Here is a 55,888-nt window from a genome sequence, read left to right on the forward strand (position 1 = left end):
GAGCCTGCCGATATGGTCGAGCGCCGCCAGGACATCCGCTTCAAGCGATGTCGGATAGGTGCGGCCGTTGGCGTAATAGGCATTGCAGACTTCAGTGGTGATGGTGAAGCCCGGCGGCACCGGCAGGCCGAGGCTGCACATCTCGGCAAGGTTGGCGCCCTTGCCGCCGAGCAGGTTGCGATCACCGGCTCGGCCTTCAGCGGCACCGTCGCCGAAGGTGTAAACCCACTTGGTCATGCATGCCCTCCAGGTCCCTTGGAAGATAGACAACACCCGGGCCAAGGCCCCGGTCCCCGCCCTTCCGATCCGAGCGATAAGATGCTGCATTGCGAAAGGCAAGCGCCGGCAAAGCAAGCGCCGCGACTACAATCGATTAAGCAAAAGCTGCGTCAAAAAGACTTGCCGGTGTGAGTTGCGCGAGATAGAACACAACAAGAACAAAGTGGAGTAGCGCGATGAAACTCGAGGGAAAACTCGACTATCTGGAACTTCCGGCCACCGGCGGCACGCTGGACAGCGTCAAATCCTTCTACAGCGCGGCGTTTTCCTGGTCTTTCACCGATTACGGGCCAACTTACTCCGCTTTTGCCGAGGGGCTCGACGGCGGCTTCCAGGCCGATGCGGGCGAAGCGCCCGCCAGACCGCTGCCCGTGCTCTATTCCGAAAACCTGGAGGAGACGCTGGAGGCCGTTGAGAATGCCGGAGGCAGCATCATCAAGCCGATCTTTTCCTTCCCAGGCGGCAGGCGGTTCCACTTCACCGACCCGGCCGGCAACGAGTTGGCCGTGTGGGGCGAATAGCCCGCAATTCCGGTCGCCGGATCGATCTCCCTCCAGATTACGCCCGAACGCGGCGGCAATCCGCCGGCGCAGACATGCGGCTAGATTACTTTGGATGTCAGAGGTCCAGGCATTGAGCTTTCGACCGGCTCGTCCTATAAGGCCGCGCGCAGCGGGCACCGCCCGGCTGCTGGGGCGTCGCCAAGTGGTAAGGCATCGGTTTTTGGTACCGACATTCCCAGGTTCGAATCCTGGCGCCCCAGCCAACCATTTTTTATCTTTTATTCAATGATTTAGCTAAATCGATCAGGTCTTCGTCTAGGGCACTCGGCTAGGGCCTTGGATTGCGTGGACCGGCAGCAAGAATCTGGCGTCCGGAACTGGACTTAAGAGAAGCGGCGCCGTTTAGGACCGCTTCGAATTCACGATAGCATGTGCAGTATGGTGCCAAGGGCCGTAGCCCCTGTTGGCCGCTTTTCGCGATCGAGAGCACGCGGACCATTGTTCACGGTAGCTCAGTCAGCCGGGCTGCGAGGAAAAAAGCGCGGCCGGTTGACATACCGCTTAGAATTCCAATACCTATAGTATTTAAACGCCCAGTGCTGAATACCGGCGGGAGGAGCCAATGGCCGAAAACACGACAGCTGATCCTTCCACGCCTGCCCAGCTTCGCCTCGCGGGCGGAGCGCAGGGATTCAATTGGCTTCCGGTCTTCCTTGCAGACGAGTTGGGATTATTCGGCAAGCACGGCATTGCCATCGAATACAAGCGCTTCGGCAGCGTCGACAAGGCAACGGGAGCTGTCCTTGAGGGTGAGGCCGACCTTGCGATTACGCCGCCAGAAGGAGCAGTCGCGGACTTCGTGAACGGTGGAGAACTGCGCATTGTTGCGGCCAATGCAGTGCGGCTGCCGATGTCTCTCGTGGCGCGGCCAGAAATCGCCACCCTGGCGGACCTTCGAGGAAAGAGGATTGGCACGTCCTCGCTCACCGAGGGTACTGCGATTTACACGCAGATTGTGCTGGCTTCCCAAGGACTGCACTACCCCGCCGACTACGAATTCGTGCTTGCGGGTATTCATACCAAACGGTGGGAGGCGCTGCAGGCCGGGCAAGTCGACTGTGCTCCCCAGCCCGCGCCGTGGAACTTCCTGGCCGAGGACCAAGGCTACAAGCTGATCGGCGAGGTCAATGAGTTCATACCCGAGATCCTCTTCACCGCGGTCATCGGCCGATCATCGTGGCTGCAAGCCAATCGAGATGTGGTCATACGCTTCATCAACGCCCTGATTGAGGCCCATGCGATCACCAATGAACCGGCGCGGCAGGACGTAACATTGCCGATCTTCCAACGCATCACCACGCCGGAAAGCTCCACCCTGGCCAATCGTGCTCTAGGATACATGCGTGACATGGGCATGTGGCCGGACAAGCTGGCCGTGCCGGCAAACGCATTGCGCACGACGATCGACCTGATGATCCGCGCGCATTTGCTCGATGAGGCCCTTCGGAGCCAAGCGCTGCACGCCTTCGATGCTTCTTACCTCGACGCCGCTTGCACCACTGTCGGCTGAACCCATCCTGCCGTGCACCAAAGCAATCCCGCAACTGACCCCTCACCTTCGCTTGCCCTTGGAGGTCGACGACCCTAAGTTGCTTGCTCAGATACGCTGGGTATCCCGATACGTTCATTGGATGATCAAAGATGGCGCGACTGACCCGTGAACAAAGCCAAGCCTTGACGCGCGAAAAGCTTTTGGCTTCGGCCAGCGAGATGGTGGCCCGAGACGGCTATTCCGGCGCATCGATCGAGCGGATCGCAGAGGAGGCCGGCTTCTCGAAGGGGGCCTTCTACTCCAATTTCACGAACAAGGAAGACATCTTCCTGCAACTGCTGGAGCGCAACGCCGGCGGAGATGTGGTCGAACTGACCGAAAGGCTTCGCAGCGTTGACGAGCCGAAGGATGTCATCGAATCCATTTGCGAATGGGCCAACCAACGCGCCAAGGACAAGCGCTGGGGAACGCTGGCCATCGACCTGCTGCGCATCGCGCGCCGCGACAACACGCTGGAGGATCGGCACCTGCGCCTGTTCAGGGACCAGTGGGAAGGGCTGGGCAGGCTGTTGTCGGAGAAGCTGTTTCCGTATGGGGATGCGGAACCCCGGCCACTCTATGTCGGCGGTATCGTCCTCGAACTCGTCTATGGCGGCATGTCGAGTTTTATGGACGACAGGGCGCCCGGCGAAATGGTGCGGGTCGCGCTGACGTCGATGCACGAGGCTCATCTTTTTAGGCACAAGAACGGAAAGGCCGTGCGCAAGCGGACTGCAGCGTCCTGACGCGAACCATGCCACGCCACGTTGGTGGGCCGACCGATTCTCCTTCGTGGACGTCGGGTGCCTATTCGTAGACAAGTCCCTTCAAGCGCAGCCGTTCGCGCATTGAGTTGACGTCCAGGCTGAGCTTGCCTGCAGCGTAGAGGCGACGTTTGTCTTCCTCGGCCGCCTCCCGCTCTCGTGCCGTTCTCGCAACCAACTCGGCATTGGCACGCGGCACCACGCAGACGCCATCATCATCGGCGACGATCACGTCGCCAGGGCAGATGCGGGCACCGGCGCAGATGATCGGAACCTGGCAATCGCACGGCGTCTCCTTTACCGTTCCCTGAGCGAAGATCGCCTTCGACCAGACCGGGAACTTCATCGCTCGCAAAGCGGCCACATCGCGCACGCCGGCATCGATCACGAGGCCTCGGATGCCGAGCGCCATCGCCGATTCAGCCAGAAGGTCGCCGAAAAATCCGTCTTCGCATGGAGAGATCGGAGTCACGACGAGCACATCGCCCGGCCGCGCCTGCTCCAATGCAACATGAATGGTCCAGTTGTCGCCCGGCGCCACCTCGCAGGTAAGCGCATTGCCGCCGATCCTGGCGCCGTCATAGATGGGACGCAGCCGCGAGGCCAGCAGCCCCTTGCGTCCCTGGGCCTCGTGAACGGTTGCCACCCCCAGCGCGCCCAGTGCGTCGCACACTTCGATCGGCGTACGTTCGGTGTTTGTCACGACTTTTGCCATTGATATCTCCAGAGATTCGTGCCGGCCGGACCTCGCTAGCGACCCTGTCGCTTGAGCCTCTCGTCCAGCCGCGGGTAGACTTTGCGCGCATTGCCCTCGAACACCGCCGCGCGGTCGGCTTCGTCGAGGCCCAAAGCATCGATGTAACGGCGCGTGTCGTCGAAGTTGAAGCCGGTCAGCGGGTCAGCCGCCTTGACCGCGCCCAGCAGTTCCGAGCCGAAGAGGATGTGGTCCGGACCGATCACGCGAAACAGCGTGTCGATCCCCGCCTGGTGGTAGACGCAGGTGTCGAAATAGACGTTGCGCATCAGGTGCGTGGCGAGATCCGGCTTTTCCATCATGATTGCCAGCCCGCGATAGCGGCCCCAGTGATAGGGAACCGCGCCGCCGCCGTGGGGAATGATTAGCTTGAGGTCTGGGAAAGCGCGAAACAGGTCGCCCTGGATCAGCTGCATGAACACCGTGGTGTCGGCATTGATGTAGTGCGCACCGGTGGTGTGCAGGCAGTCCGAGCACGCGCCCGAGACATGGATCATGGCCGGCACCTGGAGCTCGACCATCCTCTCGAAGAGCGGATACCAGTAGCGGTCATAGATTGGCGGCGCGGACCAGAAGCCGCCGGACGGATCGGGGTTGAGATTGCAGCCGACGAAGCCGAGCTCGTCCACACAGCGCTCGAGTTCAGCCAGCACAGGAGCGAGGTCACCGCTCATCGACTGCGGCAGCTGGCAGACACCGGCAAAGTTCAGCGGGAACAGGTCCACGATGCGCGCAATGAGATCATTGGAGACACGGGACCATTCGGCATTCAGCGCAGCGCTGCCGACATGATGACCCATGCCCGAGGCCCGGGGCGACAAAATTGTCACGTCCGAGCCGCGCTCCTGCTGAAGACGAAGCTGGTTTTCTTCGACGGTCGCGCGAAGCGTCTCGTCGCTTATGGCGGGATAGACCGGACCTGCGTCGCGCTGGCCCTCGGCAAACGCCACCTGGGCCTTGCGATAGGCATGATGCGCCGGGGGCTCGGTGGTGTAGTGACCGTGGCAGTCGATTATCATGGCATTCTCCAACCGCAGCTCAGGGCTCCAGCACATAGTTGGTGAAGCCACCGTCGCCCGAGGCTACGCCGTTGATCGCCTCATTGATCTGGTCCAGCGGATAGGTGCGGGCTTCCAGCACGGACAGGTCGACCGCGCCAGACCGGACCAGCTCCGCTATCTCGATGCCCTCCGCGGTGCTGAGCCAGGCCGAACCGGTGAGCACCATCGAATTGTCCATCCACCATTTGGTGTTGAACAGCATGTCGGCGCCCGTACCGCCGATGTTGACGATGGTGCCGCCGCGTTTGACGCCCATCATCGCGTCCCTCATGGCGTTGACGTCGGCCACCGCGCCAAGGCTGTCGAGCATGAGATCCGCGCCGGAGTGGTGCTTGGAGCGCACCCAGTCCGCGACCTTGCCGTCCAGGCTGGAAAAAATCTCGATCCGGTTCGGCGCGAGGCGCTTCAGCTTTTCCAGCAATGGCTTGCCGCGCGCGACCGCGTAGATGGTGGATATCCCCATGGCGAGCGCGAACATGGTGGCGCCGACACCCAGCGTCCCGGTCGCGCCGTTGATGATCAGCGACTTGCCCGCAAGGTTGCCCAGCTTCTTGAGCGCCGAATAGGACGTGCCGAGATAGCCCATGCGGGCAGCCTGCGGAAACGTCATATTGTCGGGTATCTTGACGATGGCGCTCTGGGGCGCGCGCATGAATTGAGCGAAGCCGCCGCCGGGATAGCGCTTGTAGATTTCCAGGCTGTTGCGATTGAACCCGAAATATCCGGCGAAGGTGAAGTAGTCGCACTTCATCTGGTTGCCGCTGGCGCAGGCGTGGCAGGCACCGCACGAACGCAACGGATTGACGTAGACACGGTCTCCGGGCTTCAAGGCAACGACCTGCTCGCCCACTTCGTGCACGATGCCGGCGGGGTCAAGGCCAAACGTCGCGGGCTTGGGAGGCAGCGGCTGGTGAGGATACCAGTTCTCCCAGTTGTTCAGCACGTTGGCGAGGTTCGGGACCATACCGCAGGCTTTGACCTCGACCACGACATCTGTTCCGCACGCTCGAGGCTTGGCGATCTCCTCGATCCGCATTGGTTCGTTTACCGCATGCAACCGTGCGGCGCGCATCATCACTGTCACGATGTTCCTCCTCAAATACCGCCAAACCGGATCGAGTTGACATTCCGATTGGACTGTGGATACCGTACAGTATCTGGATTGGGAGACGCAAGACCCGATTTGCGGTGCCGGTACCAACCATCGCTGCTGCCCTCGGGCCTACGCTCGATTTCGCAGGGTGGCTGGCGGCCAAAACCGGGCCCGCTCACAACGACTGCAGCCGTCACGCTGCTGGGAGGAGACGTACAATGCCGTTCGAGTTGCAGCCTCAGGACTGCCTGAGGATCCTATGTGGAGTCTGGTTCCTGCCGCATCTGATCGGGAAGGTCAGGAACTTCGATAAGGCGCCGGTCACATTTGAGAAGGCCGGTCTGAAGCCTGGCAAGGCATTCCTTGTCCTGACAATCGTCCTCGAGGTGCTTGCCGCGCTCGGCATGATTTTCAACGTCTATTCGAAAGCAGCAACCGGTTGCGCGATCGTCGTGCTGCTCGGAGCAGCCTACGCAGTGGTGAAGATCAACGGCGCCAAATGGCGCTGGCAGCAGATGGGACCGGAATTCCCGCTTTTTTGGGCGCTCGCTTGCCTCATCTCGGCACTGTGACTTTGAACATCTACCTGGGAGGTTTGATATGCAGGTTCGGCGCATCGTCACTGGCAGGGACAACGCCGGTAAGTCAGTGGTCGTCAGTGACGGTCCCTCCCCTGGGGAAATGGTCCTGCGCCACACGCCAGGTTTCGTATCGTCGCCACAGTGGAAAATCGAGGAGGCGCCAGAGCTGCGGAGCATCGACAACAAGGACCCCATGGAGACGACCGGCACCATGGTCATGCCGGCAGGCGGATCATCGTTCTGGATCATTACTTTCCCTCCCGACAGCGTCTACATGTCATCGGAATGGAACCCCGCGGTAGCTGGTCCCGAACTCATCGAGGCGTCACCTGGCATTGCCGAGCGGATGGAGCCGGACAGCCCTGGCATGCACCAGACCCCGACCGTCGACTACGTCACGGTGGTCAAGGGCAGACTGATCCTGGAACTCGATGACGGCAGGACTGTCGAGCTAAATGCCGGCGACACCGTAGTCCAGCAGGGCACTCGTCACGCATGGCGCAATCCAGGCGACCAGCCGGCGACGATCTCCGTGATCATGCTCGGCGCCACTGTCTGACGCGGCGGTTACCATCCCAGAGACCACACCAGCCTCGGCTGGGCTTCGGACCGCTCAGATCGTTGCCGCCACGTCGGCGAGGATCTGGCGCGTCCACGCATGCAGGCCCGAATAGTGAGAACGCTCGGTCCAATACATGTCGATCTGGATCAGCACCTCGAGAGGGAAAGGTTTTAACGTCAACTTGTCCGAAAGCCGGCGGGCCAGGCGATAGGGAATGGTCGCGACCAGCTCCGTGCCCCGGATCAATGCTTCAAGATTGTCGTGGCTCGGCACGATCACGCTCGGCGTAATCCTGACGTCGATTGCCCGAAGCGCCGCGAAGTACAACGCCTCCCACTGGCCATTGTGGGTCACGGCGATATGCCGCGTCTGCCGGTAGCGATCCATCGTCAGTTCGCCGGCCGCAAGCGGATGGCTGGAATCCATGATGCAAGCGTAGCGGTCGGTGAAGAGTTTGCGCCGGTAGTAGATATCGCCGAAAATCGCCACCGGGCCAAGCACGATATCGCAGATGTTTTCCTTGAGCTGCTGCCTGCCGTGCACCGCGGATTCAAAAATGTTGACTGCGATCTGGGGCGCCTGCTGCTGGACCTGGCGCACGAAGGCCGGCATCAGGAACATACGCTCGTGATGGTTACAGGAGATCGTCACGCTGCCCGTGGACGTAGCGGGATCAAAACCTTGCAGAGAGGACAACGCCTGCATGCGCTCGAGGACATCGCGCGCTTCCTGGGCGAGTTGACGGCATTTGTCGGTCGACAGGATCGAGTTGCCCTGCCGAACGAACATCGGGTCGTTGAAGGCCTTTCGAAGCCGCTTGATCGAATAGCTGATCGTCGACTGGTTGACGCCGAGGCGCTCCGACGCCTCTGAAAAGGACCGGCAGTCGTTGACCATGACCAATGCCTGCAAAGCATTCAGGTCGATCTGGGCAAGTTCCTCCGACAGCATGGCGCCTACTCTCTATGCAAAATTTCGATCACCTGTATCGAACCTATTGGGTTGTTAGATGTCCTGCAAGGGCTTAGCCGGAAAGGAGCTGCACAGGAGGATTGAAAATGGCTGCTAATCTCGAACAGAAGATCGCTGACGCTGGAAGCGCCCAAACCATGCTCTGGGAATCGCAGAGCCCGCCGATCGTCAGCACGCCGGTGACGCCGGAATTCACCAACTGGCGCGACGAACAGCTCGCTTGGCGCAGCAACGCCGTGCTCTATGACCAGTCGCACCATCTCGCCGACCTGAACATCCGCGGCAAGGATGCGCTGAAGCTCATCCGCGACACGGCGATCAACAGCGTTGAATACTTTCCCGTCAACGCCGCGAAGCAGTATGTAGCGGTCAACGACGAGGGCCAGCTCATCGGCGACAACATCCTGTTCCGCTATGAGGAAGACGAATTCCAGGCGGTGGGCATTCCGCCGACGATCAACTGGCTTCAGTATCATGCCGAGACCGGCGGTTACGACGTCGAGCTCGTGCGGGACAATCCGTCCTATGCCCGCAAGGGAAATCCGCTGTGCTACCGCTACGAGATCCAGGGACCTGGCGCGTTCAACGTGATCCGGGAACTCATCGGCGGCGAGCCGCCGGATGTGAAGTTCTTCCACGGCACCCGCTTCACGATCGCCGGCAAGATGGTCCGCGCGCTTCGCCACGGCATGGCGGGCGAACCAGGCTTCGAGTTCGTCGGGCCCTGGGCCGATCATGAGGTCGTTCGGGCCGCTCTGCTCGAGGCGGGCAAAAAGCACAACATGATTCAGGTCGGCGGCCGGGCTTACCTGACCAACTCGCTCGAGTCCGGATGGCTTCCGCGCCCGTTGCCGGCGTTCTACTCGGGCAAGAGCACGGCGGGCTTCCGCAAGTGGCTTGGCGCGGACGAGATCGATGCCAATGTGTCTCTCGGCGGAAGCTTCTTTTCCGAGAACATCGAGGACTATTACTTCTCGCCCTACGACGTGGGCTACGGAAAGATCGTCAAATTCGACCACGACTTCATCGGCCGCAAGGCCCTCGAGGCCCAGGTCGCCGACGGCCGGACCACGGCCAACCGCAAGGTGACGCTGCAGTGGAACGGCGACGACGTCGCCAAGGCGTGGGCCTCGATGTACCAGCCAGGTGTCGGAGCGAAGTTCATCAACCTTCCGATCGCCCACTACGCGACCTATCACTACGACCGGGTCGAGGCGCCAAACGGAAGCTTGGCCGGGCGTTCGCTTCATACCGGATACTCGGCCAACTACCGTTCGATGATGTCGATCGCGGTCGTGGATGCGGCAGTGGCAGAGCCTGGCACCGAACTGGTGGTGGTCTGGGGCGAGCCCAAGCCATCCTCCAAGGTGCAGGTTGAAGACCACGTGCAGTTCAAGATCCGCGCCACCGTCCACCCGGCGCCGATCGACGCGCACGCACGCACCAGCTATCGCAAGAACGCCTAAGCCGCACGCCTGAACCGAGGGCGGCATCACGGCCGCCCTCCCCTCACGGCAACCGCACCCGACGACAACAGACTGGCGGGACCTCCTGCCGGTGTCGCTTTGCGACGCGAGAAACCGCCTTGCCCTTCAGCTCGGCCGTCAACCCGGAGACCGGGTATGGAAAAGTCCTATCTGCTTACGCTCCAATGCAAGAACCGGCCGGGCATCGTCGCCGGCGTGGCGAGCCGTTTGGCAGCACATGGCGCCAACATCACCGCGGCCCAGCAATTCGACGACCCCGAGACGGATCGGTTCTTCATGAGGGTAGCGTTCGATTTGCCTTCGCCCCTCGATGATCTCGCCGGGCGTTTTTCCGAGGAGGTCAACCGCTTCGGCCTGCAATGGACATTGCGGCCCCAGAACCTGCCCCGCAAGGTTCTGCTGCTTGTCTCGAAATTCGACCACTGCCTGGTAGACCTGCTTTACCGCCAACGACTGGGCGAGTTGCCCATGCAGGTTGTCGCCATCGTCTCCAACCATCCGCGAGAAGGTCTCAACCTCGCCTCCGACGACGCCATTCCCTTCCACCACTTCCCGATCAGCCATGAGACCAAGGCCGCCCAGGAGGCGAAGATCAAGCGCGTGATAGAAGATAGCGGCGCCGAGCTTATCGTGCTGGCCCGCTATATGCAGATCCTATCCGACGACTTCTCAGCCTATCTCTCCGGCCGCTGCATCAACATCCACCATTCTTTCCTGCCGGGGTTCAAGGGCGCCAAGCCCTATCACCAGGCGCATGAGCGCGGCGTGAAGATGATCGGAGCAACGGCGCACTACGTCACCGAAGACTTGGACGAGGGTCCGATCATCGCCCAGGACGTCGAACATGTGACCCATGCCGACACGCCCGAGGACCTCGTTCGCAAGGGTCGGGACATCGAACGCCGCGTGCTGGCCCGCGCGGTCGCCTTCCACCTTCAGGATCGGGTCTTGCTCAATGGACGCAAGACCGTCGTCTTCGCCTAACAACGGAGCCACGCGCATGGAAAAAGCTGCTATCCGCCCCTCCTCTATCGGCGCCTCGATCGAGATGGCGCCAAGCCAGGTGATCGACTCCCCTGACCTACCGGGCCTTTTCCCGTCGGGGGTCCGGGTCTACATCACCGATATCGGCCTGGCGGACACGCCGACCCTGGTCAAGGCAGCGCGTCGCGTCGCGGACCTTGGCTACACCGCGGTTCCCCATATGGCCGCTCGCCGACTGACCACGCGCCAAGCGCTGGAAACGCGGGTGAAGGCTTTGGCTGAGGAAGCGGGTGTCCGCGACTTGCTCATCATCGGCGGCGACGTGGCTACCCCAGCCGGTTCATTTTCCTCCTCTTTCGAGGTGCTCGAGACTGGTTTCGTTGACAAGTACGGCATCGCCGAGGTCGGTGTAGCCGGCCATCCGGAAGGCAGTCGCGACTTTGGCGACGAGGCGGCGATTGCAGCGCTCCGGATGAAGAGCGCCTGGGCCGAGCGGACCGGGGCAAAGATGCGTGTCGTCACCCAATTTGGCTTCGACGCGGACAAGTTCATCGCCTGGGCGGACGGCCTGGCGGTTTCCGGGGTGGACCTGCCGATCCATCTTGGCGTGGCCGGTACTGCCAAGATCACGACCTTGCTAAAATACGCCGCCTTGTGCGGCGTCGGCAATTCGCTGAATTTCTTGAAAAAGCGCAGCGCCTCGCTTGCCGCCCTTGCCACCAGTCACTCGCCGGAGAGCTTCGTCGGCCCGATCGAGCACCATCTGCGGGCAAAGCCGGAGTCGGCAATCGCGCAGCTGCATGTCTTTCCGTTTGGCGGCATCAAGAATACGGCCAGGTGGCTCTACGAGCGTGGCTCGTGGCAAGACCTCGAAGCCGACGATCGCTCGTCGATCGCTTAAGCGCGCAGCCACCTCCCGAGAGCCGAGCCAGACCATGGCGCGCCGATCGTCGGCGCGCCATGGTCTCTCGTTGCCGCTACATGGGCGAATGTTGCTGCACGATTGCCACGCGCAGCCTATCAGTCAGCACCGCCGGACATCCGCGAGGACGTCCGGCGCGCTCAGGACAACGCGAAGCCGCCGTCAGCTGCGGCCGCGCCCCTCCGTTTCGATGCGCAGCGTGACCTCGTCCCCGATCAGGGGAAGATTGGCCGTAATGCCGAAGTCGCTGCGCTTCAACTTGGCAGTCGCGCTGAAGCCGGCCTCAAGACTGCCGTCCCACGGGTTCTTGCCCTGGCCGTTGAAGGTCACGTCGAGCGTCACCGGCTTGGTCACACCGGCGATGGTGAGATCGCCCGTGATGGTGCCCTGCTTGTCGCTGGACTTGGTGAATTTGGTGCCGACGAAGGTGATCTCCGGAAACTCGGTGGCATTGAACCAGTCGGCGCCCTGGATGTCGCTGTCGCGCTGGGCATTGTTGGTGGAGATGCTGGACACCTTGACCTTGGCCTGCAGCTTGCTGGCCTCAGGCGCGTCCTTGTCGAAGGTGAATTCCCCGGAGAACTCTTTTGCGACGCCGATGACGTTGGAGAAGCCGAGATGATTGATGAAGAACACGATGCCGGAATGAACCGGATCGATGTCGAACGTGATCGGCTGTGCGGTTGCCGGCCCGATTGGCGCCGTTGCGAGTGCAGCTAGCAAAGCTAGTTTCAGTCTGTAGTTCATTCCATCCTCCTTTGTTGATGCACGAAAAGCGAATTCACAGCGGAAGGCTGAACCCCTTCCGTGCCAGCATGACTGCGACTGCCGCGACGGCCGGCACCAGGCAAAACCCTGCGAAGACGAACGTGGCGAGTGCAGGGGTTTTCTGATCGAGACGATCGAGGATCACGCGGCAGGCCGAAGAGACCAGGAAAAGCAGCAGGAGCACCGCAAGGGCGAGAAGGTCGATCTTGCGGGTGATCAGCGCGACGGTCTGCGCCACAGCCATCATGCCCGCCGCTCCGCCGAGCAAGGATGCCCATCCGAAGCGGTAATTCGGCCGGGACAGGTGCCCAACCACGATGCCGGCGATGCCAAAGGCGACGCCAAGAGACAGTTGCAGGCTGGATGATGAAGCCCCCATGAAGGCAATGGGAGCAAAGCCTGCGCTGGCAACCGCGAGCATGATCGCAGGGCGCAGGCCTGATCCCTCATCGGGATAGTCAGCTTCCCGATGAAGTGCATATAGCGCTGCCGCTCCGGCCAGAGCGGCGACAACCAGGTCGAGAGGCTGCGCCAGGGCAATCGTATCGCCGATGTAAGCTGCTGAGGCGACCGGCATTGCCGCCAACAGCAACTGTCCGAGCCTGCGGCTGCCTGTCCATTCCGTCGCCACGCCCAGGATCGATCCAACCGCCGCCAGGTAGAACACCTTGTTGACGGCGCCGACCGGAGGGAAGGAGGGAAGGCGATTGTAGGTCAACCAGTAGGACAGGAAGAAGCCGAGCGGGATCAAGAGATCGTACCAACGGCGATCGACGCGCCCCCATCGCATCAGGCCGCTCAAGGCGAACGACAAAAGGCCGCAAATGGCGACCGCCAGCATAACGGCCTCCTGCGGCGATCGGGCAACGCCAATCACGTCGCATTACCGTTGTTGGCTACAGGATAGCGGGCACACGCTCGCGGCACCTTGCGGCAGGATGAAGTCACACCGTCCTCCCCGGTCTGAGTTCTCCATGACCGACCCCTTCCGGATACCGGTCAGATTTCAAATACCAAAGCGTATCTCACTAACCTTGTCAATCCGACTGGGCAGCTGGCCGGAACCCGCCGCGCCTTAGTGCAGGTGCACCGGCGAAGTCGGTTGACATACGACTCAGACTTCAAATACTATATGGTATCTAAAGTGGGACAGACGCGGAAGCGCCGGTTCCGCTGACACGCCTGGGAGGAGTGCGTGGCTGTGCAGGAACATATCAAAGCCTATCTGCCGGTGCTCGCGGCGGATGGCGTATCGGTCAGCTTCGGAGGCGTGCAGGCGCTCGACAATGTCTCGCTCGACGTCGGCGATGGCGAGATTTGCGGCTTGATCGGCCCGAATGGCGCGGGCAAGACCACCTTCCTGAATGCCATCACCTGCCTTGCACGCCTTCAACGCGGCACCGTAGAGCTGTCGGGTCGGATAATCTCCAATTCGGCGGTGCGCGACATCATCGGTCTCGGGATCGCTCGGACATTCCAAAATGTCGGCGTATACGGCTCGCTGAGCGTCCTGGAGAACGTCATGCTCGGCGCACACCACAAGATGGGTGGAAAAGTCGCGCGTGCCCTTCTCAATCCCTTCGGTGCGTGGGCCGAGGAGAAGACGGTCCGCCGCAAGGCTGAATCAATTCTGGATGAATTGGGAATGGCCGCATTATCGAGCGTGCGCGCCGACTCCCTGCCCTATCCCTTGCAAAAGCGGATGGAGATCGCACGCGCCCTGGCGGCCGAGCCCAAGCTCCTGTTGCTGGATGAGCCGGCCGGCGGACTGACCCATGGCGAGGTCACCGAATTCGGCACCCTCGTCAATACGATCCGGCACAGCCGCAGGCTCTCGATCCTCCTGATCGAGCATCACATGGGTCTGGTGATGAGCCTGTGCGACCGGATCCATGTGTTCCACCTCGGTCGAAATCTGGCGTCAGGACGCCCCGAAGAAATCAGGACCAATGAAGCCGTCATCGGCGCCTATCTCGGGAGGAGCACGTGAGACTGCTTGACGTCCGCAATCTCTCGGCCTCCTACGGCAAGGTACGGGCGCTTTTTGACTGCTCGCTCGCAATCGCGCAGAACGAATTCGTCGTCCTGCTCGGCGCCAATGGCGCGGGAAAAACCACTTTGCTGCGCGCGCTTTCGGGCACGATCCGCTCGGCCGGCGAGATCGCCTATATGGGAAGCGACTTGCAAAAGATGGCGCCGGAACGGCGTCTGCAACGCGGCTTAGCGCAGATTCCCCAGGGCAGAGGCACTTTCACGGAATTCACGGTCGACGAGAATCTGACGCTGGGCGCCACAATCGTCTCCGATGCCCGCCAGGTCCGACAGGACAAGGAGCGGTGGTACGATCGCTTTCCGCGATTGCGCGAACGCCGCTCCCAACTGGCCGGCAATCTGAGCGGAGGCGAGCAGCAGATGCTCGCGGTTGCGCGAGCGCTCATGTCGCGGCCAAAACTGCTGCTATGCGACGAGCCATCATTGGGTCTCGCGCCCGTCATCACGCGCGAAATATTCGCGATCTTCAAGGAACTCCGCGACATCGATGGCTTGACGCTCTTGGTCGTGGAGCAGAACGCGGACCTGTCGCTCAAGTTCGCCGACCGCGCCTATGTCATCGAGGCCGGGCATATCGTGGCCGGCGGCTCAGCCGGCGCGATACTTGCAGATGAGCATATCCAGAAATCTTACCTTGGGGACTAACGTGGCGACGTTTTACCAGATCATTGTTTGCGGCATTGCCCCAGGCGGAGTCTACGCCGTGCTGGTCATTGTCCTCGTGCTGGTCTCGCGTCTTACAAGGCGGGCGTCGGCCGACCGCCTCGATGCAGCCTCCTTCATCGACATTCACGATACCGCCGGACTGCCATTCCTGATGGTGGTAACCGCCATTTCCCCGTCCTCAAACGCCAGGGTTCCCTTGGCCAAGGCTCTCGGATCGAAGGCGCGCAGGTCGACGGCCTCGGCGTTGCAGTTGGGAGGCGGGGCTTGACCCTTTTCCTGCAAATCGTCCTCAGCGGTCTTGCCACCGGCGCCATCTATGCGGCTCTTGCCCTTGCACTGGTGTTGATCTTTCGCGCCACCAACGTCGTCAATTTCGGTCAAGGCGAAATGGCGACTTTCTCGGCATACTGCACCTGGCAGCTATGCCTGTGGGGCCTGCCATTGTGGCTTTCGATTGCAATCGGCCTGGCCGGTTCCTTTGTGCTGGGAATCTTGGCGTTTCGGGTCTTCGTCCGCCCGCTCCTGGCAGCACCAGTCGAGGCGACAGTGGTCGTCACGCTCGGCATGTTTGTGCTCTTCCAGGCGATGGTGACGTGGCTCTGGGGCGCCGAGCAGAAGCCGTTCCCCAGCCTTTTTCCCGAAGGCAGCTTCAGCCTCGGTGAGGTACAGGTGCTGGCTTCGTCGGCCGGTACCTTGCTGATCCTCATTGTCCTGGCCGCGGCCATCGCCTCCCTCTTCGCCTTCACAAGGCTTGGGCTCTCCATGCGTGCCGCGGCCTTCGACCGCGTTCGCAGCGTTCTGGTGGGCATCAACGTCGAGCGCATGCTGATGCTCGGCTGGGGTTTCGCCGCGGCGATCGGAATGATCGCGGCGGTGCTGGTCGCGCCACGGCTGTTTTTGAGCCCGACCATGATGACCCCGATCCTATTCTACGGCCTTGCCGCGGCAACCGTTGGCGGCTGGGACAGTCCGCTCGGCGCGATAGCCGGAGGCCTTCTGGTGGGCGTCAGCGAGAGCCTTGGCGCCAACTACATCGGCTTTCTCGGCGCGGACATGCGCATCGCGGTCCCGATCGGGCTCACCCTTTTCGTCCTGCTGGTCAAGCCGGTCGGTCTGTTCGGCTCACAGAAGGTCACCAAGCTATGAGCAACGACATTCGGCGCACGGTCGCGGCAACCGCTGGTTTTGTGCTGGTCGCCGCATTGCTGCCGGCCACTTTGTCAGGCTTCCAGTTGCAGCAGGTGAGCATCGCCATCTCCTATGCGGTCGCCATTCTTGGCCTCAACCTGCTTATGGGGTTTGCCGGGCAGATCTGCCTCGCCCAGGGGACGCTGTTCGGCATCGGCGCCTACGTCACCGCCATCTTGAACGCGACCTATGGCGTCCACCCGTTGGCGACCCTGCCCGCGGCAGCTGTTTTTACCGCGCTGGCCGGTCTCGTCGTCGGACTGCCGGCCCTGCGTCTGCAGGGGCTGCAACTTGCGATCATCACGTTTGGTGTCGCGGCGGCCTTTCCGCAGCTTCTGTTGAAGCTCGGCAGTTGGACGGGCGGAGTCTCCGGCTTGCCGATCGATTCCTTGGAGCCGCCTGCGTTCCTGGCCGATTACTCCGAGCTCTGGCTCTATCTGGTGTCGCTGGGGTGCGCCTGCGTCGCGGCATTCATCGTCTATCTCGTTCTCCTCGGCGACGTCGGCCGCGCGCTCCAGGCGCAACGGGACAGTCCGCAGATCGCGGAGGCTCTCGGCGTCAACCTGACCAAGACCAAGCTGTGGGCGTTCGCCATCAGCTCTGCGCTCGCCGGACTTGGCGGCGGCGTCTTCGCGATCCTCAACGGCTTCATCAGCCCGCAGTCCTTTCTCGCCCCACTTTCCATCACCATCGTGATCGGGAGCATCGTCGGCGGCTCGACAAGCATTGTCGGCGCCTTCATCGGCGGGCTGTTCATCACCTTCGTCCCGACATGGACGTCCAACATCAATCTCGCACTCGGCAACGTCATCTACGCGCTGGCACTGATCGGCATCATGCTTCTGGCGCGCGGAGGGGTTGCCGGTCTGCTGGAGAGACTTGCCGCTGCCTTGAAGGCGCGGTCGAACGCCAACGGCAAAGCCGGATCAATGAGCCAATCAGGGAGGAAGTTATGAGACCATGTATGCCAAGAATGCTTGCGACGGCGGCAATACTTGCGCTGGCCGTCGGTGTCGCTCCGGCGAAAGCTGACGAGGCACCGGGCATCACCGACAGCACCGTGAAGATCGGCATCACCGGTCCGCTCACCGGTCCCGTCGCCGTCGTCGGCGCGGTCGCAGAAGGCATCCGCGCCCGGGTCGAGGCCGCCAATTCCCACGGCGGCGTCAAGATGTCCGACGGCAAGACCCGCAAGATCGAGCTCGTGATCAAGGACGACATGCTCGATCCGCAGCGAACGCTTGCGAATGTGCGCGAGATGGTGGAGCAGGACAAAGTCTTCGCCCTTGTCGGCACGGCTGCCACGCCGAACAATGTCGCCATCGGACGCTATATCGAGCAACGCAAAGTGCCCAATGTCTTCATGTATTCCGGCGTCCACAAGCTGAACGCGCCGCACGAGGAAATAGGGTTCGTCCCGGCCTTCTCGACCGAGGCGGCGTCGTTCGCCACTTATCTGAAGGACAACAAGCCCGAGGCAAAGGTCGCGCTCCTCTATCTCAACACCGAGACCGGCGAAACCTTCATGAAGGCCTTCGACAAGGCCATCGACGGCTCAGGCGTCAAGGTCGTCGATCGGCAACCGGTGACTTCGCAGGATCCGACCGTCGAAACGCAACTGACAGCGCTCAAGGCTTCCGGCGCCGATACGCTGGTGATCATCGCCGCGCCGCAACAAGGCGGTGAAGCAATCCGCTTCCAGGCCGAGAGCGGCTGGAAGCCGCTGACGCTCGTCACCAACCTTTCCTCGGCCTACCCGATCCTGCAGGCGGTGGGGCTCGAGAACGCCAAGGGCATCATCACCTCGAATTTCCTGAAACCGATCGTTAGCCCGGAAAAAACCGGTGATGCGGGCATCGACCAGTATCTGGACGATATCGCCGCGGCCAAGGTCAACTTCGTCTTCGCCAACACGATCGGACAGGTCGGCTACGCGACCGGCGATGCTCTTGTGAAGGCGCTCGAGCACATGAAGAAGCCGACCCGGGCTGAGCTCCTCGACACCGTCTTCAACATGCAGAAGTGGGACGATCCACTATTGCTGGACGGGATCAAGCTGAACACCAAAGCCGGCTCCGATATTTTCCCGATTGAGGCACTGCAGCTCTATCAGTTCGACGGGCAGAAGTACGTGCCTGTTGGCAAGCTTCTGGATTTCGAGGGCAAGACGGAAGAGTAACGGACGACCGACACAGGTTGCTGCCGGCTGCGAGCGTCCGCGTTTTGCGGGCGCCTTTCTCGCGAGGGCGAATTTCGATTTGTTTGAGCGATTCGTGAGCCGACAATATCGTCGGCAGTCCTATCTGCGATCCGTTTTTGCCGGAAGTCATTCGGCAGAAGATGCTGGCGAAGGCGAATCCGGATTCCGTTGCGCGTGACGGCAGATCCAGCTTCAGGCAGTTTGCACCTGCTCTGCGTACCGGACGCAACTTCCCCATTCTAGCCAGTATGGTAGGGGCTGGTGCAAATTCCGGTACGAACGGCAATGAACCTTCAAACCAGAGCCCGGTCCATTCTCGATAGCGAAGTCGTCTGGGACGCCCATTCCGGCTTCATGCCGGATCCTGCCGCGGACTTGAACAACCTGCGGATCTGGCGAGACGCCGGTGTCGACTATCTGTCCATCGATGTCGGGTTCGATCTGCTGTCCTGGGAAATGACGGTAACCAATCTCAGCTGCTTCCGCCACTGGATCCTGGCGCGTCCCGCCCACTACGTGCTGGTCTCGTCGGCCGACGAAATCCTCGCTGCCAAGGCGCAAGGCAAGCTGGCGGTCACCTTTGACATCGAAGGCATGAACGCCCTGGACGGCCGGATTGAGATGGTCGAGTTCTACCATGGCCTTGGCGTGCGCCAGATGCTTTTCGCCTATAACCGCAACAACCTTGCCGGCGGCGGATGCCATGACGAAGACCCGGGTCTGACCGCGTTCGGTCGGCAGGTGATCGACGAGATGAACCGCCTCGGCATGTTCGTGGATGTGAGCCACACCGGCTATCGCACCACCATGGACGTGATGGAGTACACGGACCGGCCAGTCATCTTCTCGCACTCCAATCCGAAAGCGCTCTGCGCCCACGGTCGCAACATCACGGACGAGCAGATCAAGGCCTGCGCCCGCACCGGCGGCATCGTCGGCGTTGTCGGGCTCAGTCGTTTCCTTGGCGAGGCGCGCACCGATTCCGAACGGCTGGCCGACCATGTCGAATATCTGATCGATCTCGCTGGCCCACGCCATGTTGGCATCGGCCTCGACCATGCTGTCCCGGTCGAGATCGAAGGCATCGACGACATCATCGCCAGCAATCCGCATTTCTGGCCGAAGAGCGAATATGCGGGAGAAACGACCTATTCGGCACCAGCCCAAATGAAAGAGCTGACCGAGGTTCTGCTTCGTCGCGGTCAGCCGGAAGGAGCGGTCCGCGACGTCATAGGCGGCAACTTCATGCGCCTTGCCCGGGAAATCTGGAAATAACCACCGGAGCAGCTGTCGAGCGCTCCGTGGGACCTTCTTTTGGTCAGGCGGGTTGGTCCGCGCCAAGAAGGACGCGCAGCTTCGCGACGGCCGCATCCGGACTGGTCGATACGGGGATGTTCGTCGCCGCTTTGACCGCATCCCGCGCGCGCGCCATGGAGAACTGTGCCAAGACGATCGCATCGAAATCCTTCAGCTTGGCGGCTTCAGCCGCGATCAGCCGGTTGTGGGTTTCCACGTCTCCTGCACGCACCGCCTCGATCGCGCCCGGCACGAAATAGCTCGTGATGGTGGCAGCTTGGCCCATACGGGCGGCTTCGTCCCGGAACTCCTGCTCCATTCCTTCCCTCGACGGCGGGAAAGTGTAGAGCATTGCGGTGCGACCGCCACGGCGGATCGCCGTCTCAAACATGGCCTCGTTCGGTTTCAGAACCGGAACGTCCAGCTTCGCCGCGGCCTGTTCAATCGCTTGCCCGAACGCCGAGCAGGTGAACAGCACGGCATCGCTTCCGATCGAACGGGCATAGCTGGCCAAGGCCTCGACGCGCCGGACCATGTCGCTCGTCAGGTCAGCGGTTTTGGCGCGGTCCACTGCCAGGCTGTCCTCGAGGATATTGACGGTTTCGGCGCCAGGCCATCCCGCTTCGAACGCCCATCTGATCGGCTCCATCGAGATGGGCGTGGCATGGATCAGGGCAATGCGAGGCTGTGACGTCATTGTGCGAGACCGAATGATAAACGAGGCCGCCCCGAGAGCAAGCGGCGTTGGTACCGATGACTATTTCGGGGCTGCCGCCGCGAAGACCCATACGCTCTCGGCAGGGATCCGCGCCCATACATTGCCCGAGGCAAGTTGCCGCGCGCCGTGCGCCTTGGCGACGAAGTCGCCACGGCGCAGACGGTACTCCCGCTTGTCGCCGAGATAGATGCTGTCGTCGAGATGCATCTCGATGCCGTCCGGGTGCAAGGGACCGCGGTACTTCGAGATCGACACTCTCGCGATGGGCGGGATCATCCCGCTTATCCTTTCGAGGCCAGCTCACCATGGCAAGGAGGGAGGAAGGCGACCGCAGACCCAATAAGTGATCGCCCTTGCCCTCGATCACGTGGCGAGACAGCCATCACAAAGCCCGTCGCCTCGAGCGCTACGAGCGTGCGACGTTTTGGCCATGAAAACCGAGAACCGTGAGTGGCCGAACCCGGTTGCGCATAATCCGGCGGAAGAGTTCCACTTCGGGTAAGGTTGAAGGCCGCAGGAGGCAGGATCGGGCTATCTTTCCCGAAAGGCGCGCTGGAACGAGTCCACCAGCGGCTTGGTCAGATAGCTCAGAAAGGTTCGCTCGCCGGTTGAAATGAAGGTTTCGACCGGCATGCCTGGGTAGATCTGCTCGGGCTTGACCTGCGGTGGCAGCTTGTCGGCCATCTTAAGCCGCACGGTGTAATAGGGCTGTCCAGTGCTGGGAGTGGTCAGCCGGTCCGCCGAAATGTAGAAGACCTTTCCCGGCACTTTTGGTGTTGTCCGTGCGTTCAGGGCCGTGAACATCATGTTCGCGCCTTGGCCGACTCGGATAGAATCGATGTCTTCAGGCTTGATCTTTGCCTCGACGATAAGTTCCTTCGTCGGCAGAAGCTCCATCGCAGGCTCGCCAGCACGAATGACGCTGCCTTCGGAATTGTACAGAGAGCGGACGATGATTCCGTCCGCCGGGGCACGAATGGTCGTTCGCACCAGGACCGATCGAGCGGCGTTGATTTGTTCCTCAAGGTCGGCCACCTCTACCCGGGCTTTGTTCAGTTCGGTGACAGCATCCTCGACCCGGGTGGTTGTTAGTCTTTCAATCTGCTGGCGCGCTTCCACGATCTGGGTGGCCGCGCTGGCGATTTGCGCCTCCAGCGATCCCTCCTGACCTACCAACTCGGCGGTGCTGCGCAGAAGGTCGGTGTATTCGGAACGATTTGTCAGTCCCTTGTCGAGCAAGTGCTTTTTGCGTTCCGTCTCGGCATTGACGATCGCGAGCTGGTTTGCCGCAGCATCCTTTTGCGCCTTCAAGCCGGCAACAGCTTCCTGAAGGGCTGCCACCCGTTCCCTAAGGATCTCCTGATCTGCGCCATAGCGCGCTAGCCGAGCCCGGAACTCCTTGGTTTGCTCTGCAAAGACGTCACTGAATTCGGACGCGTCTGAGTAGGCGCCTAAATCGCGGGGCAGGACGATTTTCTCCAGGCCATCCCGTTCTGCCTCGAGCCGCGCGATCTCAGCCTTTTGTGCGACCCACTGTTTGAGGACTCGGTTGAGCTGCGACTGCGCCACCGTTGGATCGAGCACGATCAGCGCCTGCCCTCGTAAGACTCTGTCACCCTCTCGAGCTTTGACGCTGCTGACCACGCCACCTTCGAGATGCTGGATCATGACATTCTGTCCAGCTGCTGCAATCACTCCTGGCGCGATCGTTGCTCCGGCAATCGGCGCCATTGCGCCCCAGAATACGAAGCCAAGCAAGAAAACGGACACGCTTGCATACCCCGCGAGCGTGATGCGATCTGTGCGTGTGTCGACGTTGCGCTGCCAGCTATACGTCCTGGCGCCGATGGCTTGGCTAGTCATTAGCGACCTTTATCTCGCCTCGAGCAGATGAGGGGAAAGGCACCACTCCTTCGCGCGACTGAGAGGCTGCGGGCCACCCCGCTTGGGCGCGTCGCTCGACAAGTCTATCGAGCACGCCCTTGGTCAAACCGTAGATCTCGACCTGGCCATTGCGTAGCATCAATACGCGATCGCATTTGGAAGCGAGAGAGGGCCGATGGGTTATGACAAGCACGGTCGTTTTTCGTGAACGCGCCCCGCTAATCGCGCGCTCGAGCGCGGCTTCGCCGTTGGAATCGAGATTTGCATTGGGCTCGTCGAGAACCAGCACCTTGGGATCGCCGTAGAAGGCCCGAGCAAGCCCGATGCGTTGACGCTCGCCACCCGAAAGGCGAACGCCGGTCGGGCCGATCAGCGTCGAGTAGCCATCCCTCTGACCCAGGATGAGCTCATGCACTTGGGCCCGCTGGGCTGCTTGAACCAACTTCTCGCTGGGCGCATTCGGTTCGAACCGCGCGATATTTTGCGCGATGGTTCCCGGGAAGAGTTCCACATCTTGCGGCAGGTAACCAATATGGCGGCCGAGTTGTTCCGGGTCCCAGTTCCGAACATCGCCGCCGTCGATCCGGATCGCCCCAGAGCGGGGCGCGATCGCACCGACGATGAGGCGCGCCAAAGTCGATTTTCCAGCCTGGCTCGGCCCTACGATCGCGACTGTCTCGCCGGCGGCGACCTCAAAGGTCAAGCGCTTGATCAGCGGCAGCGAGCCATCGGCCGCGCCCGGAAGATGATAGACTATTTGCTCCACGCTTAGCGCTCCTTCAGGAGCCGGCAATGCTACGTTCTCCTGGTTGTCGAGCCCGGACCGGAGAGCCGAAAGCCTCTTCCACGCAAGATTGGCGTCGATGATCTGCCGCCAACTCCCAATGATCTGATCAAGAGGTTGCAGAGCGCGCGCCGAAATCATCGAGGACGCAAATATCATACCGGCGGTCATCTCGTTGTGGAGAACCAGATAAGCGCCGGCTCCCAATATCGCGATCTGCAGTGTCGAACGAGTGGTGCGCGATACACCGCCATAAAACGAATTGATGCGAGCGAGCCCATCCGAGGCGTGTAGAGAGCCGGAAAAACGGGTGCCCCAGAATTCTATCGCGTTGGACACCATGCCAAGTGCGCGAACGGTTTCGAAGCTTCGGGCGAAAGCCTGCGCCGAATTCATCGAGGCGTTGAGACTCTCCGCCGCCTCCTTGCCAGGTCGCGAGCTCGCGACCTGGTTCAGCATGGCGATGGCGACCATGAGAACCGCCCCGACGACCGTCACGAGGAAGAGCAGCGGATGGATGAAATAGAGCAGGCCTACGAAGATCGGCCCGAAAGGAAGGTCGAAGAGAAAGAAAATCGTTCTCGAAGCGATGAAGCCTCGCACGGTGGCCAAGTCGCGCAAGGCTTGAACATCGCCGAGGCCAGCGCGAGGGCCACTCATTGCAGCGAGAAAAGACGATGTGCCCAAAGAGACATCCAGTCGCGCCGCGAGCCGGCTTGCGTATACACCCCGCACGACTTCGAGCACGCCGAAGAGCAAGAGCGTCGAAAGCGCAAGCAATGTTAGGTAGGTGAGCGTGTCCAAATTGGCGGCGGGCAACACCCGATCATAGACCTGCAGCATGTAGAGAGGCAGAACTAGCACCAGGGTGTTCATCACCGCGGAGAACAGGCCCATTTCGACCACGCTCTTCGACAGCACCCTTCTATTCGTGTAACTGGGCATCCCCGAAATCGTCTCTTTTGGTTAAGCGATCATTTTAGACAATGTTTATATATCATGCCAAGCAGCCGCGCTATCGCTTGCGACCTTTTGACAGCCTAGCCTCACTTTCACCGGAAGTTATCCACCGGGCATCCAGTTCGGCTGGGACGCCAGGAACCACCAATCCAGGATGGCGCTAAGCGTCTGATTCTCAAGCAGAGAATTGAATCGTCCAAACCTCGAAATTGCCCTAGTCAGCCAATCGTTTGCTGGCAGTGAAAATGACGTCTGCGAACGAGGCGGCGTGAAACTCTGGTTGCTACATGTTTTCCAACAATAGCGCCGCCGCCGCAGCAAGCTGGCCGCCGATAATGGTGTCGCCGCCATCGGCCCGATCGGTTTGGGATTGGTGATGGCAGCGCCGACCGCAAAGGCCGGCGCATGCGCATCCGCGGCGATCAATGCGGCCGACGTTTATGGCAACTTGATCGGCGTCCGCCGCCTTTCTGATCGGTGACCGTCGGAACCAGGCACGGCGGGGGGCGCGCCCGCCCCTCGCCATGCCATGGTCCGATCGCATGAACGATCAAACGACGAATACGTCGTGATAGGTCAGTGCCGCTCCGGGCTCCAGGTGGGCGATTTCCACCTGCGGGGCCGATCTCGAGCCGTCGGGATCATAGGACAAGACGCCCGTGGCCCGGTTGTAGAGCAGGTGATCGTTGCTATGGGTGGCGTGTTCTCGCAACTCAAAATACGACGAGTTCACCTGCGTCGGGCTGGACGAGGAACCGGCGCCGAGTTGGGTGAAGACGGCGTTGTCGAGATAGAGCGCGTCGTTTACCGCGTCGAAGTCGGTCAGCGTGTCGACATTGCCGGCGCCATAGGCGGTGTCAAACACAAAGGTGTCGTGGCCCGCGCCGCCGGTCAGCACGTCGTTGCCACCCTTGCCCCGCAATGTGTCGTTGCCAGCCAGGCCATCAAAGGTATCGGCCGCGGCAGTGCCGACAAATGTATCGTTCCCGGTCGTTCCGTGGGTCGGGTCCGTCGGCAGGGTCGGAGATGACGGTAGCGGGTCGGTCGGCACGGTCGGAGATGACGGCAGCGGGTCCGTCCCGTCATGGGCTGCATGCCAGGCCGCCTTGGCGTTGGCCCAGTAATCGCGGGCCGCTTGGCCTTGAAGGACCGTCCAGCCGGCGGGCGGCATTGGATAATCCGCCGGCAGTGGCGTGTCGGAGAGGTTGAGATAGTAATTGCCGTGCGACTCGACCGTCTTGTCCCAGGCCCGCTGCACCCGCTCCAAGCCGTTGTGGTCAACGTCGGTGATCGCCACCACGCAGTCGATGAAGCGCAAGCTAGGAACGATATCGTCAGCGCCTGTGCCCTTGTCCAGTTTGAACGGCGAACCGTGCGTCATCTCGCCTTTGCGAAGATACTCTCCCATGCCTAGAAGCATGCCATCCATGGTGACCGTGTTGTCAGACCCATCGACGTCACCGTCGCCAAGGCTCACTCCGGAAAACACGTGGTCGAACAGCGAATCCCGGATGGTGCCGCCGATGACGTCGTCGTCCTCGACCGCGTCGTCTCGTGAGTAGCCGACATAGGTATCCTCGATGAGGAAGGTGCCAGTGCCGCCGACACGGATGCCATCCCAGGGCTTGGTGATCGTCCAGTCGTCGATGACAAAGTTGTGGGCTGAATTCACGCGGACTGCGGCGGAGTTGACGTAAACGTCCTCCCAGGCGCCGGTTTGGGAGACCGTGCCGTTGATCGTGCCGCCCGACGCCACGAGGTTGTCGCCGGGGTTGACGACCGCGAAGGGATAGAGGTTGGTGGAGCTTCCCTGATTGGCGACAATCCACGAGGCTTTGCTGGCATCGATAGTGGTGTCGGCGGGGAGACCGGATGCTTTATATTGGCGGTAGCCGTAGTCACCGCTCAAGACAATGGTATTCGTATCGGCCATTCTTGGCGACCTTTCACACCCCCACCCTTTCTGCCCAACATGCCTGAAGCCCGAATGGCTCGCGGCCAAAAGAGCCCAGGTTAGCGGTATGGAGCAAATCACAAAATTTAAAAAAAGTGTCTCAAAATGTAACAATATATCTCTCGCGGGAATTGGGTGGCGCGGCGATTTCAGCGCGGATTCTCTTCAGTGGTCTCAACGCGGCTTTCGATCCCTTGCCACCTCCAAAACCCACCGGCCTCGCAGGAGCAGTCCATGAGCGGAGACGGTGCGCACGGGTTCCATCGTTGCAAATCATCGAAATCCGGACGATTGGCGAGACGATCAAATTCGTCCGTGAGTTATGGGGCAAGAACGCACGCCGGGATGTCGAGCGCCCGGCAATGAACTGACCGATATTTGCGTCAGCTCGACATCACGCTCTCTCAATATGAAGTGGAAGTCCGTGCTCTGGTCGCGGCGAGCTGTGGGGCAGGTCCCTCGACAATATCGGCCCGACCTCCTATATGCTTCGCGCAAAAGCACGGAGAAAGGGTGTGTCCCGAGAGCGTGACGTGCTTATGTGGCGCGAAGCCGGGAAACTTGCGTTATCTGGCGACTATGAAGGATGGCTTGCCATCGAATGGGAGCTTCGTAGCAGAGGATTCTCACGCGCCAAGCTGTTGTTCGATAACGACCGGGTCCGAAAAAAATTGGATGAGATCTGCAAGAGGGCACAGGAGCAACGCGCCGACCCCAAACAGACCTAAAGACCAGAAACGCCCCGCCTTTCCAGAACCCAGCCAACCTTTCTCTCTTTCCGATGAGTTGCATTTCTCCACGCCAGGTTTCTCGCCAGGCAGGCGAAAGCGCCGGCCTAAACCTTTTCCGCCGACAGACGTTGTTTGTTCCAGACGGACCGAGCGACCGGCAGCGGAGAGGATCACCCGATGTATTTCATGGCACTGGCCACCGACTACGACGGCACGCTGGCGCATGACGGACTGGTCACCGCCAGCACGCTGTCGGCGCTGAAGAAGCTGAAGAAGTCCGGCCGCAAGCTCATCCTGGTCACCGGCCGCGAACTGCCCGATCTCAAAGAGGTGTTTCCGGAGGTCGGGCTATTCGACAAGGTGGTGGCCGAAAACGGCGCGCTGATCTACACGCCGGCGAGCGAAGAAGAGCAAACAATCTCGCCCTCGCCTTCCGCCGATTTCGTCGACAGACTGAAGAAGCGCGGCGTCAAGCCGCTCTCGGTCGGCCGCTCGATCGTTGCCACCTGGGAGCCGCACCAGGCCACCGTGCTCGACGTCATCAAGGAGCTCGGCCTTGAGCTGGAGATCATCTTTAACAAGGGCGCGGTGATGATCCTGCCCTCAGGCATCAACAAGGCCACCGGACTGGCGGCTGCGCTCAAGGACCTCAGATTGTCGCCGCATAATGTGGTGGGCATCGGCGATGCCGAGAACGACCACGCCTTCCTCAGGGCTTCGGGTTGCAGCATCGCCGTCGCCAACGCATTGCCCGCCGTGAAGGAAACCGCCGACCTCGTCACGAGGGAGGCGCGCGGCAAGGGTGTCGAAGAACTGATCGGCAAGCTGATAAAGCAGGATCATCTGATAGCTCGCAAGCGCTTGCGCGGCGTCCTGCTGGGAACTGCCAACGGCAAGAAGGTCTATCTGTCGCCCGTCGAGACCGTTCTGATCGCCGGAAGCTCCGGTATCGGCAAGTCGACATTGGCCACAGCGCTCACCGAGCGGCTTGCCGAACAGGGATTGCAGTTCTGCATTTTCGATCCCGAGGGCGACTATGACGGACTGGAGGGCGCCGTTCCGCTAGGTGATGGCTCGACTACACCCAGCAAGGAGCAATTGCTGGAGCTGATCGAAAAGCCTAGCACCAATATCGTGGTCAACGGGCTGGCGCTGAAGGTCGACGAGCGGCCCGACTTCTTTGCCGAATTGCTGCCAGGCCTCGGCAGCGTCCGCTACCGCACGGCAAGGCCGCATTGGCTGATCATCGACGAGGCGCATCACCTTCTGCCCCGGCGCCGCGAGGACACGCGCGCGGTGCTGTCGCTCGAGCTGCCGGGCACGGTGCTGATCACCGTGCATCCGGAAGCGATTTCGACCGGGGTCCTGCGCCTGGTGACGGCGGTCATCGCGCTCGGTCCGAAGGCGAAGAGCGTGATCAAGACCTTCTGCAAGGAGGCCGGGCTGGAGGCGCCCAAGAGCATTCCTTCGCCGAAGGGTGACCGGGTTCTGCTGTGGCGGCCGCAGGACGGCAAGAAGCCGTTCACGGTCAAGGCGATCGAACCCCACCAATCGCTGAAGCGGCACAGCCGCAAATATGCCGAAGGCGAGCTCGACGAGGCCGGCAGTTTCTATTTCACGGGGCCGGAAAAGGCGATGAACCTCAGAGCCCACAACCTGATTATTTTCGCCCAAATGGCAGAAGGCATCGACGACAAGACCTGGGAATATCACCTGCGCGCCGGCGACTATTCCAAATGGTTCCGCCAACAGATCAGGGACAAGGAACTCGCCCGCGAGACGGCAGAGGCCGAGAAGGACAGGCGTCTATCGCCCGAGGACAGCCGCAAGCGCGTGCTGGAGGCCGTGCGCCGGCGTTACACGGCGCCAGCCACGGCACCGGAGAGGTAACTCAGTCGGTTCCGGACGCCAAGCCGCCCTCAACTCGCCTCGCGCATCGCCTCAGCCGCCTGCAGGTCGACCGAGACCAGCTGGCTGACGCCCTGCTCGGCCATGGTGACGCCGAACAGCCGGTCCATGCGCGCCATGGTGATCGGGTTGTGGGTGATGATGACGAAGCGCGTCTCGGTGGTCTTCGACATCTCGTCCATCAGATTGCAGAAGCGCTCGACATTGTGGTCGTCGAGCGGGGCGTCGACCTCGTCGAGCACGCAGATCGGCGCCGGATTGGTAAGGAAGACGGCAAAAATCAGCGACATGGCGGTGAGCGCCTGCTCGCCGCCGGAGAGCAGCGTCATGGTCTGCGGCTTCTTGCCCGGCGGGCGTGCGAGGATTTCGAGGCCGGCTTCCAGCGGATCTTCGGACTCGATCAGCTGCAATTCGGCCGTGCCGCCGCCGAAAAGATGCGAGAACAGGCGCTGAAAGTGGCCGTTGACCACCTCAAAGGCCGACAGCAGGCGTTCGCGGCCCTCGCGGTTGAGGCTCTGGATCGCCTGGCGCAGTTTTCTGATCGCCTCGATGATGTCCTCGCGCTCGGAAACGATGATTTCCAGGCGGTCCGACAGCTCCCGCTGTTCTTCCTCGGCGCGCAGATTGACGGCCCCTAGCCGCTCGCGCTCGATCTTCAGCCGGTCGAGCTGGCGCTCGACCTCGGCCATGTCCGGCATCGGGTCGTCGGTCTCTAGCCCGGTATGCTTGATGACGAGATGCGGCGGCGTGTTCAACGCTTCCTGGATGCGAGCCTCGACCTCGGCGCGGCGTTCGTCGGCCGCGGTCAGCCGCTCCTCGGCGCGGACGCGGGTCTCGCGCGCTTCGGCAAGCGACTGGATCGCCGCGGTCGCCGCCTTGTCGAGCTCGGCTTGCTTGGTCTCCGCTTCCTGCAGGCGATCGCCGGCGGCCTGGCGCAGCGCCTCGGCCTCGGAAAGCTGACTCAACAGCGCACGGCGCTTGGCGTCGATCTCGTCGGGCGCGTCGGCCAGCCGCTCGCGCTCAGCTTCGGCCTCAGCCTTGCGCTCGCCAAGCGCGGCGATCTGCGTCGAGGCGTTTTCGGCCCGCTCCAGCCAGTTCTTGCGCTCGGTGCCGATCGCGTCGAGCCGGCGCATGCGCGCTTCGGCCTCGCGCCGTAGGCCGTCATGCACGGCGCGCGTATCGGCAAGCGTGGCGCGGTCGCGAGCTACACTGGCGGAGGCCTGCTCGAGCTGGAGCTGCAGGTCGCCGAGATCGGGCGCGTCCCTGAGCATCTCCTCGGCTTCGAGGAAAGCGGCTTGCGTCTCTTCATGGATGTCGACGATGCGCGCGCGGGCGTCATCCAAGGCAGCACGGCGGCTCGCCAGCTCGCCGCCGGCCTTCTCGGCCTCGGCCAGCGCGTTACGGGCGGCGTCCAGTGCGTGCTGGGCATCGCGGCCGGCCTGACGCGCGTTGCGCTCGGCCTCGCTCGCCTGGCGCATGGCCTGCTCGGCGCGCGCCAGCGCCTCCTCGGCCTCGCGCACGACGCGGGTCGCCTGCACGGCCTCGGCATCGAGCTCCGCCAGGCGGTTCTTCTGCGCCAACCGCTGCGCGGCAGCGGTTGGCGCATCGGCGCTGGCCGTCAAGCCGTCCCAGCGCCAGAGCGCGCCGTCGCGGCTGACCAGCCGCTGGCCGGGCGCGAGCTGCGCTTGAAGGCGACGGCCATCGGCGGCGTCGACGATGCCGATCTGCGCCAGGCGGCGGGCAAGCTGTGCCGGCGCGCGGACCACACGCGCCAGGCTCCTCACGCCTTCGGGCAGTGCCGCGTCACCCGGTTGAACCGCGCTCTCGCCCCAATGCACCGGGGCGCTGCGGTCGAGCGGCACGTCGAGGTCCTCGCCGAGCGCGGCGCCAAGTGCCGTCTCGTAGCCGCGCTCGACGCTGATCTGCTCCAGCACCGAAGGAAAGAGATCGCCGCTCGCGGCGTTGAGTATCTTGGCCAGCGTGCGCGCTTCCGTCTCGATGCGCTGCAATTCGGCCTTGGCATCCTGCAGAGGCGGACGGGCAGCACTTTCGGCGGCGCGCGCTTCGGCGACCGCCTGCTCGGCGGCGATGGCGCCTAACTCGCTCTCTTCCAGCCGGGCAAGCGCGTCCTCGACCAGCAGCCGCTTCTCGGCGGGATCGGGCAGGCCGGAAATGCGCGTGACAATATCGGAGAGCTCGCGATCGACCTCGGCAAGCTGGCGAGCGAAGCGGTCGCGGCGCTCGGCGGTCTCACGCAAAGTGCGCTCGATCTGGTGGCGCGAGGCGGCCGCCTCGGCGCGTTCGGCCGTCAGCGCGGCAAGCCTGGCTTCGCTCTGCGAGAGCGTCGCGCCGGCCTGCTCGAAGGCGGCGCGGGTGGTGGCTTCGCGCTCGGCAGCACCTGCATTGTCCGAATTGAGCTCGGCTTCCTCGGCGCGGAGACGCTCGAGAATGTCGGCATTGTCGCGCACCATCCGCTCCTCGCGGGCGATGTCTGCATCGAGCTGTTGCAGGCGCCGCTCCAGCTCCGCCTGGCGCGAGCGGATGCGGCCGGCCTCTTCTTCGATCTGCGTCTTGGCGATCGACAGGCGCTGAAAGGCCGCCGCCGCGGCCGCTTCCGCGTCGCGCAGGTCGGGCAGGCGGTGAGCGGCGATGCCCTGCTCCCTCGCAGCGGCCATCTGGGCTGCGGCGCGGTCACCGACCAGCGTGGTGGCAACGGCAAGCGCCGAACGCGCTTCGCCTTCCTGGGTTTTGGCCAGCGTCCAGCGCAGATGCAGAAGCGTCGCCTCGGCCTTGCGGATGTCGGCCGACAGGTTCTTGAAGCGCGAGGCCTGGCGCGCCTGGCGCTTCAGGCTGTCGATCTGGCTTTCCAACTCGCCGACGACATCGTCAAGCCGTTCGAGGTTTTGTTCGGCCGCCTTCAGCCGAAGCTCCGCCTCGTGCCGGCGCGTGTGCAAGCCGGAGATACCGGCGGCTTCTTCGAGCAGCGCCCGGCGCGCCTGGGGCTTTGCCTGGATCAGCTCGCCGATGCGGCCCTGGCCGACCATGGAGGGCGAGCGAGCGCCGGTCGACTGGTCGGCGAAGAGCAGCTGCACGTCCTTGGCGCGCGCTTCCTTGCCGTTGATGCGATAGAGCGAGCCCGCCTCGCGCTCGATGCGGCGCGACACCTGCAATTCATCGGCGTCGTTGAAGGCGGCGGGTGCCGTGCGGTCCGAATTGTCGAGGAAGAGCGTGACTTCGGCGGTGTTGCGCGCCGGCCGCGCGCCGGAGCCGGAAAAGATCACGTCGTCCATGCCGGACGCGCGCATGTTCTTGTAGGAGCTTTCGCCCATCACCCAGCGCAGCGCCTCGACAAGGTTGGACTTGCCGCAGCCGTTCGGCCCGACAATGCCGGTCAGCCCGCGTTCGATGACGAACTCGCCGGGCTCGACGAAGGACTTGAAACCGAGGAGGCGAAGGCGCGAAAACTTCATTCGCGCCGCTCCGCAAAGACCAATATGCCGAAGCCAAGCAGCTTCGGCGCGGCCTGGACGTCAGAGCAGAGGGTCGATGATGGCCGACATTTCCTCAATCGACATCGCCCCTTTGTAGGTCTTTCCGTTGATGAAGAAGGTCGGCGTCGAGTCGACCTTGAACTCGTCCGCTCCGCGTTTCTGGACTGCTCTCACATCGTCCAGAAGCTTCTGGTCCGTCAAGCAGGCCTCAAATGACTCCTGTGTAAAACCGGCGAGCTTGGAAATCTGCAGCAGCGCTTCCTTGGTGTTGCTGACGCCGACCCAGCTCGGCTGCTGCTTGAACAACACGTCCACCATGGCGAAATAGTTGTCCTTGGCGCAGCGCGCCAGCATGAAGCCGGCCTCGGCGCTCGGGTCGAAGGGGAATTCGCGCAGGATATAGCGCACCTTGCCCGTGTCGATGTATTTCGACTTCAGCTCAGGGAAGGTTGTGTCGTTGAAATGCGCGCAATGCGGGCAGGTCATCGAGGCATATTCGACGATGGTGACCTTGGCGTCGTCCTTGCCGAGCTGCTTGTCGGGCAAAGCGCCGGGCTTGAGCAGTTCCGCCATGTCGACGGTGCCCTGCGCTTCCGGCACCTGAGCGGCCGCGGGCGTGGCAGGCTTGGCTGGCGTCGACGGATTGGCGGGCTTCACATCGGCCGCCTTTGCCTCTTCACCCGAGTCGCTGCACGCGGCAAGCAGCGCCACTGCCGGAACGGCGGCCAGCGTGGTCAGAAGGTTTCTGCGAGACAAAGAGCGGTTCATGCGAATCACCTGATATCGGTTGGATTTTGCAATGCAAGGGCTAGAAAAGGCGAGAGTTGGCGCGAATTAAGGCATCGGCATCCCCAATCCAATCGCCAAATTTTTCGGGCGCGATCACGAATATGCGATATTGACGACAATTTTGCAGCGCGCTCCACGACTTTTCCCGAAACCGCCGGAACTTTCGGGAGACATGCTCAGGGCTTTTTTTGTCCGAGGATGGTCGCGCCGAGCCGCTCGAGCGAAGCGCGCAAGCCATCATCCTCGATCTTGCCGACCGTTCGCGCCAGCTTCGATTTCTCGGCCTCGCTGAGCGGCCTCGGTTGTGGTTTCGGCCGCGCTTTCGCCGAAAGGACCGGCTTCTGCAGGATCTTGATGCGGCCTATGGCGTTGAAACCCAGGAAGGCGTTGACGCGGTTGATGACCTCGCCCGCCTCATGCTGAAGATGCAGCGCCGCCATGCCTTCGCAGGCAATGATCAGCACCGCCGGCTCGAACGGATCGTCCTCATGCAGGCGGCGCGGCCACTGGATCTTTTCCGGGCGCGAGTGGCTGGCCAGGCGCGGCCCGGCGATCTCTTCCCAGGACTGCACCAGTCCGATCGAGATGCCGGCGCGCTTCTTCAGGACAGGATCGAGGATCTCGGTCGCGAGATCGCTCACCGGAACGGGATTGCCGAAGGGCCTTTTCCCTGCCATTTGCGTTCTCCGATCCTAACTCACCCGATCAATGGCACCGCAAGACCAGACCCGCAAGGCCGCAGCCGAGAAGTGCGTATCCGGAGATAGCAGCATCGCCGTCCGCCTGCTTGCCTGGTACGACGCGCATCACCGCGACCTGCCCTGGCGCGTGACGCCGAGTGCGTTCTCGCGTGGGACAAAACCCGACCCTTATCGCGTCTGGCTCTCCGAGGTCATGCTGCAGCAGACCACGGTCGAGGCGGTGAAAGCCTATTTCCGGGCGTTTGTCGAGAAATGGCCGACCGTCGAGGCGCTGGCGGCAGCGCCGGCCGAGGACGTCATGAAGGCCTGGGCCGGGCTCGGTTATTACTCGAGGGCACGCAATCTCAAAGCCTGCGCCGATCTCGTGGCGCAGCGGAGCGGCCGCTTTCCCGACACCGAGGCGGGATTGAAGGAATTGCCGGGCATCGGCGCCTACACGGCGGCCGCCATCGCGGCGATCGCCTTCGACCGGCCTGCCGCCGTCGTCGACGGCAATGTCGAGCGTGTCATCTCGCGGCTCTATTCGGTGGAGACGCCGCTCAGCGAGGCCAAGCCGGAAATCCGAGCCCTGGTCGAGAAGCTCGTGCCAGGTGCAAGGCCCGGCGATTTCGCCCAGGCGATGATGGATCTCGGCGCAACGATCTGCACGCCGCGGCGGCCGCGCTGCATGCTGTGCCCGCTGCGCGAGGATTGCAGCGCGATCCTGTCAGGCGATCCGGAGCGCTTTCCAGTCCGCCTGCCCAAGGGCGACAAGCCGCTCAGGCGCGGTGCTGCCTTTGTCGCCCAGCGCGATGACGGCGCCATCCTGCTGCGCAAACGGCCGGACAAGGGGCTGCTCGGCGGCATGACCGAGGTGCCGACCACGGCGTGGACGGCGCGGGCCGACGGCGCTACGACGGACGCAGCGCCCATTTCGGCCGACTGGCGGCGCGCCGGGCGGATCGGCCATGTCTTCACCCATTTCGCGCTCGAACTCGACGTCTTCCATGCCCACATCAGGGGTGATGCGCCCAACGGGCATTTCTGGTCGCTAGCCCACGAAATTCCCGGGGAAGCGCTGCCCACCGTCATGAAAAAGGTAATCGAGGCAGCGATACCGGGCGCAACCAAAAAGCAAGCCCCGCTGCGCCCGCGTTGAAAGGACCGCAATGACTGACATCCGCCACATCGTGTTCGATATCGGCAAGGTGCTGATCCACTACGATCCGGACCTTCCGTTCAGCCGGCTGATCCCGGATGCCGAGGAGCGGAAATGGTTCTTCGACAATGTCTGCACCAGCGCCTGGAACATCGAGCAGGATCGCGGCCGCACCTGGCAAGACGCCGAGGCGCTGCTGATCGCCGAACACCCCGATCATGCCGAGAACATCCGCAACTTCCGTCGCTGCTGGCACGAGATGGTGCCGCATGCCTATGACGACAGCGTCGCCATCATGGTCGGCCTTATCGACAGGGGCCGCGATGTGACCATGCTGACCAATTTCGCCGCCGACACATTCGCCGAAGCCCGCCGGCGCTTCGACTTTCTCAATCGGCCGCGCGGCGTCACGGTTTCGGGCGAGATCGGCCTGATCAAGCCGGACCAAGCCATCTACGACCGTCACGTCGCATCCTTCGACCTGGAGCCGGCCGCCACACTCTTCATCGACGACAGCCAGAAGAATGTCGACGGCGCCAAGGCCGCCGGCTGGCAGGCGGTGCTGTTCACCGATGCCAAGGCGCTTCAAACGGATCTTGAACGGCTCGGGATTGCGGCCTGAACTGAATCACTTGCGGCAATCGGTTGAGCTTTCGATTCAAGCGGATCAGCCGCCTGCCCGCTCCATTCCGAGGCGGGCGATGCGGCGCAATTCGTCGATCGGGGTGAGGCCGCCGCTGCGCTCATAGTGCCAGAAGGTCCAGCCGTTGCAGGCGTCCAAACCCTGCACCTCGGCGCCGATCTTGTGGATCGAGCCGGCGCTGTCGCCGATGGCCAGCGTGCCGTCGGCGCGCACCTTGGCCGCCCAGCGCTTCTTGGCGTCGTAAAGTGTGGCGCCCGGCGCCACCAGGCCGGTGTCGATCAGGCTTATGAAGGCGACGCGCGGCTCGGCGCGCTTGCCGGACAGCACGGTGAGGTCGGCCTCATCCAGCGGGCGCACGGCGGCGATGCGCTCATTGGCGGCATCGATGTAGGATTGCTCGCGCTCGATGCCGACGAAGTGACGGCCGAGGCGCTTGGCGACCGCACCCGTGGTGCCCGAGCCGAAGAAGGGATCGAGCACGACATCGCCCGGCTTGGTCGAGGCCATCATGATGCGGGCCAGCAGCGCTTCCGGCTTCTGCGTGGGATGCAGCTTGTTGCCGTTCTCGTCTTTCAGGCGCTCGGCGCCGGTGCAGATCGGGAACAGCCAGTCCGAGCGCATCTGCAAATCGTCATTCGAGGCCTTCAGCGCTTCGTAGTTGAAGGTGTAGCCCTTGGACTTCTGGTCGCGTGAGGCCCAGATCATCGTCTCATGGGCGTTCTGGAAGCGGCGGCCGCGGAAATTCGGCATCGGGTTGGTCTTGCGCCAGACGACGTCGTTCAGGATCCAGAAGCCGAGATCCTGCATCCTGGCACCGACGCGGAAGATGTTGTGGTAGGAGCCAATCACCCAGATCGTGCCATTGGGCTTCAGCACGCGTCGCGCGGCAAGCAGCCAGGCGCGGGTGAAGGCGTCATAGGCATCAAAACTCTCGAACCGGTCCCAGTCGTCGTCGACGGCGTCGACCTTGGACTGGTCGGGCCGATGCAGGTCGCCGTCGAGTTGCAGGTTGTAAGGCGGATCGGCGAAGATGACGTCGATCGACTTTTCGGGCAGCCTGTCGAGGGCGGCGACGCAGTCGCCTTTGAGGATCGTGTCCAGCCATTCGGACTGGGGAGCGTGGGAAAGCTCGTCGAGAAGACGCACGGCAGACATCAAAACACCCAAAGCACGCGTTACGATTTACTGGCCGTTATGGTTACCGATCAGCGTAAACATTCGGTGAAGGTCGGGCGAGAGCCTGCGCCACTGATTTGCGAACATCGGCCCATTGGTGTATGCCGCGCCGCTTGGGCCAGTCAGGCCATTTTCCTCCCAGCTTCGGATTGCCATGCCCCAGCCAGACCTTGTCATCTTTGATTGCGACGGCGTGCTCGTCGATTCCGAAATCATCGCCGCGCGCGTCGAGGCCGAGCTTCTGACATCGGCCGGATACGAGATTTCGCCGGAGGAGCTTGCCGAGACCTATGCCGGACTGACCTTCAAGGACATCCTGATGCGGGTCGAGGAGAAATCTCACCTTCCTTTTCAGGCCTCGCTGATCGACCGCGCCGAGGAACTCGTCGATCGCAAGCTGCGCAGCGACGTGCGCATCATCGACGGCGCACGCGAGGCGGTGGCGGCGGTCACCGCGCCGCGCGCTGTCTGCTCCAATTCGCGCACCGAGCGGATCGAGTTCATGCTTGAAAAGGTGCGCCTGCTGCCCTTCTTCGCCGGCCGCATCTTTTCGGGGCTCGACATCCCCGGCAAGAAGACCAAGCCGGCACCGGACGTGTTCCTCTATGCCGCCGAACAGCTCGGCGCCAACCCGAAGAACACTTTCGTCATCGAGGATTCGGTGCACGGCGTCACCGGCGCCAGGACGGCGGGCATGCGCGTCATCGGCTTCACCGGCGCGGGGCACAGCTATCCCGGCCATGCCGACTCGCTGACCGAAGCGGGCGCCGAAACCGTCATCCGCCGTTTGGCGGAACTCGGCAGCACGATTGCGGCATTGTCGGAGTGGTCGGAGGACGCTTAACCGCGGAAGCGCGATTGACGGCGAACCAGATCAGTTTGTCGCCGCCGCGGCGACGCGCTTCTTCCTCTTGGCCTTGGACTTGTCCGTCGCTGCCGGCGCGTTCTCGTCATAGCCGGCATAGGCTTGGTAGTCGCGGGCGGTCGGCTCCGGCACTACGACGTTGGTGTCGGTGAAGACGAACTGCGTCGCGGCAGACGGATCGGTGACCTGCACCTGATACTGATGAAGCTGCGAATAGAGCACGTCAGGCCCATGTTGGACCGCGATGCGGATCGGCATCGTCACGTTACCGGGCGTGAACAGCGGTCCCGGCACGACCTTACCGGCCACCGCGATCTTCATCGTCAGCTGGCCGTTTTCGTGAATGCAGTCGCGCGTCACGTCGGTGATCGAGGCCTGGTAAATGATCTTGGCGGGATCGCGATTGGGGTCGACGGGTTGACCGTTCGGTCCGGTCTGTGCGGCTGCGGCTGCCTCGGCTTCAGCGTCCGCCGCGGCATCGACTTTCTTTTTCTTCGTCTTGGCGGCGGCGCCCTTGGCATAGGAATTGAAGAAGGCGGTGCCGTCGCGCAGCGTCACTTTCGGGCAGTAGGCGCGCAACTGGCTGGCAAGCACCTTGGGGTCCTGCGGCGGTGGCGGCGCGGTCGGGTCCTTCTTGCTGAAGCCGAAGTTCAAAATGCCATTGTCGCTCGATTGGCAGCCTGCGGCGGCAAGCATAAAGCCGGTGAGCGCCAGACCCGCGACAACACGGCGGTTGACCGAATAAAACCTCATGAACTGCACTTCCCTCTCACAAAGCCGGTGACGTATATCAACGCCGCGGCGAAAATGCGACTGAGCCGGCTCGGAAAATTAACCAATTTGCCGTGGATGACGCGGCCGGCAGCAATGGGTTCTTGACGATGCAATATGTGAGTACCCGCGGGGATGCGCCCGTGCTTGGATTTTCGGACGCGGTGCTGGCCGGACTGGCGCGCGACGGCGGGCTTTACCTGCCGCGCGAATGGCCGCAGTTCTCGTCCGCCGATATTCGCGCCATGCGCGGCCTCGCCTATCCCGACCTTGCCATCCGCGTCTTGACACCCTTCCTCGGCGGCGAGATCGCCGCACCCGTCTTCGAACGGCTGGTGCGTGAAGCCTACGCGACTTTCCGGCACGATGCGGTCTGCCCGCTGGTGCAGACGGGCAAAAACACCTTCATCCTCGAGCTCTTCCACGGCCCGACGCTGGCCTTCAAGGACGTGGCGATGCAGCTGCTCGCGCGGCTGATGGACCATGTGCTGGCCGAACGGGGCAACCGCGCGACCATCGTCGGCGCCACCTCCGGCGACACCGGAGGGGCGGCAATAGACGCCTTCGCCGGCCGCGACCGCACCGATATCTTCATCCTTTTCCCCAACGGCAAGGTCTCGCCGGTGCAGCAGCGGCAGATGACGACGTCGAGCGCCGCGAACGTGCACGCGCTGTCGATCGAAGGCAATTTCGACGATTGCCAGGGCCTGGTGAAGGATATGTTCAACGACCACGGCTTCCGCGACAGGGTGTCGCTGTCGGGTGTCAATTCGATCAACTGGGCCCGCATCATGGCCCAGATCGTCTATTACTTCTCCTCGGCGCTGTCGCTGGGCGCGCCCGACCGGCCGGTGTCATTCACCGTGCCGACCGGCAATTTCGGCGATATTTTCGCCGGTTATGCCGCCAAGCGAATGGGACTGCCGGTCGAGCGGCTGATCATCGCCACCAACGACAACGACATATTGGCGCGCACGCTTGCAAGCGGCGAATACCGCACCAAGGGCGTGTTCGCCACCACCTCGCCGTCGATGGACATCCAGGTGTCCTCGAACTTCGAGCGCCTGCTGTTCGAGGCGGCGGGCCGGGATGCCGCGACGGTCAGGCGCTACATGAACGGGCTGAAGCAGTCCGGCGCCTTCACCGTCGAAGCGGGCGAAATGGCGAGGATCCGTACAGAGTTCGACGCCGGCCGCGCCAGCGTCGACGAGGTCGCGGCAACCATTCGCCAGACGCTTGCAGCGAGCAGCTATATGCTCGATCCGCACACGGCCGCCGCCATGCACGTAGCGGCCGGCCAAATGTCGGGCGCCGTGCCCATGGTGGTTCTCGGCACCGCGCATCCGGCCAAATTCCCGGCGGCGGTCGAGGCCGCCAGCGGCGTTACGCCAGCGCTGCCCGCTTGGCTCGCCGGCTTGATGACAGCCGACGAAAAGTACACCATACTTCCATCCGAGCTGAAAATGGTGGAAGAATACGTGAGCCGCCACACGCGGGCGGCCCGTTAGGGAGTAGTTGCCATATGGGTGTTGAGGTAAGCCGTCTGTCGAACGGCCTGACGGTCGCCACCGAAACCCTTCCAAGCCTCGAATCCGTTGCCCTTGGCGCCTGGGTCAAGTCGGGCGCACGCAATGAACGCGACGAAGAGCACGGCATGGCCCATCTGCTCGAACACATGGCTTTCAAGGGAACGAAACGGCGCAGCGCCTTCGAGATCGCCTCGGAAATCGAGAATGTCGGCGGCGAGATCAACGCGGCCACCAGCGTCGAGACGACCTCCTACTACGCCAGGGTGCTTTCCGCCGACGTGCCGCTCGCGGTCGACATCCTGGCCGACATCCTGCAGGAATCGGAGTTCGATCCGGAGGAACTGGAGCGCGAGCAGCATGTGATCCTGCAGGAGATCGGCGCCGCGCACGACACACCCGACGACATCGTCTTCGACCGTTTCACCGAAACGGCCTTCCGCCACCAGACCATCGGCCGCTCGATCCTCGGCACGCCGGAGACGGTCAAATCCTTCACCTCCAGGCAGCTGCACGATTTCATCGAACGGCAATATGGCGCCGAGCGCATGGTGATCGTGGCCGCCGGCGACATCAAGCACGACAATTTCGTGCGCGAGGTGGAAAGACAGCTTGGCGGCTTCCGCGCCAAGGCCACCAGCAACATCCCGCAATATGCGCAGTATGTCGGCGGCGACTTCCGCGAGGACCGCGACCTGATGGATGCGCAGATCGTGCTCGGCTTCGAGGGCCGCGCCTACCATGTGCGCGACTTCTACGCCTCGCAGGTGCTGTCGATGATCCTCGGCGGCGGCATGTCGTCGAGGCTGTTCCAGGAAGTGCGCGAGAAGCGCGGCCTGTGCTATTCGGTCTATGCCTTCCACTGGGGCTTTTCCGACACCGGCATTTTCGGTGTGCATGCGGCGACCGGACAGAGTGATATCGCCAAGCTGGTGCCGGTCATCATCGACGAATTGCAGAAGGCCGGGGAAAGCATCCAGCAGGATGAGCTCGACCGCGCACGCGCGCAATATCGGGCCGGCCTCATCATGTCGGCCGAAAGCCCGGCAAGCCGCGCCTCGCAGATCGCCAGGCAGTTGCTGCTGTTCGGGCGGCCGATCGCCAAGGAGGAGTTGATGGAGCGGCTGGCGGCGCTGACGGTCGAGCGGCTGACCGATCTCTCCTCGCGGCTGTTCTCGACCAAGCCGACGCTGACGGCGGTCGGCCCCGTGGGAACGCTGGCGCCCTACGAGGCGATCCTCGAATCGCTTGCGGGCCCGCAGACGACGGCTCGCAGGCTCGCCGTCTAACCTTCGTTCCAAAGTCGTGTTCGCGCTTCCTTTCTTTCGCCGCGACCTGCCGGCACTGAAGGGCGAAAAGGTCACGTTGCGCGTGCCTTTGACCAACGACTACCGCGAATGGTCGACGCTGCGCGGCGAAAGCCGCGCCTTTCTGGAGCCATGGGAGCCGCGTTGGCAGCCTGACGAGCTCGACCGCACCGCCTGGCGGCTGCGCATCGGCCGCTACCGCGAGGACTATGCGCAAGGCACGGCCATTGCCTTCTTCATCTTCGAGAAGTCGAGCGGCAAGCTCGCCGGCGGCATCACGCTCGGCAACATCCGCCACGGTGTCGCGCAAAGCGGCCACATCGGCTACTGGATCGGCGAGCGCTTCGGCGGCCGTGGACTGATGACCGACGCGGTCAAGGTGGTGTCGCGTTTTGCCTTCGATACGCTGCGGTTGCACCGGATCGAGGCTGCCTGTATTCCCGACAACGCACGGTCGATCCGCGTGCTTGAAAAAGCCGGATTCCGGCGCGAAGGACTTCTCAGATCCTATCTCCGGATCAACGGCATCTGGCAGGATCACTACCTCTACGCCCGGATCGCGGACGATCCGCCGGGTGATGGAACGAAGGGCTGATATGTGACGACTTTTTCGCGAATCGCGTCGCTGTTCGCCCTCATCCTGGCGCTCTTCGTCACGCTTTCAGCGGTTGCGCCGGCATTGGCCGTCGAGCCGATCAAGATTGCCCGCGACGACAAGGCGCTCGACCTTTCGGGCGCAGTCGAGATCTACCGGAACCAGGGCGAGAATTTCCAGGTCTCGACCGCGCCCGGCCCCGACGGCATCGTGCGGCGCATCGAGGTTGAGGCCAATGACGCGCGCTCGACCGGCGACTGGGCGGTGTTCGCGCTCGCCAACACCACCGACCAGCAGCTCGACAGGCTGATCGTCGCGCCGCATTTCCGCCTGGTGAATTCCGGTATCTTCTGGCCCGATCTCGGCTCGACGCGCATCGCGGCGATCACGCCCAGCGAAGGCTTCGCGCTCGACCGCCAGACCAGCCCCGACGCCGATGTGTTCCGAGTGACGCTCAACCCCGGAACGGTCGTCACCTTCATCGCCGAGCTCGCCTCGCCCAAGCTGCCGCAGGTCTATCTGTGGGACCCGGAATCCTACAAGGACTCGGTCAATTCCTACACGCTGTTCCGCGGCATCGTCATCGGCATCGCCGGCCTCTTGGCGCTGTTCCTGACCATCCTGTTCGTCGTCAAGGGAACCTCGATGTTCCCGGCCACCGCCGCGCTTGCCTGGGCGGTGCTCGCCTATATCTGCGTCGATTTCGGCTTCCTCAACAAGGTCATCGAAATCTCGCCCGGCAACGAGCAGATGTGGCGGGCCGGTACCGAGGTGGCGCTGGCGGGTACCTTCGTGGTGTTCCTGTTCGCCTATCTCAACCTCAACCGATGGCACGGCCATTTCAGCTACGGCGCGCTGGTCTGGATCCTCGGGCTGCTACTGATTGCCGGCGTGGCCATCGTCGATCCGGCGGTCGCCGCCGGCATCGCCCGCATCTCGTTTGCCGCCACCGCGCTCACCGGCCTCGGCCTCATCATCTTCCTCGGAATTCGCGGCTATGACCGCGCGATCATGCTGGTGCCGAGCTGGGTGATGGTGTTGCTCTGGCTATGCGGCTCGTGGATGGCGATCACCGGCATGCTGGACAACGACATCGCCCAGCCGGCGCTCGGCGGCGGTCTGATCCTGATCATCCTGTTGATCGGCTTCACCGTTATGCAGCACGCTTTTGCCGGCGGCGCGCTGCACCAGGGCCTGTTTTCCGACCTCGAGCGCCAGGCGCTTGCAGTCGCCGGCTCGGGCGACATCGTTTGGGACTGGGACGTGCTGCGCGACCGCGTGGTGACCAAGCCCGACATCAGCCTGCAGCTCGGCCTTGCCCCCAACAGCCTTTCGGGCGCCGCCCGCAACTGGCTGCCGGTGCTGCATGCCGACGACCGCGACACCTTCCGTACAACGCTGGACGTGGTGCTGGAGCACCGCCGCGGCCGCGTGGCCCAGAATTTCCGCCTGCGCGGCGCCGACGGGCATTATCATTGGTTCGCGTTGCGCGCCCGCCCCGTAATCGGGTCGGATGGCGAGGTGATCCGCTGTGTCGGCACCATGGTCGACGTGACCGAGCAGAAGAAGTCCGAGGAAAGGCTGCTGCACGACGCCGTGCACGACAACCTGACCGGCCTGCCTAACCGCGAGCTGTTCATGAACCGGCTGGAGGCGATCATCTCGATCGCCCGCACCGAGGACAAGGTACGCCCGACCGTCTTCGTCATCGACATCGACCGTTTCAAGCAGGTCAATGACGGGCTCGGCATTTCAGCCGGCGACACCATCCTGCTGACCATCGCGCGCCGGCTGCACCGGCTGTTGAAGCCCAAAGATTCGCTGTCGCGCTTTGCCGGCGACCAGTTCGCGCTGATGCTGCTGTCGGAACAGGATCCGGCCCGCATCGCCGCCATGGCCGATGCCATCAAGCATGCGATCAACAATCCGATCACCTTTGCCAAGCGCGAGATCGTGCTCACCGCCTCGATCGGCCTGATCACCTGGACGACGGCGCAAACCTCGTCGGAGGACATGGTCAAGGACGCCGAGCTTGCCATGCATCAGGCCAAGCGTTTCGGCGGCGACAGGATCGAGCCGTTCCGGCCGGCCTTCCGCACCGTCGGCACCGACAGGCTGCAGTTCGAATCCGACCTTCGCCGCGCCATCGAGCGCCGCGAATTCACGCTCGCCTACCAGCCGATCGTGCGGCTGGAGGATGGCAGCGTCGCCGGCTTCGAGGCGCTGCTCAGATGGGACCATCCGCGGCGCGGCATGATCCCGCCGGGAGACTTCATCCCGGTGGCTGAGAATTGCGGCCTGATCGTGCAGCTCGGCCTGTTCGCCATGCAGCAGGCGGCCGAGGATCTGGCCGCCTGGCAGAAGCAGATCGGCGACGCGCCGCTGTCGGTTTCGGTCAACCTCTCCAGCCGGCAGCTCATCCGCCGCGACCTGGTCAGCGACGTGCGCTCCGTCATTGCGCGGGCCAACTTGAAGCCGCGCTGCTTCCGGCTCGAACTCACCGAATCGCTGGTGATGGACAATCCCGAGCAGACCGCGCATGTGCTGACCAAGCTCAAGCAACTCGGCATCGGACTGTCGCTCGACGATTTCGGCACCGGCTATTCATCGCTCTCCTACCTGACGCGCTTCCCCTTCGACACGATCAAGATCGACAAGAGCTTCGTCGACGACGCAACGCCGAAACGTGCGGTGCTGCTCAAGTCCATGGTCAACATGGCCCACGAGCTTGGCCTGTCGGTCGTCGCCGAAGGCATCTCCGACGAGAGCGACGCGCTGGAGCTGCGCCAGATGGGCTGCGAGTATGTCCAGAGCTTCATGTTCGGCGCGCCGATGCCCGGCGAACTGGTGCTGAAGACGCTGAGGGAGCAATACCCGCTCACGCAGGCTTAGAGGGCGTTGCTTCGGCGCTTACGAACTGCGGTGACCTTCCAACTCGTCATCACCCTAATCGCTCAGAGCGTCGCCATTCCTCAGAGCTGATGACGAAGTCAAGGCGGGTTCGACCAGTCCCGCAGGTCGGCAAAGGCGTTTAAGCGTGCCCCGCGGCGGCGCTCAAATGGGCGAGATCGATGCCGATCGAGGCAAGGATGCGATCGTATTTGCGCTCGATGTCGGCGTCGAACAGCAGCTCAGGCGTCGCCGGGCAGGTCAGCCAGCCATTCTCGGCGATCTCACTTTCGAGCTGGCCTGCGCCCCAGCCGGAATAGCCGAGCGCCATCAGCGCATGACGCGGCCCGCGACCCGTCGAGATGGCGCGCAGGATGTCGACCGTGGCGGTCAGGCAGATGTCGTCGGAGACGTTGAGCGAGGATTCCACGCGATAGTCGCCGGAATGCAGCACGAAGCCGCGGCTGCGGTCGACGGGCCCGCCATTGCGCACGACGAAATCGCGGGCATGCGCCGGCAAGCGGATTGCTTCCTGCTCGTTCACGATGCCAAGCTGCACCAGAAGGTCCGGGAACAGCATCTGCTGCGTCTGATTGATGATCAGGCCCATGGCGCCCTCGTCGCTGTGGGCGCAGATATAGATGACGGAGCGCGTGAAGCGGTCATCCTTCATGCCAGGCATGGCAATCAGGAACTGATCGTCGAGAAAGCCGCGTCCGGCCGTCTTCTTTTTGTGACGCAACAAGTCCATGGAGCTGAGGGTAACCCGTTTCCGCGGCGCCGAAAAGATGGTCAGGCTGCCCGATGTCACGCAAATATGATACCTGCAGGAACATGAAATCATTGCGCGGCCAAGAACGGGCGATCAAATCACCGTCATGCGATACCTGAATATTGTGGCGCTCGGTGCCGTCGTCGGCCTGGCAGCGGGGCAGCCGGCCGAGGCATCATCCTCGGCCTGGTACAACAGCGAAGGCGGCAAGGTGCGGCTGGTGACCAGCGGCAAGCCGGACGAGGCGGGCAAGATCCACGGCGTGCTCGACATCGCGCTGAAGCCAGGCTGGAAAACCTATTGGCGCGATCCCGGCGACGCCGGTGTGCCGCCGCAGATCGACATCTCGGCCAGCACCAACATCGCAGATGCAAAGCTGTCGTTTCCGCCGCCGCAGCGCCACGACGACGGCTACGGCAAATGGGCCGGCTATGACCGTCCCGTATCGCTGCCGGTGACCTTCACGCTGTCGGCGCCCGACCAGCCGGCGACGATCGATGCCAACGTCTTTCTCGGCATATGCGAGACGATCTGCATTCCGGTGCAGACGCGGCTCAGCCTCGATCCTGCTTCCGATCCGGACAACGCCACCGACGCGGCGCTGGTGAAGACTGCGCTTGCAACGCTCCCCGGCCCGGCGCGATCTGATTTCGGCATCCGCGTGCTGCCCGGCGATCACGAGACGCTCATCGTCGAGGCGCATTCGCCCGGCGATGCCGAGTCCGTCGACTTTTTCATCGCGGGGGAGCGCGACTATATGTTCGGCGCGCCGGTGCGCAGCGAGAAGGACGGCAAGCTTGTTTTCACCGTGCCGATCCTCGACCGGCCGTCAGCGACGCCCACGGACGGCGGGCTCTACTACACGCTGACAAGCGCCGAAGGTGCGGTGGACGGGTTGCTGCCTTTCCCTTGAGCCAATTCGTCGTGGAGCCGCAATTCCGAATGGAAAACCGCTGGGCACTTTTCCTGGCATTGCTCTGAACGGTTGCGGAATGCGGCCCGGTTCGATATCGCAGGCACAGATCCTTCCCAATCTCCCGAACGAGGAAACCATGACCATTTCGGTTGGCGAAAAACTGCCCGAGGCGACTTTCAAGGTGATGACCGCCGATGGCGCCAAGCCGATGACCAGCGCCGAGATTTTCGCCGGCAAGAAGGTGGTGCTGTTCGGCGTTCCCGGCGCCTTCACGCCGACCTGCAGCAACAACCATCTGCCGGGCTATCTCGAGAACCACGACGCCATCGTGGCGCGCGGCGTCGACACTATCGCGGTCGTCTCGGTCAACGACGTCCATGTCATGGGCGCCTGGGCACGCTTCACCGGTGGCGAAGGCAAGATCCTCTATCTCGCCGACGGCAGCGGAGACTTCGCCAAGTCGGTAGGACTTGACAATGACCTTTCCGCGAACGGCATGGGGCTGCGCTCGAAGCGCTTTTCGATGATCGTCGATGACAGCAAGGTCGTGGCTCTCAATGTCGAAGCCAAGCCAGGTGTCGACGAGAGCGGGGCGGCCAAAATCCTCGAGCAGCTCTGATGCTCGACATTGTCTGGCGCGCCATCGCGATCGGCATCGGCGCCACGGTCTTCATGGACGTCTGGGCGATTATCCTCAACAAGGCGTTCGGGCTGCCGCGGCCGAATTGGGGCATGGTCGGCCGCTGGGTCCGGCATCTGCCCGAGAAGGTCTTCCATGACGATATCAGTCAGGCCGCGCCGTATACGCATGAAAAGGCGCTGGGCTGGGCATTCCACTATCTCGTCGGAATTCTCTACGGCGTGATCCTGGTCGTGCTGGCGGGAACGGGCTGGCTGGCGGCGCCGACCTTCCTGCCGGCCTTCGTTCTCGGCATCGTCACCGTCGGCGCCGGCTGGTTCCTGCTGGCGCCCGGCATGGGTGCCGGCTGGGCAGCATCCAGGACGCCCAACCCGATGCTGGTGCGCGCGCTCAACCTCGTCTCGCACACGGTCTTCGCCTTCGGCCTGTTCTCCACGGCGCTGGCGATCCGGTAGAGAACGTCAGGCGCGTCAATAGCTCTGAGTCGAGCGTCGGGGCGCGGGCTTCCTGGCCGGAGCACCAGCCTTCTGCGGCGCAGCCGCAACCGGTGCCGGCCGCGCCTGCTTCGGCTTGAACGGCGCCATGCCTTGCCTTGCCAGTTCGTCGGCGCGCTCGTTCTCCGGGTGGCCGGCATGGCCCTTCACCCAGTGCCAGATAACCTTGTGGCGCCTGTTGGCCTCGTCGAGCGCCTGCCAGAGCTCACCGTTCTTGACCGGCTTCCTCTCGCCGGTCTTCCAGCCGTTCTTCTTCCAACCATGGATCCATTTGGAAATGCCGTCCATGACGTATTTGCTGTCGGTATAGAGATCGACCGTGCACGGCTCCTTCAGCGCATCGAGCGCGCTGATGGCGGCAAGCAGCTCCATGCGGTTGTTGGTGGTCTCGGCCTCGCCGCCCGACAGCTCCTTGGTGACGCCGTTATAGCGCAGCACCGCGCCCCAGCCGCCCGGCCCGGGATTGCCCGAGCAGGCGCCGTCGGTGAAGATCTGGATCTGCTTGTTCATGTCAGTCCGTATTCGGATGGAGACTTGATCGCCCGGTGGAAGCGCATGCGGCGGATATATTCGGTCGGATCGCGCTTCATCACCAGCCCGCCGTTGGGAATGGTCAGCCAATCATAGAGCCTGGTCAGCATGAAGCGTAGCGCCGAGCCGCGCGCCAGCATCGGCAGCGCCGCTTTTTCCTCGCCCTCAAGCGGCCTCACCGACTGGTAGCCGGCAAGCAGCGCCGCCCCTTTGGTGAGGTTGAAGGAAAAGTCCTTCTCGAAGCACCAGGCGTTGAGGCAAGTGGCGACATCATAGGCATAGAGGTCGTCGCAGGCGAAATAGAAATCGATCAGCCCCGACAGCTTCTCGCCAAGGAAGAAGACATTGTCCGGGAAGAGATCCGCGTGGATGATGCCTTGTGGCAGGCGGGTCGGCCAGTTGCGCTCAAAATCCAGGAAGTCCGCGTCGACTTCGGCCGCGAGCCCCAGCTCGACCTCGTCGGCGCGGTCGCGCGACGCCGCCCAGAGCTTGCGCCAGCCGTCGATGGCAAGCGCGTTCGGCCGCTTCATCGGGAAATCCCGCCCGGCGAGATGGAGCGCGGCCAACGCCTTGCCGACCTCGCCGCAATGCGCTGCCGTCGGGCGCCTCAGCGACAGGCCCTCGAGGAAGGTGATGATGACCGCCGGGCGCCCGGCGAGCGTGCCGATGACGGTTCCGTCATGCGCGGTGACCGGAAGCGGGCAGGAAATGCCTTTTCGCGCGAGATGGCCCATCAGGCCGAGAAAAAAGGGCAGATCGGCCTTGTCGACGCGCTTCTCGTAGAGCGTCAATATGTAGGAACCGGTGGAAGCATGGACGAGAAAATTCGAGTTCTCGGTCCCTTCGGCGATGCCCTTGTAGGACAGGAGCTCGCCCACCGGATAGGCTTTCAGAAACGCGCTGAGCTCGTTTTCGTTGACGTCGGTGTAGACGGCCATCTGGGTTTACGCGGCTCCGTTGACGAAGGCCATGTCGGCCGCCGTCAGTTCGACATCGCGCAACACCCGCATCACCGGAAAATCCTCCGTTTCCGTGGCCGTGATGGCCAGATCGATGGTGACGTCGAAGCGTTGCCGGAACGCGTCGATGATCTCGTCGACGATGATTTCCGGCGCCGAGGCGCCGGCCGACAGGCCGAGCGTCGAAATCTTGCCGATCTCATTCCACGGAATTTCGGAGGCCCGCTGCACGAGAAGCGACATCGCGGCGCCCGCGCGCTCCGCCACTTCGACAAGACGCCGCGAGTTGGACGAGTTCGGCGCGCCGACGACGAGGAAAAGGTCGGCGCCGGCGGCCGTCTCCTTCACCGCCTCCTGGCGGTTGGTGGTGGCGTAGCAGATGGATTCGGCGGCCGGGGCGTGAAGCTCGGGGAAACGCTCTTGCAGCGCCCGGATGATGCCGGCGGTGTCCTCGACCGACAGCGTCGTCTGGGTGACGAAGCCAAGCGCCGCCGGGTCTGCCGGCACGAAGCTTGCCGCATCCGCCTCGGTCTCGATAAGGGTCACGGCTCCTTCCGGCAACTGGCCCATCGTGCCGATCACTTCCGGATGGCCGGCATGGCCGATCAGGAGCACATGGCGGCCGAGCCGCTGGTGCCGCATCGCCTGCTTGTGCACCTTCGACACCAGCGGACAGGTGGCATCGAGGTAGAACAGGTTGCGCGCCTCGGCGTCGGCCGGCACCGATTTCGGCACCCCATGTGCGGAAAAGACGACCGGCGACTGACGATGCTCGGGCGGGATCTCCGACAATTCCTCGATGAACACCGCGCCCAGGCTCTGCAGCCCCTCGACGACATAGCGGTTGTGCACGATCTCATGGCGGACATAGACCGGCGCGCCGTATTTCTTCAGCGCCAGCACGACGATCTGGATGGCGCGGTCGACGCCGGCGCAGAAGCCGCGCGGCTGGCAAAGCCTGATCGTCAGCGGTGGCTTTTTTTCAATCATCAAAACGGGCCGGTTCAGTCGGAAAGCTGAAGGCGAAATGAGGCGTGCACCCCTGCCCTGTCAAGAGCGGCGCTCACTCCTCCTTCGCCGGGCGGCGAAGCCTGAGGATCAGCACCGCGGCAAGGGCGGCGGCAAGGCCATACCAGGTGACGGCATATTGCAGGTGGTTGTTCGGCAGATCGATGATGGTGACGCCGCCGACCGGCAGACCGCCGGGGTTAGGAGTCTTGTCGGCATCGATGAAGAAGGGCACCAGCACGGCTCCCGCTGGCAGACCGGCGCTCGAGGCCATGACGTCGCGGTCCTTCCAGTAAAAGATGTTCTTGGCGACGTCGTTGTCGGGCAGCATCATCGAGGGTTTTTCAGGCAGCGGATTGCGGGCAAGCCCGGTCACCGTCACCGTGCCGGCGACCTCGCCCTGCTTCCGCTTGGCCGGATCCTTGAGATCGTAAGGGACGAAGCCGCGGTTGACGAGCACGAAACCGCCGTCGTCGAGCCGCAGGGGCGTGTAGACATTGAAGCCCGTGTCGCCTTCCCAAGTGGCGAAGAAATGGCGCTCGCCCTGGTGCAGGAAAGTGCCGGTTACAGTCACCGGCGTGTAGTCGACATCGTGTGTGGCGGCGAATTCTTTCTCGACATCGGTCAGTGGCAAAGGTGCCGCATGGGTGCGCTTGTCGATGGTATCGATCAGCCCTTCCTTCCAGTGCAAGCGCTGGACCTGCCACGTGCCGAGGCCGAGGAGAATGGCGAACAGGACAAGGCCGATCCCAAGCAGCAGCGCCGAGCGCGGCCGCGAAGCGCCGGCAGTCGAGGAGGTCGCATCGCTCATTGGCCGCTGTCCAGCCTGCCTTCCGCGGCCTTCTTGGAATATTGCAGGGTGATCAGCACGCCCTTGACCAGGCGCAGCGCCGCCAGGCTCAGCACCAGCGCCAGCGGTATCCACAAAATGAAATGCAGCCAGAGCGGCGGGCTCAGCGACACTTCCATCCACAGCGCCAGGCCGACGACGATGAAGCCGATGATGAGGATGACGAAGACCGCCGGACCGTCGCCGGCATCGGCAAAGGAATAGTCGAGGCCGCAACTGTAGCAGCCCTTGCCGACGGTGAGGAAGCCGGAGAACAGCTTGCCCTCGCCGCAGCGCGGGCAATGGCCGCGCAGCCCGGCCGAGATCGGGTCGACGGGTGGCCAGATCGCCTTGTCTTCGCTCATGTCAGCACCGTAGACCCGTTCGGTCAAAAAGATAAGGCGGCCACGTCGCCGCAGCCGCCTCGTGAACTCAATCCAAAGGGTCTCAGTGGGCTTCGATTACCGCGCCGCTCGAGGCCCAGACATAGATCGCGGTGAACAGGAACAGCCAGACCACGTCGACGAAATGCCAGTACCAGGCGGCCGCCTCGAAGCCGAAATGCTGCTTCGGGGTGAAATCGCCCCGCATCGCCCGGATCAGGCAGACGAGCAGGAAGATGGTGCCGATGATGACGTGGAAGCCGTGGAAGCCAGTCGCCATGAAGAAGGTGGCGCCGTAGATCGAGTCCTTGAAGCCGAACGGAGCGTGCATGTACTCGTAGGCCTGCACCATGGTGAACAGCATGCCGAGGCCGACGGTTAGGATCAGGCCGTTGATCAGGCCCTTGCGGTCGCCGTGCAGCAGCGAGTGGTGCGCCCAGGTCACCGTCGTGCCCGACAGAAGCAGGATGATGGTGTTGTAGAGCGGCAGGTGGAAGGGATCGAGAACCTCCAGACCTTTTGGCGGCCAAACGCCGCCCGTGAAAGTGGTGCGGGCATATTGCGCGGCCTCGCCCGGGAATAGGCTGGCGTCGAAGAAGGCCCAGAACCAGGCGACGAAGAACATCACCTCGGAGGCGATGAACATGATCATGCCGTAGCGCAGGTGCAGCGAAACGACGCGCGTGTGGTGGCCCTCATGCGCTTCCTTGATGGTGTCCGACCACCAGGCGAACATCGTGTAGAGCACGATGATCAGGCCGATGAAAAACAGCCACGGATTGGCGATGTTGTGGCCGAATATTGGGAAGCTGCCGGCCTTCAGATACTGCATCAGGCAAACGCCGCCGACGGCCGTGACCAATGCGCCGATCGAGCCCAGGAAAGGCCAAGGGCTGGGATTGACGAGATGGTAGTCGTGGTTCGGTTTTGCGTGCGCGTCTGCCATATCAACCCCCGAGGCTTGCTTCGGAATCTGGAACTTTGTTGCTGCTGCCAGCGGCCGGCGCGGACGACGCGACTGGCTGCTTCTTTTCGACCGGGAACATGGTGTAGGACAGGGTGATGGTCTTCAAGTCCTTCAGTTCCGGCACGTTGACGATGTCTGGATCGACATAGAACACGACCGGCATGTCCAGCGTCTCACCGGGCTTGAGCGTCGTGTCGGTGAAGCAGAAGCACTCCACCTTGTTGAAATAGGCGCCGGCCATTTCCGGCTGCACGTTGAAGGAGGCGCGCCCGGTGATGGGGCGATCGAACTTGTTGGTGGCGCTGTAATGCGCCTGCGTGGTCTCGCCGATCTTGATCGTCACCGAGCGCGCGACGGGCTCGAACTGCCACGGAATGCCGTTGGTGTTGGCGTCGAAGCGGATGGTGATGTCGCGGTCGAGCACGCGACCGGCATATTGCTTCTCGACGCGCTGCGTCGTGCCGCCATAGCCGGTGACCTGGCAGAACATCTTGTAGAGCGGGACCGCCGCATAGGCCATGCCGACCATGCCGGTGAAGAAGGCAAGGCAGACCGCCACGACGATGCGGTTGCTGTTCTTCCCGATGGGTCCGGTCTCGCCGCTCATCGCCGCCTCACATCAAATTCGTCGGTATCAGGCCGGAGGCATGGTGGCCGAAGCGCACGATGGTGGCGATGTAGAAGATGATGACGAGCGCGGCCAGCGCGACGCCGATGGCAACGGAGCGGCTGCGCCGCGCCTTCCGCTGGCGTTCGGTCAAGGTGACCAGTTCGAGGTTCTTGTCGGCCACGATCATGCTCCCCCCATGACGAGGGCACGCCCGACCACGCTGTCGACGAGATAGGCGGCAAAGATTGCGAAGAGATAGAGCAGCGAATAGCCGAACAGCGCCTTGGCCGGCTTCATCGCGCGGTCGGCATCGCTCATGCCCAGCACCTTCCAGGCATACCAGACGAAGCCCAGGCCGAGCAGGACGGAAACCGCGCCATAGGCGGCGGTGGTGTAGCCGAGCAGCCATGGCAACACGCCGACCGGCGCCAGGACTAGCGCGTAGGCAAAGATCTGGCGGCGGGTCGAGGCGTGTCCGGCGACGTTCGGCATCATCGGGATGCCGGCGCGGGCGTAGTCGTCCGACTTGAACAGCGCCAACGCCCAGAAATGCGGCGGCGTCCACAGGAAAATGATCAGGAAAAGAATCAGGCTTTCGAGGCTGACCGATCCGGTCACCGCCGCCCAGCCGATCACCGGCGGGATGGCGCCGGCGGCGCCGCCGATGACGATGTTCTGCGGCGTCCAGCGCTTCAGCCACATCGTGTAGATCACGGCGTAGAAGAAGATGGTGAAGGCAAGAAGCGCCGCCGACAGCCAGTTGATGAGCACGCCCAGCGTCATCACCGACAGCGCGGAGAGCACGAGGCCGAAGCTCAGCGCCTCACCCGGCGTGACGCGCCCGGCCGGCACCGGACGGCTCGCTGTCCTGGTCATCACCGCGTCGATATCGGCGTCGTACCACATGTTGAGCGCGCCCGAGGCGCCGGCGCCGATGGCAATCGCCAGGATCGCGATCACCGCCAGCAGCGGATTGATGGCGACCGGCGCCGCGACCATGCCGACAAAGGCCGTGAAGACGACCAGCGACATCACGCGCGGCTTGAGGAGGGCGAAGAAATCGCCCGCGGTGGCTTCCGACATGCGAAAGCCAACTTCCTCCATCAATTTGTGGTCGGCAAGGGCCATGCGTACTTAAAGTCCATCATTCCGTTGGCCAAGACCGCCGGGCGAGCAGGCGGTCCTGTATCTGCGGCCTTACTTGATCTTCGGCAGCTGTTCCCACTGGTGGAACGGCGGCGGCGACGGCAGCTGCCATTCGAGCGTGGTGGCACCCTCGCCCCACGGATTGGCGCCCGCGACGCGCTTCTTCTGGAAGGCCTCGAACACGCCATAGAGGAAGATCGCAACGCCGACGGCGGCGATGTAGGAGCCGTAGGACGAGATCATGTTCCAGCCGGCAAACGCATCCGGATAGTCGACAGTGCGGCGCGGCATCCCGGCAAGGCCGAGGAAGTGCTGCGGGAAGAAGATCAGGTTGACGCCGACGAAGGTGACCCAGAAGTGGGTGTTGGCGATCACCGGCGAGTACATGTAGCCGGTCATCTTCGGGAACCAGTAGTACCAGCCGGCGAAGATGGCGAACACGGCGCCCAGCGACAGCACGTAGTGGAAGTGGGCGATCACGAAATAGGTGTCGTGCAGCGAGCGGTCGAGGCCGGCATTTGCCAGCTGAACGCCGGTGACGCCACCGATCGTGAACAGGAAGATGAAGCCCAGCGCCCACAGCATCGGCGGCTTGAAGGAGATCGAGCCGCCCCACATCGTGGCGATCCAGGAGAAGATCTTCACGCCCGTCGGAACCGCGATGACCATGGTGGCGAACACGAAATAGCGCTGCGTGTCGAGCGACAGGCCGGTCGTGTACATGTGGTGCGCCCAGACGATGAAGCCGACCGCGCCGATCGCGACCATGGCGTAGGCCATGCCGAGATAGCCGAAGACCGGCTTCTTCGAGAAGGTCGAGACGATATGGCTAACGATGCCGAAGCCCGGCAGGATCAGGATGTACACCTCGGGATGGCCGAAGAACCAGAACAGGTGCTGGAAGAGCAGCGGGTCGCCGCCCTGGTCCGGCACGAAGAAGGCGGTGCCGAAGTTGCGATCGGTGAGCAGCATGGTGATGGCGCCCGCCAGGACCGGCAGCGACAAGAGCAGCAGGAAGGCCGTGATCAGCACCGCCCAGGCGAACAGCGGCATCTTGTGCATGGTCATGCCAGGCGCGCGCATGTTGAAGATGGTGGTGATGAAATTGATCGCACCGAGAATCGACGAGGCGCCGGCGATGTGGAGCGACAGAATCGCAAGGTCCATTGCGGGGCCAGGCTGGCCGGATGTCGAGAGCGGCGGATAGATCGTCCAGCCGCCGCCGACGCCGAAGGCGCCGGGCGCGCTCGGTACGAACATCGAGCCGAGCAGCAGGAGGAAGGCCGGCGGCAGCAGCCAGAAAGAGATGTTGTTCATGCGCGGGAAGGCCATGTCCGGCGCGCCGATCATGATCGGCACCATCCAGTTGGCGAAGCCGCCGATGAGCGCCGGCATCACCATGAAGAAGATCATGATCAGGCCGTGCGCGGCGCCGAAGGCATTGTACATGCTCTTGCCGCCGTCGATCGCGGCATCACCCTGCATGCCGTAGACCATCTGCGCCAGACCGCTGAAGATCTGGATGCCGGGCTCCTGCAGCTCCATGCGGATGGCGACCGAAAGCGCGCCGCCGATAATCCCGGCCATGATCGCGAAGATCAGGTAGAGCGTGCCGATATCCTTGTGGTTGGTCGAGTAGACCCAGCGGACCCAGCCATGCGGCCTGTGGTCGTGGTGGTCGTGAGCTGCAGCCTCTGCCATATTCCGCTCCGTTCCCTAATTCTTGCTAACCCGCGGCGTCAGTTGCCGGCGGCCGCTACCTTGTTGGTACCATCGATCTCGGCCATCAGCGCCTTGTTGGCGGCGGGCACGTCGGTCTTGGCCGTCTCCAGCCAGGTCTTGAACTGCGCGTCGGAGACGACGCGAACCGCGATCGGCATAAAGGCGTGATCCTTGCCGCAGAGCTGCGAGCACTGGCCGTAATAGAGGCCTTCCTTCTCCGCCTTGAACCAGGTCTCGTTCGTGCGGCCGGGCACGGCATCCATCTTGATGCCGAAGGACGGCACGGCGAAGGAGTGGATGACGTCGGTGGCGGTGATCAGCACGCGGGTCATGGTGTTGACCGGCACCACCAGCTCAT

Annotated in this window: 56 protein-coding genes and 1 tRNA gene (2 of these 57 running past the window's edge); 27 read left to right on the forward strand and 30 right to left on the reverse strand. The window is 62.9% G+C overall.

The features are described from left to right. A protein-coding gene (ppdK, locus tag P9217_RS04785) for a pyruvate, phosphate dikinase (RefSeq protein WP_278086509.1) crosses the window boundary here: on the reverse strand, positions 1-237 show its start. The gene continues 2,448 nt to the left of window position 1, outside the view; only the first 237 of its 2,685 coding nucleotides appear in the window; it begins with the start codon at positions 235-237; the stop codon falls past the left edge of the window. Between the two features lie 218 nt (positions 238-455). Between ppdK and P9217_RS04790 the strand changes: the two genes are divergently transcribed. The 4 genes from P9217_RS04790 to P9217_RS04805 all read left to right on the forward strand — a co-directional run bounded on the left by P9217_RS04790 (position 456) and on the right by P9217_RS04805 (position 3,119). Next, positions 456-800 (forward strand): VOC family protein, encoded by a 345-nt coding sequence (locus P9217_RS04790; RefSeq protein ID WP_066997872.1) that lies wholly within the window; start codon positions 456-458, stop codon positions 798-800. Positions 801-970: 170 nt separating this feature from the next. Beyond that, a tRNA-Gln gene (locus P9217_RS04795) sits at positions 971-1,045 on the forward strand. Positions 1,046-1,404: 359 nt separating this feature from the next. After that, the gene (locus tag P9217_RS04800) at positions 1,405-2,352 is read left to right on the forward strand and encodes an ABC transporter substrate-binding protein (RefSeq protein WP_127239379.1); all 948 of its coding nucleotides are present in this window, start codon (positions 1,405-1,407) and stop codon (positions 2,350-2,352) included. A gap of 131 nt (positions 2,353-2,483) precedes the next feature. Continuing rightward, positions 2,484-3,119, forward strand: coding sequence for a TetR/AcrR family transcriptional regulator (locus tag P9217_RS04805; protein WP_066997878.1), 636 nt, complete (start codon positions 2,484-2,486; stop codon positions 3,117-3,119). Between the two features lie 61 nt (positions 3,120-3,180). Here the strand turns inward: P9217_RS04805 and P9217_RS04810 are convergent, their stop codons facing one another. From P9217_RS04810 to P9217_RS04820, 3 genes are read right to left on the reverse strand one after another with little or no spacing between them, the layout of a single operon-like run. Continuing rightward, positions 3,181-3,852: a 4-carboxy-4-hydroxy-2-oxoadipate aldolase/oxaloacetate decarboxylase gene (locus P9217_RS04810; protein ID WP_067327894.1), complete on the reverse strand. Its 672-nt coding sequence runs from the start codon at positions 3,850-3,852 to the stop codon at positions 3,181-3,183. Positions 3,853-3,887: 35 nt separating this feature from the next. Continuing rightward, positions 3,888-4,910, reverse strand: coding sequence for an amidohydrolase family protein (locus P9217_RS04815; RefSeq protein WP_127239381.1), 1,023 nt, complete (start codon positions 4,908-4,910; stop codon positions 3,888-3,890). Between the two features lie 19 nt (positions 4,911-4,929). Next, positions 4,930-6,027, reverse strand: a complete 1,098-nt coding sequence (locus tag P9217_RS04820; RefSeq protein ID WP_164746630.1) for an alcohol dehydrogenase catalytic domain-containing protein — start codon at positions 6,025-6,027, stop codon at positions 4,930-4,932. A gap of 236 nt (positions 6,028-6,263) precedes the next feature. On the opposite strand from P9217_RS04820, the gene P9217_RS04825 reads away from it, so the two are divergent. Together P9217_RS04825 and P9217_RS04830 are read left to right on the forward strand one after the other, a co-directional pair. After that, positions 6,264-6,617, forward strand: coding sequence for a DoxX family membrane protein (locus P9217_RS04825; protein ID WP_066997887.1), 354 nt, complete (start codon positions 6,264-6,266; stop codon positions 6,615-6,617). Between the two features lie 28 nt (positions 6,618-6,645). Next, positions 6,646-7,185: a cupin domain-containing protein gene (locus P9217_RS04830; RefSeq protein ID WP_067327891.1), complete on the forward strand. Its 540-nt coding sequence runs from the start codon at positions 6,646-6,648 to the stop codon at positions 7,183-7,185. A 54-nt stretch (positions 7,186-7,239) separates the two neighbouring features. Here P9217_RS04830 and P9217_RS04835 read toward each other — a convergent pair whose 3' ends face one another. Further along, on the reverse strand, positions 7,240-8,139 hold the full coding sequence (locus P9217_RS04835; RefSeq protein ID WP_127239383.1) for a LysR family transcriptional regulator: 900 nt from the start codon (positions 8,137-8,139) through the stop codon (positions 7,240-7,242). Between the two features lie 107 nt (positions 8,140-8,246). Here P9217_RS04835 and P9217_RS04840 point away from each other — a divergent pair, with 107 nt between their 5' ends. The 3 genes from P9217_RS04840 (at position 8,247) to P9217_RS04850 (ending at position 11,532) form a co-directional block, all read left to right on the forward strand. Then, complete coding sequence (locus tag P9217_RS04840; RefSeq protein ID WP_127239384.1) at positions 8,247-9,626, forward strand: aminomethyltransferase family protein; 1,380 nt, start codon at positions 8,247-8,249, stop codon at positions 9,624-9,626. Positions 9,627-9,782: 156 nt separating this feature from the next. Continuing rightward, the gene (gene purU / locus P9217_RS04845) at positions 9,783-10,631 is read left to right on the forward strand and encodes a formyltetrahydrofolate deformylase (protein WP_127239385.1); all 849 of its coding nucleotides are present in this window, start codon (positions 9,783-9,785) and stop codon (positions 10,629-10,631) included. A 16-nt stretch (positions 10,632-10,647) separates the two neighbouring features. Then, the gene (locus P9217_RS04850; protein ID WP_127239386.1) at positions 10,648-11,532 is read left to right on the forward strand and encodes a methylenetetrahydrofolate reductase; all 885 of its coding nucleotides are present in this window, start codon (positions 10,648-10,650) and stop codon (positions 11,530-11,532) included. Between the two features lie 183 nt (positions 11,533-11,715). Here P9217_RS04850 and P9217_RS04855 read toward each other — a convergent pair whose 3' ends face one another. Together P9217_RS04855 and P9217_RS04860 are read right to left on the reverse strand one after the other, a co-directional pair. After that, positions 11,716-12,300: a YceI family protein gene (locus tag P9217_RS04855; RefSeq protein ID WP_127239387.1), complete on the reverse strand. Its 585-nt coding sequence runs from the start codon at positions 12,298-12,300 to the stop codon at positions 11,716-11,718. Positions 12,301-12,334: 34 nt separating this feature from the next. Further along, positions 12,335-13,072 (reverse strand): hypothetical protein, encoded by a 738-nt coding sequence (locus P9217_RS04860; RefSeq protein ID WP_127850493.1) that lies wholly within the window; start codon positions 13,070-13,072, stop codon positions 12,335-12,337. A gap of 444 nt (positions 13,073-13,516) precedes the next feature. On the opposite strand from P9217_RS04860, the gene P9217_RS04865 reads away from it, so the two are divergent. The 7 genes from P9217_RS04865 to P9217_RS04895 all read left to right on the forward strand — a co-directional run bounded on the left by P9217_RS04865 (position 13,517) and on the right by P9217_RS04895 (position 19,702). Next, on the forward strand, positions 13,517-14,311 hold the full coding sequence (locus P9217_RS04865) for an ABC transporter ATP-binding protein (RefSeq protein WP_245475282.1): 795 nt from the start codon (positions 13,517-13,519) through the stop codon (positions 14,309-14,311). Continuing rightward, positions 14,308-15,018, forward strand: a complete 711-nt coding sequence (locus tag P9217_RS04870; RefSeq protein ID WP_066997920.1) for an ABC transporter ATP-binding protein — start codon at positions 14,308-14,310, stop codon at positions 15,016-15,018. Before P9217_RS04865 ends, P9217_RS04870 begins: the two co-directional genes overlap by 4 nt. A 1-nt stretch (position 15,019) precedes the next feature. Continuing rightward, positions 15,020-15,307, forward strand: coding sequence for a hypothetical protein (locus tag P9217_RS04875; RefSeq protein ID WP_278086508.1), 288 nt, complete (start codon positions 15,020-15,022; stop codon positions 15,305-15,307). After that, on the forward strand, positions 15,304-16,185 hold the full coding sequence (locus P9217_RS04880; protein ID WP_067327882.1) for a branched-chain amino acid ABC transporter permease: 882 nt from the start codon (positions 15,304-15,306) through the stop codon (positions 16,183-16,185). Before P9217_RS04875 ends, P9217_RS04880 begins: the two co-directional genes overlap by 4 nt. Then, complete coding sequence (locus P9217_RS04885) at positions 16,182-17,183, forward strand: branched-chain amino acid ABC transporter permease (protein ID WP_278086507.1); 1,002 nt, start codon at positions 16,182-16,184, stop codon at positions 17,181-17,183. Before P9217_RS04880 ends, P9217_RS04885 begins: the two co-directional genes overlap by 4 nt. An 8-nt stretch (positions 17,184-17,191) precedes the next feature. Then, positions 17,192-18,406 carry an ABC transporter substrate-binding protein gene (locus P9217_RS04890; RefSeq protein ID WP_278086506.1) on the forward strand — a complete coding sequence of 405 codons (1,215 nt, stop codon included), beginning with the start codon at positions 17,192-17,194 and terminating at the stop codon, positions 18,404-18,406. Between the two features lie 306 nt (positions 18,407-18,712). Beyond that, positions 18,713-19,702, forward strand: a complete 990-nt coding sequence (locus P9217_RS04895) for a membrane dipeptidase (protein ID WP_278086505.1) — start codon at positions 18,713-18,715, stop codon at positions 19,700-19,702. 43 nt (positions 19,703-19,745) lie between these two features. On the opposite strand, the gene P9217_RS04900 is transcribed toward P9217_RS04895, so the two are convergent. The 6 genes from P9217_RS04900 to P9217_RS04925 form a co-directional block, all read right to left on the reverse strand. After that, the gene (locus P9217_RS04900; RefSeq protein ID WP_336618891.1) at positions 19,746-20,372 is read right to left on the reverse strand and encodes an arylsulfatase; all 627 of its coding nucleotides are present in this window, start codon (positions 20,370-20,372) and stop codon (positions 19,746-19,748) included. Between the two features lie 108 nt (positions 20,373-20,480). After that, the gene (locus P9217_RS04905; RefSeq protein WP_067327877.1) at positions 20,481-20,717 is read right to left on the reverse strand and encodes a hypothetical protein; all 237 of its coding nucleotides are present in this window, start codon (positions 20,715-20,717) and stop codon (positions 20,481-20,483) included. 255 nt (positions 20,718-20,972) lie between these two features. Continuing rightward, positions 20,973-22,304 (reverse strand): HlyD family type I secretion periplasmic adaptor subunit, encoded by a 1,332-nt coding sequence (locus tag P9217_RS04910; RefSeq protein ID WP_067327876.1) that lies wholly within the window; start codon positions 22,302-22,304, stop codon positions 20,973-20,975. Further along, the gene (locus tag P9217_RS04915) at positions 22,297-24,030 is read right to left on the reverse strand and encodes a type I secretion system permease/ATPase (RefSeq protein WP_278086504.1); all 1,734 of its coding nucleotides are present in this window, start codon (positions 24,028-24,030) and stop codon (positions 22,297-22,299) included. Before P9217_RS04915 ends, P9217_RS04910 begins: the two co-directional genes overlap by 8 nt. Positions 24,031-24,619: 589 nt before the next feature. Further along, complete coding sequence (locus P9217_RS04920; protein WP_095823789.1) at positions 24,620-26,002, reverse strand: calcium-binding protein; 1,383 nt, start codon at positions 26,000-26,002, stop codon at positions 24,620-24,622. Positions 26,003-26,649: 647 nt separating this feature from the next. After that, positions 26,650-26,928: a hypothetical protein gene (locus P9217_RS04925; RefSeq protein ID WP_127323569.1), complete on the reverse strand. Its 279-nt coding sequence runs from the start codon at positions 26,926-26,928 to the stop codon at positions 26,650-26,652. A gap of 3 nt (positions 26,929-26,931) precedes the next feature. On the opposite strand from P9217_RS04925, the gene P9217_RS04930 reads away from it, so the two are divergent. After that, positions 26,932-28,644: an HAD family hydrolase gene (locus tag P9217_RS04930; protein ID WP_278057425.1), complete on the forward strand. Its 1,713-nt coding sequence runs from the start codon at positions 26,932-26,934 to the stop codon at positions 28,642-28,644. Positions 28,645-28,673: 29 nt separating this feature from the next. On the opposite strand, the gene smc is transcribed toward P9217_RS04930, so the two are convergent. The 3 genes from smc to P9217_RS04945 all read right to left on the reverse strand — a co-directional run bounded on the left by smc (position 28,674) and on the right by P9217_RS04945 (position 33,619). Next, on the reverse strand, positions 28,674-32,132 hold the full coding sequence (gene smc, locus P9217_RS04935) for a chromosome segregation protein SMC (RefSeq protein WP_278086503.1): 3,459 nt from the start codon (positions 32,130-32,132) through the stop codon (positions 28,674-28,676). A gap of 60 nt (positions 32,133-32,192) precedes the next feature. Next, positions 32,193-32,921, reverse strand: coding sequence for a DsbA family protein (locus P9217_RS04940; RefSeq protein ID WP_067327871.1), 729 nt, complete (start codon positions 32,919-32,921; stop codon positions 32,193-32,195). A 197-nt stretch (positions 32,922-33,118) separates the two neighbouring features. Then, on the reverse strand, positions 33,119-33,619 hold the full coding sequence (locus P9217_RS04945) for a DUF721 domain-containing protein (RefSeq protein WP_067327870.1): 501 nt from the start codon (positions 33,617-33,619) through the stop codon (positions 33,119-33,121). A 31-nt stretch (positions 33,620-33,650) separates the two neighbouring features. Between P9217_RS04945 and mutY the strand changes: the two genes are divergently transcribed. Together mutY and P9217_RS04955 are read left to right on the forward strand one after the other, a co-directional pair. Next, entirely contained in the window at positions 33,651-34,781 is a 1,131-nt protein-coding gene (gene mutY, locus P9217_RS04950) for an A/G-specific adenine glycosylase (RefSeq protein ID WP_278086502.1), read from the forward strand. A 10-nt stretch (positions 34,782-34,791) separates the two neighbouring features. Further along, a complete protein-coding gene (locus P9217_RS04955; RefSeq protein WP_278086501.1) occupies positions 34,792-35,403 on the forward strand; it encodes an HAD family phosphatase in 612 nt (203 codons plus the stop codon). A 45-nt stretch (positions 35,404-35,448) separates the two neighbouring features. Here P9217_RS04955 and P9217_RS04960 read toward each other — a convergent pair whose 3' ends face one another. After that, the gene (locus P9217_RS04960; protein WP_278086500.1) at positions 35,449-36,579 is read right to left on the reverse strand and encodes a site-specific DNA-methyltransferase; all 1,131 of its coding nucleotides are present in this window, start codon (positions 36,577-36,579) and stop codon (positions 35,449-35,451) included. A 175-nt stretch (positions 36,580-36,754) separates the two neighbouring features. Here P9217_RS04960 and P9217_RS04965 point away from each other — a divergent pair, with 175 nt between their 5' ends. After that, positions 36,755-37,444: an HAD family phosphatase gene (locus P9217_RS04965; RefSeq protein WP_127323564.1), complete on the forward strand. Its 690-nt coding sequence runs from the start codon at positions 36,755-36,757 to the stop codon at positions 37,442-37,444. A 30-nt stretch (positions 37,445-37,474) separates the two neighbouring features. Here the strand turns inward: P9217_RS04965 and P9217_RS04970 are convergent, their stop codons facing one another. Beyond that, positions 37,475-38,218 (reverse strand): hypothetical protein, encoded by a 744-nt coding sequence (locus P9217_RS04970; RefSeq protein ID WP_278086499.1) that lies wholly within the window; start codon positions 38,216-38,218, stop codon positions 37,475-37,477. A 128-nt stretch (positions 38,219-38,346) separates the two neighbouring features. On the opposite strand from P9217_RS04970, the gene thrC reads away from it, so the two are divergent. From thrC to P9217_RS04990, 4 genes are read left to right on the forward strand one after another with little or no spacing between them, the layout of a single operon-like run. Further along, positions 38,347-39,744 (forward strand): threonine synthase, encoded by a 1,398-nt coding sequence (thrC, locus tag P9217_RS04975; protein ID WP_067328024.1) that lies wholly within the window; start codon positions 38,347-38,349, stop codon positions 39,742-39,744. Between the two features lie 14 nt (positions 39,745-39,758). Next, positions 39,759-41,051: a pitrilysin family protein gene (locus tag P9217_RS04980; RefSeq protein ID WP_066997977.1), complete on the forward strand. Its 1,293-nt coding sequence runs from the start codon at positions 39,759-39,761 to the stop codon at positions 41,049-41,051. Between the two features lie 16 nt (positions 41,052-41,067). After that, positions 41,068-41,664, forward strand: coding sequence for a GNAT family protein (locus tag P9217_RS04985; RefSeq protein WP_066997979.1), 597 nt, complete (start codon positions 41,068-41,070; stop codon positions 41,662-41,664). Positions 41,665-41,667: 3 nt separating this feature from the next. Continuing rightward, positions 41,668-44,556, forward strand: coding sequence for an EAL domain-containing protein (locus P9217_RS04990; RefSeq protein WP_095830423.1), 2,889 nt, complete (start codon positions 41,668-41,670; stop codon positions 44,554-44,556). 139 nt (positions 44,557-44,695) lie between these two features. Here the strand turns inward: P9217_RS04990 and P9217_RS04995 are convergent, their stop codons facing one another. Continuing rightward, positions 44,696-45,304: a YqgE/AlgH family protein gene (locus tag P9217_RS04995; RefSeq protein ID WP_066997984.1), complete on the reverse strand. Its 609-nt coding sequence runs from the start codon at positions 45,302-45,304 to the stop codon at positions 44,696-44,698. 127 nt (positions 45,305-45,431) lie between these two features. Between P9217_RS04995 and P9217_RS05000 the strand changes: the two genes are divergently transcribed. The 3 genes from P9217_RS05000 (at position 45,432) to P9217_RS05010 (ending at position 47,336) form a co-directional block, all read left to right on the forward strand. Further along, positions 45,432-46,238, forward strand: a complete 807-nt coding sequence (locus P9217_RS05000) for a protein-disulfide reductase DsbD domain-containing protein (protein WP_278086498.1) — start codon at positions 45,432-45,434, stop codon at positions 46,236-46,238. A gap of 139 nt (positions 46,239-46,377) precedes the next feature. Continuing rightward, positions 46,378-46,860: a peroxiredoxin gene (locus P9217_RS05005; RefSeq protein WP_066998201.1), complete on the forward strand. Its 483-nt coding sequence runs from the start codon at positions 46,378-46,380 to the stop codon at positions 46,858-46,860. Further along, positions 46,860-47,336 carry a DUF2938 domain-containing protein gene (locus P9217_RS05010; RefSeq protein WP_127242137.1) on the forward strand — a complete coding sequence of 159 codons (477 nt, stop codon included), beginning with the start codon at positions 46,860-46,862 and terminating at the stop codon, positions 47,334-47,336. Before P9217_RS05005 ends, P9217_RS05010 begins: the two co-directional genes overlap by 1 nt. Before the next feature lie 15 nt (positions 47,337-47,351). Here P9217_RS05010 and rnhA read toward each other — a convergent pair whose 3' ends face one another. The 11 genes from rnhA to coxB form a co-directional block, all read right to left on the reverse strand. Further along, a complete protein-coding gene (gene rnhA, locus P9217_RS05015; RefSeq protein WP_127215062.1) occupies positions 47,352-47,885 on the reverse strand; it encodes a ribonuclease HI in 534 nt (177 codons plus the stop codon). Further along, complete coding sequence (locus P9217_RS05020) at positions 47,882-48,844, reverse strand: homoserine kinase (RefSeq protein ID WP_278086497.1); 963 nt, start codon at positions 48,842-48,844, stop codon at positions 47,882-47,884. The genes rnhA and P9217_RS05020 overlap by 4 nt, the downstream gene beginning before the upstream one ends. Positions 48,845-48,850: 6 nt before the next feature. Next, entirely contained in the window at positions 48,851-49,855 is a 1,005-nt protein-coding gene (ispH, locus tag P9217_RS05025) for a 4-hydroxy-3-methylbut-2-enyl diphosphate reductase (RefSeq protein ID WP_278086496.1), read from the reverse strand. A gap of 73 nt (positions 49,856-49,928) precedes the next feature. Beyond that, positions 49,929-50,684, reverse strand: a complete 756-nt coding sequence (locus P9217_RS05030) for an SURF1 family protein (protein ID WP_278086495.1) — start codon at positions 50,682-50,684, stop codon at positions 49,929-49,931. Next, positions 50,681-51,067 (reverse strand): DUF983 domain-containing protein, encoded by a 387-nt coding sequence (locus P9217_RS05035; RefSeq protein WP_278086494.1) that lies wholly within the window; start codon positions 51,065-51,067, stop codon positions 50,681-50,683. Before P9217_RS05035 ends, P9217_RS05030 begins: the two co-directional genes overlap by 4 nt. Before the next feature lie 82 nt (positions 51,068-51,149). Further along, positions 51,150-52,031 carry a cytochrome c oxidase subunit 3 gene (locus P9217_RS05040; RefSeq protein WP_066998007.1) on the reverse strand — a complete coding sequence of 294 codons (882 nt, stop codon included), beginning with the start codon at positions 52,029-52,031 and terminating at the stop codon, positions 51,150-51,152. Position 52,032: 1 nt separating this feature from the next. After that, positions 52,033-52,659, reverse strand: coding sequence for a cytochrome c oxidase assembly protein (locus P9217_RS05045; protein WP_127246407.1), 627 nt, complete (start codon positions 52,657-52,659; stop codon positions 52,033-52,035). Between the two features lie 7 nt (positions 52,660-52,666). Next, positions 52,667-52,849 (reverse strand): hypothetical protein, encoded by a 183-nt coding sequence (locus P9217_RS05050; RefSeq protein ID WP_066998013.1) that lies wholly within the window; start codon positions 52,847-52,849, stop codon positions 52,667-52,669. Continuing rightward, positions 52,846-53,790 carry a heme o synthase gene (locus tag P9217_RS05055; RefSeq protein ID WP_095823801.1) on the reverse strand — a complete coding sequence of 315 codons (945 nt, stop codon included), beginning with the start codon at positions 53,788-53,790 and terminating at the stop codon, positions 52,846-52,848. The genes P9217_RS05050 and P9217_RS05055 overlap by 4 nt, the downstream gene beginning before the upstream one ends. Before the next feature lie 69 nt (positions 53,791-53,859). After that, positions 53,860-55,509, reverse strand: coding sequence for a cytochrome c oxidase subunit I (ctaD, locus tag P9217_RS05060; protein WP_066998019.1), 1,650 nt, complete (start codon positions 55,507-55,509; stop codon positions 53,860-53,862). 38 nt (positions 55,510-55,547) lie between these two features. After that, on the reverse strand, positions 55,548-55,888 hold the 3' portion of the coding sequence (gene coxB, locus P9217_RS05065) for a cytochrome c oxidase subunit II (protein ID WP_245299655.1). It continues 532 nt past the right edge of the window; 341 of the gene's 873 nt are visible here — the last part of the coding sequence; its start codon lies off the right edge, out of view — the gene reads right to left on this strand; its stop codon occupies positions 55,548-55,550.

Origin of the sequence: Mesorhizobium sp. WSM4989 (assembly GCF_029625795.1) — a bacterium.
GTDB lineage: Bacteria > Pseudomonadota > Alphaproteobacteria > Rhizobiales > Rhizobiaceae > Mesorhizobium.

Excerpts from the sequence above, each read along its gene's own strand:
- P9217_RS04790 (WP_066997872.1), top strand. The coding sequence starts at position 456 with ATGAAACTCGAGGGAAAACTCGACTATCTGGAACTTCCGGCCACCGGC.
- P9217_RS04800 (WP_127239379.1), top strand. The coding sequence starts at position 1,405 with ATGGCCGAAAACACGACAGCTGATCCTTCCACGCCTGCCCAGCTTCGC.
- P9217_RS04805 (WP_066997878.1), top strand. The coding sequence starts at position 2,484 with ATGGCGCGACTGACCCGTGAACAAAGCCAAGCCTTGACGCGCGAAAAG.
- P9217_RS04810 (WP_067327894.1), bottom strand. The coding sequence starts at position 3,852 with ATGGCAAAAGTCGTGACAAACACCGAACGTACGCCGATCGAAGTGTGC.
- P9217_RS04815 (WP_127239381.1), bottom strand. The coding sequence starts at position 4,910 with ATGATAATCGACTGCCACGGTCACTACACCACCGAGCCCCCGGCGCAT.
- P9217_RS04820 (WP_164746630.1), bottom strand. The coding sequence starts at position 6,027 with ATGATGCGCGCCGCACGGTTGCATGCGGTAAACGAACCAATGCGGATC.
- P9217_RS04825 (WP_066997887.1), top strand. The coding sequence starts at position 6,264 with ATGCCGTTCGAGTTGCAGCCTCAGGACTGCCTGAGGATCCTATGTGGA.
- P9217_RS04830 (WP_067327891.1), top strand. The coding sequence starts at position 6,646 with ATGCAGGTTCGGCGCATCGTCACTGGCAGGGACAACGCCGGTAAGTCA.
- P9217_RS04835 (WP_127239383.1), bottom strand. The coding sequence starts at position 8,139 with ATGCTGTCGGAGGAACTTGCCCAGATCGACCTGAATGCTTTGCAGGCA.
- P9217_RS04840 (WP_127239384.1), top strand. The coding sequence starts at position 8,247 with ATGGCTGCTAATCTCGAACAGAAGATCGCTGACGCTGGAAGCGCCCAA.
- purU (WP_127239385.1), top strand. The coding sequence starts at position 9,783 with ATGGAAAAGTCCTATCTGCTTACGCTCCAATGCAAGAACCGGCCGGGC.
- P9217_RS04850 (WP_127239386.1), top strand. The coding sequence starts at position 10,648 with ATGGAAAAAGCTGCTATCCGCCCCTCCTCTATCGGCGCCTCGATCGAG.
- P9217_RS04855 (WP_127239387.1), bottom strand. The coding sequence starts at position 12,300 with ATGAACTACAGACTGAAACTAGCTTTGCTAGCTGCACTCGCAACGGCG.
- P9217_RS04885 (WP_278086507.1), top strand. The coding sequence starts at position 16,182 with ATGAGCAACGACATTCGGCGCACGGTCGCGGCAACCGCTGGTTTTGTG.
- P9217_RS04890 (WP_278086506.1), top strand. The coding sequence starts at position 17,192 with ATGCCAAGAATGCTTGCGACGGCGGCAATACTTGCGCTGGCCGTCGGT.
- P9217_RS04895 (WP_278086505.1), top strand. The coding sequence starts at position 18,713 with ATGAACCTTCAAACCAGAGCCCGGTCCATTCTCGATAGCGAAGTCGTC.
- P9217_RS04900 (WP_336618891.1), bottom strand. The coding sequence starts at position 20,372 with ATGGAGCCGATCAGATGGGCGTTCGAAGCGGGATGGCCTGGCGCCGAA.
- P9217_RS04905 (WP_067327877.1), bottom strand. The coding sequence starts at position 20,717 with ATGATCCCGCCCATCGCGAGAGTGTCGATCTCGAAGTACCGCGGTCCC.
- P9217_RS04910 (WP_067327876.1), bottom strand. The coding sequence starts at position 22,304 with ATGACTAGCCAAGCCATCGGCGCCAGGACGTATAGCTGGCAGCGCAAC.
- P9217_RS04920 (WP_095823789.1), bottom strand. The coding sequence starts at position 26,002 with ATGGCCGATACGAATACCATTGTCTTGAGCGGTGACTACGGCTACCGC.
- P9217_RS04930 (WP_278057425.1), top strand. The coding sequence starts at position 26,932 with ATGTATTTCATGGCACTGGCCACCGACTACGACGGCACGCTGGCGCAT.
- smc (WP_278086503.1), bottom strand. The coding sequence starts at position 32,132 with ATGAAGTTTTCGCGCCTTCGCCTCCTCGGTTTCAAGTCCTTCGTCGAG.
- P9217_RS04940 (WP_067327871.1), bottom strand. The coding sequence starts at position 32,921 with ATGAACCGCTCTTTGTCTCGCAGAAACCTTCTGACCACGCTGGCCGCC.
- P9217_RS04945 (WP_067327870.1), bottom strand. The coding sequence starts at position 33,619 with ATGGCAGGGAAAAGGCCCTTCGGCAATCCCGTTCCGGTGAGCGATCTC.
- mutY (WP_278086502.1), top strand. The coding sequence starts at position 33,651 with ATGGCACCGCAAGACCAGACCCGCAAGGCCGCAGCCGAGAAGTGCGTA.
- P9217_RS04955 (WP_278086501.1), top strand. The coding sequence starts at position 34,792 with ATGACTGACATCCGCCACATCGTGTTCGATATCGGCAAGGTGCTGATC.
- P9217_RS04960 (WP_278086500.1), bottom strand. The coding sequence starts at position 36,579 with ATGTCTGCCGTGCGTCTTCTCGACGAGCTTTCCCACGCTCCCCAGTCC.
- P9217_RS04965 (WP_127323564.1), top strand. The coding sequence starts at position 36,755 with ATGCCCCAGCCAGACCTTGTCATCTTTGATTGCGACGGCGTGCTCGTC.
- P9217_RS04970 (WP_278086499.1), bottom strand. The coding sequence starts at position 38,218 with ATGAGGTTTTATTCGGTCAACCGCCGTGTTGTCGCGGGTCTGGCGCTC.
- thrC (WP_067328024.1), top strand. The coding sequence starts at position 38,347 with ATGCAATATGTGAGTACCCGCGGGGATGCGCCCGTGCTTGGATTTTCG.
- P9217_RS04980 (WP_066997977.1), top strand. The coding sequence starts at position 39,759 with ATGGGTGTTGAGGTAAGCCGTCTGTCGAACGGCCTGACGGTCGCCACC.
- P9217_RS04995 (WP_066997984.1), bottom strand. The coding sequence starts at position 45,304 with ATGGACTTGTTGCGTCACAAAAAGAAGACGGCCGGACGCGGCTTTCTC.
- P9217_RS05000 (WP_278086498.1), top strand. The coding sequence starts at position 45,432 with ATGCGATACCTGAATATTGTGGCGCTCGGTGCCGTCGTCGGCCTGGCA.
- P9217_RS05005 (WP_066998201.1), top strand. The coding sequence starts at position 46,378 with ATGACCATTTCGGTTGGCGAAAAACTGCCCGAGGCGACTTTCAAGGTG.
- P9217_RS05010 (WP_127242137.1), top strand. The coding sequence starts at position 46,860 with ATGCTCGACATTGTCTGGCGCGCCATCGCGATCGGCATCGGCGCCACG.
- rnhA (WP_127215062.1), bottom strand. The coding sequence starts at position 47,885 with ATGAACAAGCAGATCCAGATCTTCACCGACGGCGCCTGCTCGGGCAAT.
- P9217_RS05020 (WP_278086497.1), bottom strand. The coding sequence starts at position 48,844 with ATGGCCGTCTACACCGACGTCAACGAAAACGAGCTCAGCGCGTTTCTG.
- ispH (WP_278086496.1), bottom strand. The coding sequence starts at position 49,855 with ATGATTGAAAAAAAGCCACCGCTGACGATCAGGCTTTGCCAGCCGCGC.
- P9217_RS05030 (WP_278086495.1), bottom strand. The coding sequence starts at position 50,684 with ATGAGCGATGCGACCTCCTCGACTGCCGGCGCTTCGCGGCCGCGCTCG.
- P9217_RS05035 (WP_278086494.1), bottom strand. The coding sequence starts at position 51,067 with ATGAGCGAAGACAAGGCGATCTGGCCACCCGTCGACCCGATCTCGGCC.
- P9217_RS05040 (WP_066998007.1), bottom strand. The coding sequence starts at position 52,031 with ATGGCAGACGCGCACGCAAAACCGAACCACGACTACCATCTCGTCAAT.
- P9217_RS05045 (WP_127246407.1), bottom strand. The coding sequence starts at position 52,659 with ATGAGCGGCGAGACCGGACCCATCGGGAAGAACAGCAACCGCATCGTC.
- P9217_RS05050 (WP_066998013.1), bottom strand. The coding sequence starts at position 52,849 with ATGATCGTGGCCGACAAGAACCTCGAACTGGTCACCTTGACCGAACGC.
- P9217_RS05055 (WP_095823801.1), bottom strand. The coding sequence starts at position 53,790 with ATGGCCCTTGCCGACCACAAATTGATGGAGGAAGTTGGCTTTCGCATG.
- ctaD (WP_066998019.1), bottom strand. The coding sequence starts at position 55,509 with ATGGCAGAGGCTGCAGCTCACGACCACCACGACCACAGGCCGCATGGC.